At 72.4% G+C, this 56145-nt stretch carries 56 protein-coding genes and 1 riboswitch (2 of these 57 only partly in view); of the genes, 30 read left to right on the top strand and 26 right to left on the bottom strand.

The genetic code is table 11. The features are described 5' to 3' along the window. Positions 1-344: the 5' portion of a pyridoxamine 5'-phosphate oxidase family protein gene (locus BJZ21_RS10205; RefSeq protein WP_179663633.1), read on the bottom strand. Its footprint begins 61 nt before the window's first position; only the first 344 of its 405 coding nucleotides appear in the window; its start codon is at positions 342-344; its stop codon lies beyond the left edge, outside the window. A 206-nt stretch (positions 345-550) separates the two neighbouring features. Between BJZ21_RS10205 and BJZ21_RS10200 the strand changes: the two genes are divergently transcribed. The 14 genes from BJZ21_RS10200 to BJZ21_RS10135 all read left to right on the top strand — a co-directional run bounded on the left by BJZ21_RS10200 (position 551) and on the right by BJZ21_RS10135 (position 14415). Then, positions 551-1405 (top strand): NAD(P)-dependent oxidoreductase, encoded by an 855-nt coding sequence (locus BJZ21_RS10200; protein WP_179663632.1) that lies wholly within the window; start codon positions 551-553, stop codon positions 1403-1405. Positions 1406-1567: 162 nt separating this feature from the next. After that, positions 1568-2941 (top strand): hemolysin family protein, encoded by a 1374-nt coding sequence (locus tag BJZ21_RS10195; protein WP_179663631.1) that lies wholly within the window; start codon positions 1568-1570, stop codon positions 2939-2941. After that, complete coding sequence (locus BJZ21_RS10190; RefSeq protein ID WP_179663630.1) at positions 2938-3987, top strand: hemolysin family protein; 1050 nt, start codon at positions 2938-2940, stop codon at positions 3985-3987. Before BJZ21_RS10195 ends, BJZ21_RS10190 begins: the two co-directional genes overlap by 4 nt. A gap of 79 nt (positions 3988-4066) precedes the next feature. Beyond that, positions 4067-4684, top strand: coding sequence for a cardiolipin synthase ClsA (clsA, locus tag BJZ21_RS10185; RefSeq protein ID WP_179663629.1), 618 nt, complete (start codon positions 4067-4069; stop codon positions 4682-4684). After that, the gene (locus tag BJZ21_RS10180) at positions 4677-5555 is read left to right on the top strand and encodes a DUF881 domain-containing protein (RefSeq protein WP_179663628.1); all 879 of its coding nucleotides are present in this window, start codon (positions 4677-4679) and stop codon (positions 5553-5555) included. Before clsA ends, BJZ21_RS10180 begins: the two co-directional genes overlap by 8 nt. After that, complete coding sequence (locus BJZ21_RS10175; RefSeq protein WP_179663627.1) at positions 5552-5884, top strand: DUF1290 domain-containing protein; 333 nt, start codon at positions 5552-5554, stop codon at positions 5882-5884. The genes BJZ21_RS10180 and BJZ21_RS10175 overlap by 4 nt, the downstream gene beginning before the upstream one ends. After that, positions 5877-6641 (top strand): DUF881 domain-containing protein, encoded by a 765-nt coding sequence (locus tag BJZ21_RS10170; RefSeq protein WP_179663626.1) that lies wholly within the window; start codon positions 5877-5879, stop codon positions 6639-6641. Before BJZ21_RS10175 ends, BJZ21_RS10170 begins: the two co-directional genes overlap by 8 nt. 94 nt (positions 6642-6735) lie before the next feature. Beyond that, entirely contained in the window at positions 6736-7122 is a 387-nt protein-coding gene (gcvH, locus tag BJZ21_RS10165) for a glycine cleavage system protein GcvH (RefSeq protein WP_179663625.1), read from the top strand. A 142-nt stretch (positions 7123-7264) separates the two neighbouring features. Continuing rightward, the gene (locus BJZ21_RS10160; protein WP_179663624.1) at positions 7265-7801 is read left to right on the top strand and encodes a zinc-ribbon and FHA domain-containing protein; all 537 of its coding nucleotides are present in this window, start codon (positions 7265-7267) and stop codon (positions 7799-7801) included. Positions 7802-7820: 19 nt separating this feature from the next. After that, positions 7821-8567 (top strand): transcriptional regulator FtsR, encoded by a 747-nt coding sequence (gene ftsR / locus BJZ21_RS10155; RefSeq protein WP_179663623.1) that lies wholly within the window; start codon positions 7821-7823, stop codon positions 8565-8567. A gap of 30 nt (positions 8568-8597) precedes the next feature. Further along, on the top strand, positions 8598-9065 hold the full coding sequence (locus BJZ21_RS10150) for a bifunctional nuclease domain-containing protein (RefSeq protein ID WP_179663622.1): 468 nt from the start codon (positions 8598-8600) through the stop codon (positions 9063-9065). 230 nt (positions 9066-9295) lie between these two features. Then, a complete protein-coding gene (locus BJZ21_RS10145) occupies positions 9296-9892 on the top strand; it encodes a MerR family transcriptional regulator (protein WP_179663621.1) in 597 nt (198 codons plus the stop codon). 94 nt (positions 9893-9986) lie between these two features. Further along, a riboswitch (glycine riboswitch) is annotated at positions 9987-10096 on the top strand. An 82-nt stretch (positions 10097-10178) separates the two neighbouring features. Beyond that, entirely contained in the window at positions 10179-13049 is a 2871-nt protein-coding gene (gene gcvP / locus BJZ21_RS10140; protein WP_179663620.1) for an aminomethyl-transferring glycine dehydrogenase, read from the top strand. A 10-nt stretch (positions 13050-13059) separates the two neighbouring features. Further along, on the top strand, positions 13060-14415 hold the full coding sequence (locus tag BJZ21_RS10135; RefSeq protein WP_179663619.1) for a serine hydrolase domain-containing protein: 1356 nt from the start codon (positions 13060-13062) through the stop codon (positions 14413-14415). Between the two features lie 8 nt (positions 14416-14423). Here the strand turns inward: BJZ21_RS10135 and BJZ21_RS10130 are convergent, their stop codons facing one another. Next, positions 14424-15002, bottom strand: coding sequence for a hypothetical protein (locus BJZ21_RS10130; RefSeq protein WP_179663618.1), 579 nt, complete (start codon positions 15000-15002; stop codon positions 14424-14426). Between the two features lie 152 nt (positions 15003-15154). Here BJZ21_RS10130 and BJZ21_RS10125 point away from each other — a divergent pair, with 152 nt between their 5' ends. Then, a complete protein-coding gene (locus tag BJZ21_RS10125) occupies positions 15155-15535 on the top strand; it encodes a hypothetical protein (RefSeq protein WP_179663617.1) in 381 nt (126 codons plus the stop codon). 62 nt (positions 15536-15597) lie between these two features. After that, the gene (locus BJZ21_RS10120; protein WP_179663616.1) at positions 15598-16074 is read left to right on the top strand and encodes an NUDIX domain-containing protein; all 477 of its coding nucleotides are present in this window, start codon (positions 15598-15600) and stop codon (positions 16072-16074) included. Here BJZ21_RS10120 and BJZ21_RS10115 read toward each other — a convergent pair. Together BJZ21_RS10115 and BJZ21_RS10110 are read right to left on the bottom strand one after the other, a co-directional pair. Continuing rightward, positions 15999-17417, bottom strand: a complete 1419-nt coding sequence (locus BJZ21_RS10115; protein ID WP_179663615.1) for a metallopeptidase TldD-related protein — start codon at positions 17415-17417, stop codon at positions 15999-16001. The genes BJZ21_RS10120 and BJZ21_RS10115 overlap by 76 nt on opposite strands. Beyond that, on the bottom strand, positions 17417-18946 hold the full coding sequence (locus tag BJZ21_RS10110; RefSeq protein WP_179663614.1) for a TldD/PmbA family protein: 1530 nt from the start codon (positions 18944-18946) through the stop codon (positions 17417-17419). Before BJZ21_RS10110 ends, BJZ21_RS10115 begins: the two co-directional genes overlap by 1 nt. Positions 18947-19151: 205 nt before the next feature. Between BJZ21_RS10110 and BJZ21_RS10105 the strand changes: the two genes are divergently transcribed. Together BJZ21_RS10105 and BJZ21_RS10100 are read left to right on the top strand one after the other, a co-directional pair. Next, positions 19152-20111 carry a hypothetical protein gene (locus tag BJZ21_RS10105; RefSeq protein WP_179663613.1) on the top strand — a complete coding sequence of 320 codons (960 nt, stop codon included), beginning with the start codon at positions 19152-19154 and terminating at the stop codon, positions 20109-20111. A gap of 55 nt (positions 20112-20166) precedes the next feature. Next, positions 20167-20490 (top strand): nuclear transport factor 2 family protein, encoded by a 324-nt coding sequence (locus BJZ21_RS10100; protein ID WP_179663612.1) that lies wholly within the window; start codon positions 20167-20169, stop codon positions 20488-20490. Positions 20491-20813: 323 nt separating this feature from the next. Here BJZ21_RS10100 and BJZ21_RS10095 read toward each other — a convergent pair whose 3' ends face one another. The 4 genes from BJZ21_RS10095 to pepN form a co-directional block, all read right to left on the bottom strand. Next, positions 20814-23810: an AAA family ATPase gene (locus BJZ21_RS10095; RefSeq protein WP_179663611.1), complete on the bottom strand. Its 2997-nt coding sequence runs from the start codon at positions 23808-23810 to the stop codon at positions 20814-20816. Then, positions 23810-25000 carry an exonuclease SbcCD subunit D gene (locus tag BJZ21_RS10090; RefSeq protein WP_179663610.1) on the bottom strand — a complete coding sequence of 397 codons (1191 nt, stop codon included), beginning with the start codon at positions 24998-25000 and terminating at the stop codon, positions 23810-23812. The genes BJZ21_RS10095 and BJZ21_RS10090 overlap by 1 nt, the downstream gene beginning before the upstream one ends. Positions 25001-25080: 80 nt before the next feature. After that, positions 25081-25911, bottom strand: a complete 831-nt coding sequence (locus BJZ21_RS10085) for a formate dehydrogenase accessory sulfurtransferase FdhD (protein ID WP_179663609.1) — start codon at positions 25909-25911, stop codon at positions 25081-25083. Positions 25912-25927: 16 nt separating this feature from the next. Beyond that, positions 25928-28435, bottom strand: coding sequence for an aminopeptidase N (pepN, locus tag BJZ21_RS10080; protein WP_179663608.1), 2508 nt, complete (start codon positions 28433-28435; stop codon positions 25928-25930). A gap of 209 nt (positions 28436-28644) precedes the next feature. Between pepN and BJZ21_RS10075 the strand changes: the two genes are divergently transcribed. Then, positions 28645-30402, top strand: a complete 1758-nt coding sequence (locus BJZ21_RS10075; RefSeq protein WP_179663607.1) for a hypothetical protein — start codon at positions 28645-28647, stop codon at positions 30400-30402. Between the two features lie 10 nt (positions 30403-30412). On the opposite strand, the gene BJZ21_RS10070 is transcribed toward BJZ21_RS10075, so the two are convergent. After that, positions 30413-31411 (bottom strand): NADP-dependent oxidoreductase, encoded by a 999-nt coding sequence (locus BJZ21_RS10070; RefSeq protein WP_179663606.1) that lies wholly within the window; start codon positions 31409-31411, stop codon positions 30413-30415. A 192-nt stretch (positions 31412-31603) separates the two neighbouring features. On the opposite strand from BJZ21_RS10070, the gene BJZ21_RS10065 reads away from it, so the two are divergent. Continuing rightward, positions 31604-31747 (top strand): hypothetical protein, encoded by a 144-nt coding sequence (locus BJZ21_RS10065; protein ID WP_179663605.1) that lies wholly within the window; start codon positions 31604-31606, stop codon positions 31745-31747. Between the two features lie 78 nt (positions 31748-31825). On the opposite strand, the gene BJZ21_RS10060 is transcribed toward BJZ21_RS10065, so the two are convergent. Then, positions 31826-32110 carry a Fe-S cluster assembly protein HesB gene (locus BJZ21_RS10060; RefSeq protein ID WP_179663604.1) on the bottom strand — a complete coding sequence of 95 codons (285 nt, stop codon included), beginning with the start codon at positions 32108-32110 and terminating at the stop codon, positions 31826-31828. Between the two features lie 122 nt (positions 32111-32232). Further along, positions 32233-32835 (bottom strand): flavin reductase family protein, encoded by a 603-nt coding sequence (locus tag BJZ21_RS10055; protein ID WP_179663603.1) that lies wholly within the window; start codon positions 32833-32835, stop codon positions 32233-32235. Positions 32836-32867: 32 nt separating this feature from the next. Between BJZ21_RS10055 and BJZ21_RS10050 the strand changes: the two genes are divergently transcribed. Next, entirely contained in the window at positions 32868-33338 is a 471-nt protein-coding gene (locus BJZ21_RS10050) for an OsmC family protein (RefSeq protein ID WP_179663602.1), read from the top strand. On the opposite strand, the gene BJZ21_RS10045 is transcribed toward BJZ21_RS10050, so the two are convergent. From BJZ21_RS10045 to BJZ21_RS10020, 6 genes are read right to left on the bottom strand one after another with little or no spacing between them, the layout of a single operon-like run. Continuing rightward, on the bottom strand, positions 33325-34005 hold the full coding sequence (locus BJZ21_RS10045; protein WP_179663601.1) for a peptidylprolyl isomerase: 681 nt from the start codon (positions 34003-34005) through the stop codon (positions 33325-33327). The two genes, BJZ21_RS10050 and BJZ21_RS10045, sit on opposite strands and share 14 nt — an antisense overlap. Positions 34006-34028: 23 nt before the next feature. Continuing rightward, a complete protein-coding gene (locus BJZ21_RS10040) occupies positions 34029-35081 on the bottom strand; it encodes an alanine racemase (RefSeq protein WP_179663600.1) in 1053 nt (350 codons plus the stop codon). Continuing rightward, complete coding sequence (locus BJZ21_RS10035; RefSeq protein WP_179663599.1) at positions 35081-35932, bottom strand: aldo/keto reductase; 852 nt, start codon at positions 35930-35932, stop codon at positions 35081-35083. The genes BJZ21_RS10040 and BJZ21_RS10035 overlap by 1 nt, the downstream gene beginning before the upstream one ends. Positions 35933-35971: 39 nt before the next feature. Then, a complete protein-coding gene (locus BJZ21_RS10030) occupies positions 35972-37480 on the bottom strand; it encodes a hypothetical protein (RefSeq protein WP_179663598.1) in 1509 nt (502 codons plus the stop codon). Positions 37481-37538: 58 nt separating this feature from the next. Then, entirely contained in the window at positions 37539-38036 is a 498-nt protein-coding gene (locus tag BJZ21_RS10025) for a hypothetical protein (protein ID WP_179663597.1), read from the bottom strand. Then, entirely contained in the window at positions 38033-38425 is a 393-nt protein-coding gene (locus BJZ21_RS10020; protein ID WP_218851421.1) for a hypothetical protein, read from the bottom strand. Before BJZ21_RS10020 ends, BJZ21_RS10025 begins: the two co-directional genes overlap by 4 nt. 84 nt (positions 38426-38509) lie before the next feature. Here BJZ21_RS10020 and BJZ21_RS10015 point away from each other — a divergent pair, with 84 nt between their 5' ends. The 5 genes from BJZ21_RS10015 to BJZ21_RS09995 all read left to right on the top strand — a co-directional run bounded on the left by BJZ21_RS10015 (position 38510) and on the right by BJZ21_RS09995 (position 43948). Beyond that, positions 38510-39256, top strand: a complete 747-nt coding sequence (locus BJZ21_RS10015; RefSeq protein ID WP_179663595.1) for a M50 family metallopeptidase — start codon at positions 38510-38512, stop codon at positions 39254-39256. Positions 39257-39265: 9 nt separating this feature from the next. Continuing rightward, a complete protein-coding gene (locus tag BJZ21_RS10010; protein WP_179663594.1) occupies positions 39266-40081 on the top strand; it encodes a metallophosphoesterase family protein in 816 nt (271 codons plus the stop codon). Positions 40082-40201: 120 nt separating this feature from the next. Then, positions 40202-41623, top strand: coding sequence for a DUF222 domain-containing protein (locus BJZ21_RS10005; protein WP_179663593.1), 1422 nt, complete (start codon positions 40202-40204; stop codon positions 41621-41623). Positions 41624-41698: 75 nt separating this feature from the next. Beyond that, positions 41699-42658 carry an aminoglycoside phosphotransferase family protein gene (locus tag BJZ21_RS10000; RefSeq protein WP_179663592.1) on the top strand — a complete coding sequence of 320 codons (960 nt, stop codon included), beginning with the start codon at positions 41699-41701 and terminating at the stop codon, positions 42656-42658. A 51-nt stretch (positions 42659-42709) separates the two neighbouring features. Further along, complete coding sequence (locus BJZ21_RS09995; protein WP_179663591.1) at positions 42710-43948, top strand: MFS transporter; 1239 nt, start codon at positions 42710-42712, stop codon at positions 43946-43948. Between the two features lie 16 nt (positions 43949-43964). Here BJZ21_RS09995 and BJZ21_RS09990 read toward each other — a convergent pair whose 3' ends face one another. Next, a complete protein-coding gene (locus BJZ21_RS09990) occupies positions 43965-44669 on the bottom strand; it encodes a VOC family protein (protein WP_343052263.1) in 705 nt (234 codons plus the stop codon). A 33-nt stretch (positions 44670-44702) separates the two neighbouring features. Here BJZ21_RS09990 and BJZ21_RS09985 point away from each other — a divergent pair, with 33 nt between their 5' ends. Next, positions 44703-45503 (top strand): methyltransferase domain-containing protein, encoded by an 801-nt coding sequence (locus tag BJZ21_RS09985; RefSeq protein ID WP_179663590.1) that lies wholly within the window; start codon positions 44703-44705, stop codon positions 45501-45503. 162 nt (positions 45504-45665) lie between these two features. After that, positions 45666-46577 carry a phosphotransferase gene (locus BJZ21_RS09980; protein WP_218851420.1) on the top strand — a complete coding sequence of 304 codons (912 nt, stop codon included), beginning with the start codon at positions 45666-45668 and terminating at the stop codon, positions 46575-46577. Between the two features lie 42 nt (positions 46578-46619). On the opposite strand, the gene BJZ21_RS09975 is transcribed toward BJZ21_RS09980, so the two are convergent. After that, on the bottom strand, positions 46620-47084 hold the full coding sequence (locus tag BJZ21_RS09975) for a GNAT family N-acetyltransferase (RefSeq protein ID WP_179663589.1): 465 nt from the start codon (positions 47082-47084) through the stop codon (positions 46620-46622). A 219-nt stretch (positions 47085-47303) separates the two neighbouring features. On the opposite strand from BJZ21_RS09975, the gene BJZ21_RS09970 reads away from it, so the two are divergent. Both BJZ21_RS09970 and BJZ21_RS09965 read left to right on the top strand, forming a co-directional pair. Then, a complete protein-coding gene (locus tag BJZ21_RS09970) occupies positions 47304-47645 on the top strand; it encodes a hypothetical protein (protein WP_179663588.1) in 342 nt (113 codons plus the stop codon). 252 nt (positions 47646-47897) lie between these two features. After that, positions 47898-48560 (top strand): Type 1 glutamine amidotransferase-like domain-containing protein, encoded by a 663-nt coding sequence (locus BJZ21_RS09965; RefSeq protein ID WP_179663587.1) that lies wholly within the window; start codon positions 47898-47900, stop codon positions 48558-48560. Here BJZ21_RS09965 and BJZ21_RS09960 read toward each other — a convergent pair. The 7 genes in view from BJZ21_RS09960 to BJZ21_RS09930 are tightly spaced (at most 55 nt apart) and all read right to left on the bottom strand, a layout consistent with a single transcriptional unit that may run on beyond the window. Continuing rightward, complete coding sequence (locus BJZ21_RS09960; RefSeq protein ID WP_343052084.1) at positions 48557-49354, bottom strand: 2-phosphosulfolactate phosphatase; 798 nt, start codon at positions 49352-49354, stop codon at positions 48557-48559. The genes BJZ21_RS09965 and BJZ21_RS09960 overlap by 4 nt on opposite strands. Further along, a complete protein-coding gene (locus BJZ21_RS09955; protein WP_179663586.1) occupies positions 49347-50141 on the bottom strand; it encodes a nucleotidyltransferase domain-containing protein in 795 nt (264 codons plus the stop codon). The genes BJZ21_RS09960 and BJZ21_RS09955 overlap by 8 nt, the downstream gene beginning before the upstream one ends. A 48-nt stretch (positions 50142-50189) precedes the next feature. Then, complete coding sequence (locus BJZ21_RS09950) at positions 50190-50930, bottom strand: methyltransferase domain-containing protein (protein ID WP_179663585.1); 741 nt, start codon at positions 50928-50930, stop codon at positions 50190-50192. A gap of 55 nt (positions 50931-50985) precedes the next feature. Beyond that, the gene (locus BJZ21_RS09945) at positions 50986-53343 is read right to left on the bottom strand and encodes an ATP-binding cassette domain-containing protein (RefSeq protein WP_179663584.1); all 2358 of its coding nucleotides are present in this window, start codon (positions 53341-53343) and stop codon (positions 50986-50988) included. 51 nt (positions 53344-53394) lie between these two features. Continuing rightward, positions 53395-53808 carry a VOC family protein gene (locus BJZ21_RS09940; RefSeq protein WP_179663583.1) on the bottom strand — a complete coding sequence of 138 codons (414 nt, stop codon included), beginning with the start codon at positions 53806-53808 and terminating at the stop codon, positions 53395-53397. Between the two features lie 10 nt (positions 53809-53818). Then, a complete protein-coding gene (locus BJZ21_RS09935; protein WP_179663582.1) occupies positions 53819-54262 on the bottom strand; it encodes a helix-turn-helix domain-containing protein in 444 nt (147 codons plus the stop codon). Next, a protein-coding gene (locus BJZ21_RS09930; RefSeq protein WP_179663581.1) for an ABC transporter ATP-binding protein crosses the window boundary here: on the bottom strand, positions 54259-56145 show its 3' portion. Its footprint extends 198 nt past the window's final position; the window shows 1887 of its 2085 coding nt (coding positions 199-2085); the start codon falls outside the window, past its right edge — the gene reads right to left on this strand; its stop codon occupies positions 54259-54261. Before BJZ21_RS09930 ends, BJZ21_RS09935 begins: the two co-directional genes overlap by 4 nt.

Here is a 56145-nt window from a genome sequence, read left to right as displayed (position 1 = left end):
TACTTCACGGTCCCGAGCCAGGACTCCAGGCCGATGTCGTCGGCACGGTGCTCCTCGTCCTCCTCGAGCCTTCGGGCCGTACCGCGGACCACCACGCTGTGGGCCTGCTCCCCGTCGTGCTCGTCGATCTCGAAGACCACGTCGGGGTGCATGACCACGCCGAGCAGCTTGTCGCCCTCGGCGGTCCGGAACAGCAGCGTGTCCCCGTCGACGCCGTAGTTCACCGGCACGAGGTTCACCTCCGTGCCGAGCCGGTAGGCGAGCCGACCGAACCGGCCGGCGCGCAGCAGCTCCCAGCACTGCGCGGTGGACAGCACGGTGATGCGCTCGTCGTGGTAGCCCATGGCCGTTCCTCCGGGCGTGCTCTGGTCCTGGTCTGTCCTGGACGGTCGTGGTGGGTCGTGGTGCTGAGAGCGTGGACCCGAACGGCCCCGACAGGCAGGGGAGGACGTCCCAGGGCCCGACGACCAAGGACTCGAGGGGGACTCGAGGAGGGCCTCGTGGGGTCGCGGCGTAGGTTCGCCCGAGACCCACCGACGAGAGGAACTCCATGACCCACCAGCCCACCGTCGCACTCCTCGGCATCGGCACCATGGGCGCTGGCATGGCCCGCAACATCGCCGCTGCGGGCCTGCCCCTGCGGGTGTGGAACCGCACCCGCGAGAAGGCCGACGCGCTCGCCGACGTCGCCACCGTGGCGGGCACCGTCAAGGAGGCCGTGAGCGGCGCGGACGTGGTCGTGACGATGCTGTACGACGCCGACAGCGTGGCCGCCACCATGGAGGAGGCGCGCGGGCACCTCGCCGACGACGCGGTGTGGCTGCAGCAGAGCACGGTGGGCGTCGCCGGGACCGAGCGGCTCGCCGAGCTCGCCGCCGACCTCGGTGTGGCGATGGTCGACGCGCCCGTGCTCGGCACCAGGAAGCCCGCGGAGGACGGTGCCCTGGTGGTGCTGGCCTCGGGCCCCGAGCACACCCGGGACCGGGTCGCCCCGGTGCTGGACGCGATCGGCAGCAAGACCCTGTGGATCGGCGAGGTCGGCGCCGGGTCCCGGCTCAAGCTGGCCGCCAACGCCTGGGTCTTCACGGTCGTCGAGGGGGTCGCGGAGTCCCTGGCCCTCACCCGCGAGCTCGGGCTCGACCCGGCGCTGTTCCTGGAGACGATCAAGGGCGGGGCCCTGGACGCGCCGTACGTCCAGGTCAAGGGCGGCGCGATGCTCGAGGGGTCCTTCGACCCGGCCTTCGCGCTGGGCGGTGCGCTCAAGGACGCCGAGCTGATCCTGGAGGCGGCCGGCGGGGTCGGACTCGACCTCGGGCTGCTGCCCGGCATCCGTGCCCACTTCGCCCGGGCCGTCGAGGCCGGGCACGGTGACCAGGACATGGCCGCGACCTGGCTCGAGCACTGACGGACCCGGCGGGGGCGTCACCGCGACGGAGCAGGCCCCGGCCGGTAGGCTGCTGGATGGACACGCCCCCGCAACGTTAGGACCACGAGCGCCTCCGATGGACGACTCCCGAAGTCGCCCGCCCTCCCGGCACCTGCATGGCTGCCATCTGGGAGGGCGTCGATGAACGCCTGGCTCCTCATCGCCGCGGCCCTGCTGCTGATCGCGGCCTGTGGGGTCTTCGTCGCGGCCGAGTTCTCGTTCGTGACCGTGGACCGCAGCCGGGTCGAGCAGGCGGCCGCCGAGGGGGACGCCGGTGCCCGCGGGCTCCAGCAGGCCCTGCGCACCCTGTCCACCCAGCTCTCCGGCGCCCAGGTGGGCATCACCGTGACCAACCTCGCCATCGGCTTCCTGGCCGAGCCGGCCGTCGCCGCGCTGATCGAGGACCCGCTCGCCGGGGTCGGCATGCCCCAGGGGGCAGTGGCGCCGGTGGCCGTCACGGTCGGCCTGGTCGTCAGCTCGGTGCTGACGATGATCTTCGGTGAGCTGGTGCCGAAGAACCTCGCCCTCGCCAAGCCGATGGAGGTCGCGCGGGCCACCCAGCGCTTCCAGCGCGGCTTCACCGCCGTCAACCGGCTCCCCATCCGGATCCTCAACGGCTCGGCCAACGCGGCGGTGCGCCGCCTCGGCATCGAGCCGCAGGAGGAGCTCCGGTCCGCCCGCAGCTCGACCGAGCTGGCCTCGCTCATCCAGCGCTCGGCCGACCAGGGCACCCTGGACGCCGACACCGCCGAGCTGATGGAGCGCTCGGTGGAGTTCGGCTCGCGCACCGCCGGGGAGATCATGACGCCGCGGGTGCGGACCGTGGGCGTCGACGAGAACGACCGGGCCAGCGACGTGATCGTCCTGACCCGCCAGACCGGGCACTCGCGGTTCCCGGTCCTCGACAGCGAGGAGAACGTGGTCGGGACCGTGCACGTCAAGAACGCGGTCGCGCAGCCGGTCCACGAGCGGGCGACCACCAAGGTCAAGCACCTGATGGCCAAGCCGATCGTCGTTCCGGACTCGCTGCGCCTGGACCCGCTGCTCGCCCTGCTGCGTGGGGACGGCTTCCAGATGGCCATGGTCCTCGACGAGTACGGCGGCCACGCCGGGATCGTGACCCTCGAGGACGTGATCGAGGAGATCGTGGGCGACATCGCCGACGAGCACGACCGGGTCGGCGCTCGCAGCCGCCAGCGACGCGACGGCAGCTGGTCGTTGTCCGGGCTGCTGCGCCCCGACGAGGTCGAGGACCTCACCGGCGTGGAGCTGCCCGAGAACGAGGACTACGACACGATCGCCGGGCTGGTGCTGCGCGCCCTGGGCCGGCTGCCCGAGGTCGGTGACCTCGCCGAGGTCCCCGTCCCGGACCGGTCCGGCCCCGACGAGGTCCGCGAACGGCTGGCGGTGCTGACGGTGGAGCGGATGGACGGCCGGCGGATCGACCGGGTCGGCCTGCGCGTGCTCGGCGAGGACACCCCGGCCCCGCCGACGACACAGGAGCCCGGCGCATGAGCCCGGTCGCCGCGATCCCCGTCGCCGTCCTGCTGCTGCTCGGCAACGCCTTCTTCGTCGCCGCCGAGTTCGCGCTCGTCTCGGCGCGCCGGGACCAGATCGAGCCCCTGGCGGAGGAGGGCTCCCGCGCCGCCCGCTCCACGCTGCGGGCCATGGAGAACATGTCGCTGGTGATCGGCGTGAACCAGCTCGGCATCACGGTCTGCTCCCTGGTGCTGGGCGCGGTGGCCGAGCCGGCGGTGGCGCACCTGCTCGAGCCGCTGCTCCACCTCGCGCACGTGCCGGAGTCGTTCCTGCACCCGGTCGCGTTCGTGATCGGCCTCGCGATCGTGGTCTACCTACACGTGGTCACCGGCGAGATGATCCCCAAGAACCTCGCCCTGGCCGGACCGGACCGGGCCGCCCTGCTCCTGGGGCCCCCGATCTGGTTCGTGGTGACGCTGCTGCGCCCGGTCATCTCGGTGATCAACCGGGTCGCGTCGGCGTTCCTCCGGCTGGCGGACGTCCGCCTGATGGACGAGGTGAGCTCCAGCTTCACCCGCGAGGAGGTCGCGGCGCTCGTGGAGGAATCGCGGGGGGAGGGGCTGCTCGAGGCCGACGAGTACGACCGGCTCGCCGGCGCGCTCGGCTTCACCGAGAAGACCGTCGCCGCGGTGCTGATGCCGGCCGACACCCTGGCCACCGTCCGTCGCGGCACCAGCGCCGCGGACGTCGAGGCCCTGTGCGCCTCGACCGGGTTCAGCCGCTTCCCCGTCGAGGGCGAGAACGAGGAGCTGCTCGGCTACCTGCACATCAAGGACGTCATCGAGCCCGACGAGACGCGCCGCGAGCAGCCGGTCGACGACAAGTGGATCCGCCCGTTCGCCACCGTGGGCGTCGACGACTTCCTGCACGACGCCCTCGAGACGCTGCAGCGGCGCGGGGCGCACATGGCCCGGGTGGTCGACGCGGCAGGGGCGACGCTCGGCCTGGCCACGCTCGAGGACGTGATCGAGGAGCTGGTCGGCGAGATCCGCGACGCCGCCCACCTCGAGGAGCACGTCTGACGCGGACCCGGCGGATATGGTGTGCTCGGCAGGGCCACCGCGCCTGTGCGACAGACCCAGGACCCCGACAGACGGCGAGATGCAGGCACCAGTGGCGGACGAACCGACGCGCGTGAACCGCGTGTGGACCCTGCCGAACCTGCTCAGCGCACTGCGGCTGGCGGGGGTGCCGGTGTTCCTGTGGCTCGTGCTCGGGCCGGAGGCGGACGTCTGGGCGCTGGGCCTGCTGGTGCTCTCCGGGGTCACGGACTTCCTCGACGGGTGGCTCGCGCGCCGGCTCGGGCAGACCTCGATCGTCGGGGAGGTCCTCGACCCGGTGGCAGACCGGCTCTACATCCTCGCCGTCGTGGTCGGGCTCGGGCTGCGCGAGATCATCCCGTGGTGGCTGGTCGTGCTGCTCCCGCTGCGGGACCTGCTGATGTGGGGACTGGTGCCGTTGCTGCGCACCCGCGGCTACAGCGCGCTCCCGGTGCACTTCCTTGGCAAGGCCGCCACGTTCAACCTGCTCTACGCCTTCCCGCTCCTGCTGCTCGGCGACGGCACCGGCGCCGCGGCGACCCTGGCGAAGGTGTTCGGGTGGGCGTTCGCGATCTGGGGCGTCGGCCTCTACTGGTGGGCCGGGCTGCTCTACGCCTGGCAGGTGCGCAAGCTGCTGGCCACCACCGAGCCCCGTGGACGGGGGGCGCGCGATGGCTGACCACCTCGCCGACGGCCGGTCGCCGCTGCCGGCCCGGGTCACGATGCCGCTGCTGACGCTGATCACCCAGCAGTCGCTCGACGAGGACTACCTCCACGCCGCCGAGCGTCGCGCCGCGGGCGCGCCGTTGCCCTCGCGCGGCCGGCCCCGCCGTACGGCGGCCGTGGTGATCGCCGCGTTCGGGCTGCTGGTGACCGTCGCGGCCGTGCAGACCTCCCGGGACGCCGGCGTCACCGACGCGAGCCGGGCCTCGCTGGTCTCGCAGATCGACTCCCGCCGCGAGGCCGTGTCCCGACTGCAGGACCGGATCGTCCAGCTCCGGGACGACAACGTGGGTCTGCAGCAACGCCTCGACCAGGTCTCGAGCACCGCGCAGGAGGCGAGCGGGCGGGTGCGTCGGCTCGGGGCGCGCTCGGGCTACCTGCCGGTGACCGGGCCCGGTGTCCGGATCACCATCGAGGACCCGCCGAACGCGGACGCGACCACGCTGGTCCGCGACGAGGACCTGGCCAAGCTCGTCGACGGGCTGTGGACGGCCGGCGCGGAGGCCATCGCGATCAACGGCCACCGGCTCACCGTGCTCAGCGCGATCCGCAACGTCGGCGTGGCGATCCACGTCAACAGCCAGCCGTTGACCCCGCCCTACACTGTGCTCGCGATCGGGGACACCAAGTCCTTGCAGGCCAAGCTCCTGTCCAGCGCGCTGGGCGGTGAGTTCTTCGGCCTGGCCCGCCAGCTCGGATTCGGCTACTCGATGCGCTCGGTCGACAAGATCGACCTTCCGGCCGCCCGGGGGCCGGGCCTCCGCTACGTCACCACCGGCGGCACCAACGACCAGAAGCCACCCGGGCCGCAGGAGGGGAACCAGTGATCGCCGCACTCGGCCTGCTCGTGGGCATCCTGTTGGGCCTGTTCTTCCGGCCCGATGTCCCGCTCGGCATGGAGCCGTACCTGCCGATCGCCGTCGTGGCGTCCCTCGACGCGGTCTTCGGCGGCCTGCGCGCCTACCTCGACGGGATCTTCGACGACAAGGTCTTCGTCGTCTCCTTCGTCAGCAACGTCGTGATCGCCGCGGCCATCGTCTACCTCGGTGACAAGCTCGGCGTCGGTGGCCAGCTCTCGACCGGCGTGATCGTCGTGCTCGGCATCCGGATCTTCTCCAACGTGGCGGCCATCCGCCGGCATCTCTTCCATGCCTGACCGCGAGCCCGAGCGGGGACAGCGCCCCGAGCCGCCACTGACCGGCCGTCAGCGGCTGCTGAGGGCGATGCGCCGCCCCTCCCGCGCCCAGGCCGTGGTGGCCGTGCTGCTGGCGGTCGTCGGCTTCGCCGCGGTCACCCAGGTGCGCGCCACCGAGGTCGACAACAGCTACGCCGGCCTCCGCGAGCAGGACCTGATCGACGTGCTGAACGGGCTCGCGGGCGCCACCCAGCGGGCCGAGACCGAGATCGCGCGGCTGGAGAGCACCCGCCGCGACCTGCAGACCAGCACCGACAACCGCCAGGCGGCGCTGGCCCAGGCCCAGGAGCGCGCGGACACGCTGGCGATCATGGCCGGGCTGGTGCCGGTGACCGGGCCCGGCATCCGGGTGACCGTCACCGAGAACGGGGCGCCGGTCGACGTCAACACGATCCTGGACACGATGGAGGAGCTGCGCGCCGCCGGCGCCGAGGCGATGCAGTTCAACGGCAAGGTGCGGGTGGTCGCCCAGACCGCGGTCGAGCCGGCCCCGGGCGGGATCTACGTCGACGGCCACCTGCTGACCGCGCCGTACGTCATCGACGCGATCGGCGACCCCCACAACCTCACCGGCGGCATGACCTTCCCCGAGGGGCCGCGTCAGCAGTTCGAGTCCGACGGCCAGAGCGTGCAGATCGAGCAGCTGCAGTCGCTCGACATCGAGAGCACCGTCGACGCGACGGCACCGGACTTCGCCCAGCCCGACACCTCCCAGTAGCCTGCGTCCCACGCGGACCGGCACTGCATCTCCGCAACATCCGCGTGGCAACCGACTCGATCCCCTGACACCGCTCGACCGACAGGAGTTCCCCGTGTACCCCGAGGACGTGAAGTACACCAGCGAGCACGAGTGGGTCCGCGACCCCGGCGAGCACGAGGGCTCGGTGCGCATCGGCATCACCCACTACGCCCAGGAGGCGCTCGGCGACATCGTCTACGTCTCCCTGCCCGAGGTCGGGGACACCGTCGAGGCGGGCGGCACCTGCGGCGAGCTGGAGTCGACGAAGTCCGTGAGCGACGTCTACGCCCCGGTCTCGGGGGAGGTCGTGGCCCGCAACGACGCGCTGGACGCGACGCCGGAGCTGGTGAACAACGACCCGTACGCCGGCGGCTGGCTCTTCGAGGTGGTCCCCACCGACCGGGCCGCGCTCGACGGGCTGCTCGACGCGGACGCCTACCAGGCCACGCTGGACTCCTGAGCCGCGCCGAGTCCGCGCGGCCCCCTGTGACGCCCCCCTGCGGGCTGATAGGTTTTCCACCAACCGTCAACCTCCACCCGGCCTTGAGGGTTAGGTCCACCGATCGGCTGTGGTGGTGACGAACCGATCCGGAGGTTGCCCGATGCCGTTCTGCACCGCGTGTGGCAAGCAGAACCCCGACGACGCCCGCTTCTGCGCCCAGTGCGGAACCCGCCTGGTGACCGCCGAGAGCCCCACCCCGCCGACCCCGCCGGGTGGCGAGCCGATGGGGGAGTCGACCGCGACCATCTCGATCGGCATGGGCGGCGACAAGGTCGAGACCTCCGACCGGCAGCTCAGCGCGGTGGACGCCGCCGCGGTGGACGCGCTCCCGTCCGGGCACGCCCTGCTGGTCGTGCAGCGCGGTCCCGGCGCCGGCAGCCGGTTCCTGCTCGACGCCGACGTGGTCAACGCCGGCCGGCACCCGGACAGCGAGATCTTCCTCGACGACGTGACCGTGTCCCGGCGGCACGCCGAGTTCCACCGCACCGGCGACACGTTCACGGTCAGCGACGTCGGCAGCCTCAACGGCACCTACGTCAACCGCGACCGGATCGACCGGGTCCAGCTCAAGGACGGTGACGAGGTCCAGATCGGCAAGTACCGGCTGGTCTTCTTCGCCGGGCACGAGGCCGGCTGAGCGAGGGATGACGGGCTCGATGAGCACCTCGCCGGCCCCCGCCGCCTCCGGAGCCTCGCGGGCCCGGATGAACATCGGCGAGGTCCTGGACCAGCTGCGTCCGGACTTCCCGGGCATCACCATCCCCAAGATCCGGTTCCTCGAGGACAAGGGGCTGATCAAGCCCGAGCGGACGCCCGCGGGCTACCGCAAGTTCTCCCACGACGACGTCGACCGGCTCCGCTACGTGCTGCGCATGCAGCGCGACCACTACCTGCCGCTGAAGGTGATCGGGGAGCACCTCGACGCGATCGACCGGGGACTGGAGCCGCCGCCGATCGACTCGGTGGTGCCGACCGTGCCGAGGGTGGCGCTCGCGGCCGACGGGCTGCCCAGCGCCGAGTCCTTCCAGCGCCGCGACGACCTGCGCCTCTCGCGCCGCGAGCTGGTCAAGATCGCGGAGATCTCCGAGGAGCTGCTCGAGCAGCTCGAGCAGTTCGGCCTGGTCACCGCCAGGGCCGGCACCGGCCACTTCGACGGCGACGCCCTGGTGGTCGCCCGGACCGCCCGGGAGCTCGCGGACTTCGGCTTCGAGCCCCGCCACCTGCGCGCGTTCAAGACCGCGGCCGACCGCGAGGTGGGGCTCGTCGAGCAGGTCGTGGCGCCCCACAAACGCGGTCGCGACACCGCCGCCAAGGCGCGCGCCGAGGAGGCCGTCAGCGAGATCGCGGCGCTCTCCGTGCGGTTGCACGCGACCCTGGTCAAGGCCGGGCTGCACTCCTCCTGAGGCCGCCCACACCCGGAGTAGGGTGGTGCCGTGCGCGAAGTCGATGTCATGGGAGTCAGGGTCGAGATGCCCTCCAACCAGCCGATCGTGCTGCTGCGCGAGGTCTCGGGGGAGCGGTACCTCCCGATCTGGATCGGCGCCGTGGAGGCCACCGCGATCGCCTTCGCCCAGCAGGGCGTGGTGCCGCCCAGACCGCTCACGCACGACCTGATGAAGGACGTCCTCGAGGCCACCGGCAACGAGCTGGCCGAGGTCCGCATCACCGAGGTCCGCGACGGCGTCTTCTTCGCGACGCTGGTCTTCGGCTCCGGTGCGGAGGTCAGCGCCCGGCCCTCGGACTCCATCGCGCTGGCGCTGCGCACCGGCTCGCGCATCTTCTGCTCCGAGGAGGTGCTCGACGAGGCCGGCCTGGCCGTCCCGGCCGAGCAGGAGGACGAGGTGGAGAAGTTCCGCGAGTTTCTCGACCAGGTCACGCCCGAGGACTTCGACGCGCACTGATCCGAGCCGCGCCAGCGGTCGGATGAGGGTGGGCGTGCGGGTGAAGATGTCTAACCCTCTACCTGAGGTGGAGGGTTGCGACACGCCGCTCCTGTCGTTGACCCGCCTCGCCGACCGGCCTACCTTGAACTGTCTCTGTTGTAACTCCACCGTTGTGGTCACGCCGGTCCCCGGGTCACCGCACTTCCCCCGGGGGTTACGCCCAACGGAGTAGACCCGCGGAGGACCGAGTGAACGACAACGAGCAGGACCGGGCGCCCAGCCCTGAGGCAGCCCGCGCCGCGGAGGTCGCCCAGCAGCAGGGGCTCCTCTTCGACGACGACGTCTCCCCGCTGCCCAGCGACACCGGCTACCGCGGCCCCACCGCGTGCAGCGCCGCCGGGATCACCTACCGCCAGCTCGACTACTGGGCCCGCACCGGCCTGGTGGAGCCCTCGGTCCGCGGGGCCGCCGGCTCCGGCTCGCAGCGGCTGTACTCCTTCCGCGACATCTTGATCCTCAAGGTCATCAAGCGACTGCTGGACGCGGGCATCTCGCTGCAGCAGATCCGCACCGCCGTGCAGCACCTGCGCACCCGCGGCACCGACGACCTGACCCGCGTGACGCTGATGAGCGACGGCGCCTCGGTCTACGAGTGCACCAGCAACGACGAGATCATCGACCTGCTCCAGGGTGGGCAGGGCGTCTTCGGCATCGCGATCGGCGGCGTGTGGCAGGAGATCGAGGGCACCCTGGCCGAGCTCCCCAGCGAGCGCACCTCCGAGGAGTCCGCGGCCGGCGCGGGCGACGAGCTCGCGGCGCGCCGGGCGGCGCGCAAGATCGGCTGACCACCGCCGACCAGCTCTTTCCCCACTGTGTGGGATGGCCCCGGCCCGAGAGATCGGCCGGGGCTTTCTCATGCCGTAGGCTGGGCAGCGCCGACTATCCCGCACGGGAGAGTCTCCGTTCCCCGGCCAGGAGCCCGGGGTCCGGAGCGCCGAAGGGGCAATTCCTCCCCGGAACCTCTCAGGCGCCAGGACCGTGCGGACCAGGCAGCTCTGGAGCCCGTGGGGTGACCCCCACGGCGTGACAGAGGGGGAGGCGACCCGATCGACCCGATCCGAGGAGCCCTCCATGCCCGACGCCGTCCCCTTCTCCGAGCGCCACATCGGTCCCAGCGTCGAGCAGGTCTCGACCATGCTCGACCGGCTCGGCTTCGAGTCGCTCGAGGCGCTGATGACGGCCGCGGTGCCCGGCGGCATCCGTAGCTCGGTCGGTCTCGACCTGCCGGCGCCGGTGACCGAGGAGGCCGCCGCCCGCGAGCTGCGCGAGCTGGCCGCGGCGAACCGGCCGCTGGAGCCGATGATCGGGCTGGGTTACCACGCCACGGTCACCCCGCCGGTGATCCGGCGCAACGTCTTGGAGGACCCGAGCTGGTACACCGCCTACACGCCGTACCAGCCGGAGATCTCCCAGGGCCGGCTCGAGGCCCTGCTGAACTTCCAGACGGTGGTCGGAGACCTCACCGGGCTGCCCACCGCGAACGCCTCGCTGCTCGACGAGGGCACCGCGGCGGCCGAGGCGATGACGCTGGTCCGCCGCGGGCTCCCTCGACCGAAGGGGGGCAAGGCGGCCGGCCCGTTCGTCGTGGACGCCGACGCGCTGCCCCAGACCGTCGAGGTGGTCCGCACCCGGGCCGAGGCGATGGGCATCGAGGTGGTCGTCGCCGACCTGGCCGACGGCCTGCCCGACGGCGAGCTGAGCGGCGTGCTGGTGCAGTACCCCGGCGCCTCGGGGCGGGTGCTCGACCCGCGGCCGCTCATCGAGGCGGCCCACGACCGGGGGGCGTTGGCCGTCGTCGCCGCCGACCTCCTCGCGCTGACGCTGCTCGAGGCGCCCGGCGCGATGGGCGCTGACGTCGTGGTCGGCTCCACCCAGCGCTTCGGCGTGCCGCTGTTCTACGGCGGCCCGCACGCCGGCTACATGTCGGTCGCCGCCGGGCTCGAGCGACACCTGCCGGGACGGCTGGTCGGGGTGTCCGTCGACGCCGAGGGCCGCCCGGCCTACCGGCTCGCGCTCCAGACCCGCGAGCAGCACATCCGCCGCGACAAGGCGACCTCCAACATCTGCACCGCCCAGGTGCTGCTCGCCGTCGTCGCGTCGATGTACGCCGTCTACCACGGGCCGGACGGGCTGCGCGGGATCGCGACCCGCACCCACCGGCACGCGGTGGTGCTGGCCCGTGCCCTGGAGAAGGGCGGGATCGCCGTCGAGCACGGGCAATTCTTCGACACGCTCTCGGTGCTCGTCCCCGGTCGCGCGCCCGAGGTGGTCGCCTCCGCGCACGAGCTCGGGCTGCAGCTGCGGCTGGTCGACGCCGACCACGTGGGCGTCTCGACCTCCGAGTGCACCACCCGGTCGACGCTGGTGCGCCTGCTCGAGGCGTTCGGAGCCGACGTCGACCTCGACGCGGTCGAGTCCTCGGTCGAGGAGGCGCTCCCGGCCGGGCTGCGCCGGACCACGGCGTACCTCACCCACCCGGTCTTCGCGGAGCACCGCAGCGAGACCGCGATGCTGCGCTACCTGCGCCGGCTCTCCGCCCGCGACTACGCGCTGGACCGCGGGATGATCCCGTTGGGGTCCTGCACGATGAAGCTCAACGCGACCACCGAGATGGAGCCGGTCTCGCTGCCCGGCTTCGCCGACCTGCACCCGTTCGCGCCCGCCGGGGACGCCTCCGGCTATCAGCGGCTGGTCGCCGACCTCGAGGGCTGGCTGGCCGCGGTCACCGGCTACGACCGGGTGTCGATCCAGCCCAACGCCGGCTCCCAGGGCGAGCTCGCCGGGCTGCTGGCGATCCGCGGCTACCACCACGCGCACGGCCAGGAGCGGCGCGACGTCTGCCTGATCCCGTCCTCGGCGCACGGCACCAACGCCGCCTCGGCGGTGATGGCGGGGATGAAGGTGGTCGTGGTCAAGGCCGCCGACGACGGCGCGGTCGACCTCGAGGACCTCCGCGCGCAGTGCGCGAAGCACAGCGAGACGCTGGCCGCGATCATGGTCACCTACCCCTCGACCCACGGCGCCTACGAGGACTCCATCACCGAGCTGTGCCGGATCGTGCACGAGCACGGCGGCCAGGTCTACGTCGACGGCGCCAACCTCAACGCGCTGCTCGGCTACGCCCGGCCCGGTGAGTTCGGGGGCGACGTGTCCCACCTGAACCTGCACAAGACCTTCTGCATCCCGCACGGCGGCGGCGGGCCGGGGGTCGGACCGGTGGCGGTGCGCGCGCACCTGGCGCCGTACCTGCCCTCGCACGCGATGCACCCCGAGCCGGCCAAGCGCGAGGGGATCGGCCCGATCAGCGCCGCGCCGTACGGCTCCGCGGGCATCCTGCCGATCTCGTGGGCCTACATCCGGATGATGGGCGCCGAGGGCCTGACCCGGGCCACCGCGGTCGCGGTGCTCTCGGCCAACTACGTCGCCGCCCGTCTCGGCGAGCACTTCCCGGTGCTCTACCGCGGGCACGGTGGCCTGGTCGCCCACGAGTGCATCCTCGACCTGCGCGGGCTCACCAAGGACACCGGCGTGAGCGTCGACGACGTCGCCAAGCGGCTCGTCGATTACGGCTTCCACGCACCGACCATGTCCTTCCCGGTCGCCGGCACCCTGATGGTCGAGCCGACCGAGTCCGAGGACCTCGGGGAGATCGACCGCTTCTGCGACGCGATGATCGCGATCCGCGCCGAGATCGACCGGGTCGCGGCGGGGGAGTGGACCCCGGAGGAGTCGCCGCTGCGTGGCGCGCCGCACACCAGCCGCGCGCTGGTGGGCGACTGGGACCGGCCCTACTCCCGCGAGCTGGCGGTCTTCCCGGCCGGCACGACCGGCCCGAACGGGGTCGCGGACAAGTACTGGCCGCCGGTCGCCCGCATCGACCAGGCCTACGGCGACCGCAACCTCGTGTGCGCCTGCCCGCCCCTGGAGGCCTTCGCCGAATGAGCTCCCGGCCATGACCCCCGAGCCCGTCGCCCCGGTCACCGCCCGGCGCCTGCTGGCCCGCCTCGCGCGGGCCCAGGCGACCGGGCGGCTGCCCTCGGTGGTGGCCGGGGTGCTCCGGGACGGCGGCCTGGTCTGGACGGGGGTGTACGGCGCGGCGCCGGTGCCGGGCCACGACCCCCTCGACGTGCAGTACCGGATCGGGTCGATCACCAAGACCCTCACCGCGGTGGTCGTGCTCCGGCTCGCCCGCGACGGGGTGCTGGACCTGGACACGCCCGCCTCGGCCTGGCTCGGCGACGTCGCCTACGCCGACCGCTCCCTGCGCAGCCTGCTCGCCCACAACTCCGGCATGCCCTCGGAGCCCATCGGGTCGTGGTGGGAGCGCTCGTCCGGGATGAGCTGGGAGGAGCTCACCGAGACCCATGACGGGGCCGGGGAGGTCTTCCCCCACCTGCAGCAGTTCCACTACTCCAACCTGGGCTTCGCGCTGCTGGGCGAGGTGGTCGCCCGCGCCTGCGACGGGTCGTGGTGGGAGGCGGTCCGGGCCAGGGTGCTCGAGCCGCTGGGGATGACGCGCACGACGTACCTGCCCCAGGGGGCGGCCGCACCGGGCCACAGCGTGCACCCGTACGCCCGCACGCTCGTGGACGAGCCGGCCACCGACACCGGGGCGATGGCCCCGGCCGGCCAGGCCTGGTCGACGCTGCACGACCTGGCGACCTACAACACCTTCCTGCTCCGCGGGCACCCCGACGTGCTGTCGCTGGAGGACCTGCACGCCGCGTCGCACCCGCAGTCCGGGGACCGCGACGACGCGCTCGGCTACGCCCACGGACTGGGCTTCCAGCTCCAGGCCGGCGGCTCGGGCATGCTCGTCGGGCACACCGGCTCGATGCCCGGGTTCCTCGCGGGTTGCTTCGTGGACCGGCCCCGCCGTACCGGCGCCGTGGTGCTGACCAACGCCACCACGGGGCTGACGCCCGGGGACCTGGTGGCCGGGCTGCTCGAGGAGCTCGAGCTCAGCGAGCCCACCGTCCTCGCGCCGTGGCGGCCGACTCGCGCGGTGCCCGCGGAGCTGGCCGACGTGCTCGGCGTGTGGCACTGGGGCAACACGCCGTTCGTGTTCGCCCTCGACGGTGACGAGCTCGTCGCGTCGCGGGACGGCGCGGTCAAGTACCGCTTCGGCGTCGTCGACGGACGGGTGATCGGCACCTTCGGCTACCACGCCGGCGAGGAGCTGCGCGTCGTACGCCGGCCGGACGGGTCGGTCGGCCACCTCGACGTGGCCACGTTCGTCTACACGCGGACGCCGTACGACCCGGAGGCCCCCATCCCCGGCGGGCCCCCGGGTCGTGCCGACCGCTGATCGCCGGCTCAGCCGGTGATGTCGGTCTTGGTGACCTGCAGGTCGTAGAAGAACGCGTTGTCGCAGGTCAGCGGCACCGTCCGGTGCCGCCAGGTCAGCGTCAGGTCCCCGACCAGCTTGCGGTGGTAGCCGTCGACGACGATCTCCTGGCCCGCGTCGGTGTACTCCTCGTGGACCTGGGTGCGGTGCCGCAGCCGGGAGGCGTGGCCCTCGATGACGGCGCGGTGGCCGCCCACCCGGATGCTCCCGTGGACCTGCGTGTGGTCGACGAAGCCGTCGGCCACCTCCCGGGAGCCGCCGACCTGGTCGCCGTCGCTGCCCAGCAGGACCTGGATGACGGCGGGATGGCGGTTGTTCTCGTACAGGCTGGCGTTGATCGTCCGGCCGCGGATGGTCCCGCCGCACTCGATGACGTAGCCGAACTCGCGGGTGGTGGCGCCCTCGGTGGCTGCGGCGGCCGCGGTGGCCGGGGCGGCTGCGGCGACCGTGGTCGCCGGGGCGGCGGCTCCGGCCGACGCGACACCCAGCCCGGTCAGGGCGGAGGTGGCGGCCGCGGCCAGCGCCAGAAGTGGCTGGGTGCTGCGCATGGGGGTTCTCCTGTGCTCGGTGGTGATGTCGACGCAGATACGCCCCGCCGGGCGGGTTGGTTGCACCCGACTTCCGCGGTCCCGTGGATGTCCCGAGCCGAACGGGCCGTTGGTCCCTCCCCGGCCCTGCAAGCGGGGGTGACGCTGCGAACGTGAGCGACACCGCCACGATCCAGCTGCCGCAGGCGGTCCGGCCCGGGCCGGACCCGCGGGCGCGCCGCGACCACCGGTGGGCGTGGTGGTCGCTGCTGCTGTTCCTGCCCTCGCTCGCCGCGGCGATCGCGGTCGGGGAGTTGCTGGCCACCGCCTACGGCTACTCCGGCTTCGAGACCTCCACCGCACCGGGTTGGCTCGCGGTCGCCGTGGGGTATCCCGCGCTGCTCGTCTTCATGGCGCCGGCGCTCCTCACCAGCCACTACGGCATGAACGCGGTCCACCGCGGGGTGCGCGGCGGCGTCGTACCCGTCTGTGTCGCCTGGGCGCTCCCGCTGGTGTTCCTGGTCCAGAACCTGCTGGCCTGGAAGGTCGGCTGAGGATGCGAGAGGTGGGGGCGTACTCCCCGGCCTGTGTCGGACGTCCGTGCTCTGATGGTCGAATGCATGAGGTCGTTGTCGGCGCGCTGGTTCGCGAAGGTCGAGTCCTGCTCGCGCATCGCAGACCGGACAAGCGTGCGTACCCGGATGTGTGGGAACTGCCCGGGGGCCTCATTGAGGCTGGCGAGTCGGAACTTGAGGCGCTCACGCGGGAGCTGCATGAGGAGCTCGGCGTGCAGATAGCGACGGGCTCGGCGTCCCATCTCTGTCGGCTGACCGCAGGACCTGCAGAGGAGCCGGCACTCCTGAGCGCTTGGCTGGTGCGTGATTGGCAGGGGACGCCAGCGAACGTCGCTCCCGAGGAGCACGACGGCCTCGAATGGTTCGAGCTCGAGGAGCTGCCCCCTCCCGCCCACGTGCTCGTGCGCACGGCTCTGGTGAACGCGTTCCACTCACGGAACGGTCAGAGGGCCTGGGAGACGCTGGACATGTTGAAGTCGGGGACCCGCAGCGCCGGGGTGGCGGTGCGGCTGAAGTAGTCGTCGCCCCACTCGCGGCTGAAGCTCGGCACCGTCTGGGAGGCGTGCGAGAACCGGCGGAGCAGGTCGACCGGGCTCTCGTTGAACCGGAAGTTGTTCACCGCGCCGGTGATCTCGCCGTTCTCGACGAGGTAGACCCCGTCGCGGGTGAGGCCGGTCAGCAGCAGGCTCTGCGGGTCGACCTCGCGGATGTACCACAGGCAGGTCAGCAGCAGGCCCCGCTCGGTGCCGGCCACCAGGTCGTCGATGCTGCCGGTGGCCCCGTCGACGCTGAGCACCAGGTTGTCGATCGCCGGGGTGACCGGCTGGCCGGTCATCGCCGCGGAGTGCCGGGTCTGCAGGAGGGCGGACAGCTCGCCGTCGCGGATCCAGTCGGTCCGCGCGAGCGGGAGGCCGTTGTCGAAGACCGAAGACTCGTTGCCCGAGGACGTCGCGACGTTGAACGGCGCGCACTCCAGGCCCGGGTACGCCGGGTCCGAGTAGAGGTCGACGCCCGGCGCGACGATGCGCTCGCCGATCCGGGTCCCGCCGCCCCGGTGGCTGTAGACCGACTGGCCCTCCCAGGCGACCCGGGCGCCGGCGTACCAGTAGGCGTCGATCATCAGGTCGGCGGTCGCGGCCGGGGGCAGGATCGTGTCGTACCGGCCGGCCGGCAGCTCCACCCGTCGGGTCGCCCAGCCGAGCCGCTCGGCGAGCGCGGCGTCCATGGCGAGCGCGTCGACGTCGGTGAAGTCGCGGGTGGCGCCGCCCACCCAGGCGCTGGTGCCGAGGTCGGCGGTCTTGCCGGTGCACCCGTAGTGCCCGGTGGGCTGGACGTGGCGGAGCCGCAGCCCGGTGCTGGAGCCGAGGTAGGTCGTGGTCAGCTCGTGGTTGACGAAGCCGTAGAGCAGGCGGTCCTGCGCGGTCGCCCGCCCGAACGCCTCGCCCAGCGCCGGCGCGAACGCGTCGTAGACGTGCACGTCGGTGTGGACCGGGCCCAGGTCCCAGTCGGGGGCAGCCTCACCGGCGACCAGCTCCGCGGCGTCCTCCGCCGCCGAGCCCGCCCGGGCGGCGGCGTCCGCACCCTCCACCAGGGCGGTCATCTGCTCGGTCGAGCTCGCGCTGCCGGTGACCGAACCGGCGGCGATCCCGTCGGCCCGCTTCACGAACGACACCACGGTGGCGGTGACGGCGTGCATCACGCCGTTCGTGGTGAGCGTGTTGTTGGCCCAGCGGAGGTTCGCGCTGGTCGCGTCCCGCACGATCACGACGCAGTCGTCGGCGGTGCTGGTGGCGAGCGCGTGCTCGACGAGCCCCTGGGGGCTGCTGTCGGCGATGTCGGAGATGTTGGCGGAGAGGGTCATCAGTGGCCTGCCTCGTCGGTGGTGTTCAGGATCCGCACGCCCCGGAAGAGCGAGGTCGGGCAGCCGTGGCTGACCGAGGCGACCTGGCCGGGCTGGGCCTTGCCGCAGTTGAACGCGCCGCCGAGCACCCAGGTCTCGGGGCCGCCCACGGCCTCCATCGAGCCCCAGAACTCCGTGGTGGTGGCCTGGTAGGCCGCGCCGCGCACCTGACCGACGAGCTCGCCGTTCGCGATCCGGTAGAACCGCTGGCCGGTGAACTGGAAGTTGAACCGCTGCATGTCGATCGACCAGCTCTTGTCGCCGACGATGTAGAGGCCGTCATCCACCCGGCCGATGAGCTCCTCGGTCGAGGGGCCGTCCTCGGCCGGCTGCAGCGAGACGTTGGCCATCCGCTGGATGGGGATGTGACCGGGCGAGTCGGCGTACGCGCAGCCGTTCGAGCGGCCCGGGCCGCCGTCCGGCGCCGTGAGCTCGGGCTTCAGGTGGGCCATCGCCCGGTCGAGCTGGTATCCGACCAGCACCCCGTCCCGGACGATGTCCCAGGACTGGGTCCGCACGCCCTCGTCGTCGTAGCCGATGCTCGCGAGCCCGTGCTCGACGGTGCGATCGCCGGTGACGTTCATGACCGGCGAGCCGTACTGGAGCTTGCCGAGCTTGTCGTACGTCGCGAACGAGGTGCCGGCGTAGTTGGCCTCGTAGCCGAGCGCGCGGTCGAGCTCGGTCGCGTGCCCCACGGACTCGTGGATCGTCAGCCACAGGTTCGAGGGGTCGATGACCAGGTCGTAGCTGCCGGCCTCGACGCTGGGCGCCTTGAGCTTCTCCGCGAGCAGCTCGGGCACCTGCTCGATCTCGCCGTCCCAGTCGTAGCTGCCGTCGGTGAGGTACTCCCAGCCGCGGCCGACCGGGGGCGCGATGCTGGCCATCGAGTCGAAGGTGTCGGCGCCGGCGCCCATCGCCTCGAAGCCGGGCTGCATCCGCACCCGCTGCTGGGTGGTGCGGGTGCCGTGCAGGTCGGCGTAGTACTTGTTCTCCTGCACCTGCTGGAGGTACGCCGAGGCGTGGTCGACGGCCGCGCCCGTGCGCAGCCGGTCGGTCCAGTCGATCAGCAGCGCGGCCTTCTCGGCGACCGGCACGTCCAGCGGGTTGGTGACGTAGGACGAGACCCACGTGACGTCGTCGTACACCGGCTCGGGCGCGATCTCGACCGGGGTGCTGGTCATCTCGGCGGCCAGCAGGGCGACCTGGACAGCGGTCTCGGCGACCCGGGCGGCCTCCTCCGGGGTCAGCACCACTCCGGAGGCGAACCCCCACGCGCCGCGGTGGATCACCCGGACCGCGAAGCCGAGGTCCTCCTGGTCGCTGGCCCCCTGGAGCACGCCGTCACGGACGCCGAGGTGCTGGTAGCGCACCCGCTCGAACCGGAAGTCCGCGTGGCTCACCCCCAGCTCGCGGGCCCGGGTCAGCGCGGCGTCACCGAGGCGCCGGTAGGGCAGGGCGGTGAAGGTCGGGTCGACTCCCGGGGCACTCATGGGGCGAACCTATCGGAGCGCGCCACCGGTTTCCCGGCGGACGACGCCGGCGCGCGGCGGGTGCGCGCCCTGGCGGGCGCGCTGCGAGAGGGAACGTTCGCAGCCGGGCCCGGGACCTTCGGCAGTCGCCGCCACGAGCCGGCGGTGCCGAGACTGGAGCGAACACGTCTGAGTCCCGTCGCGCGACCGATCCGGGGGAGGAAGGATGCCCGCTGGTTCTGGTCGAGTCCGCCGCCTCGTCGCGGCCCTCCTCGCCCCGGCCCTGCTCGGATCGGCCCCGCTGGTCGCCGGCTGCTCGGCGGACGCCGGACCCAGCGTGCGGACCGTCGCGGTGATGACCAGGTCCGGATGCCCGACCGCCTACCCGCTGCGGCTCACGCTCACCACGCCCGCGGGGCGGCCGGCACCGTCCCTGCACGACCTGCGCGGCTGCACCAGTGACCGGCGCTCCGGGCCGGTGCTCTTCTACGACGGCAGCCGCGCGGCCTGGACGACCCAGCCCGGCGCCCACTCGTTCCGGGTGGTCGGCGGCGACCTGTGGACCAGGTGGCTGCGCGCCCACGTCGCCGTGCCGCCGGGCCTGGTGCTGCCGGGGGAGTCGGCACTGGTCTGGGGACCCGCCGACGACGCCTCCTGGAGGCTGGCGCGCGGCTGGTCCGTGGCCTGGACCAGCCTGATGGCAGGCGTGCAGGCGCTGCCCGCGCACGGCACGGACTCCCAGGCGGTGGCGGCCCGGGCCGGCTCGGTGCGCGGCAGGGCCCTGGTCAGCTGCGCGCTGACCGCGCTGCACCTACGGCGTACCGGCTCCCTGGTCGGGAGCCCCTCGGACGTGCCGCCGCCGGCCACCCCGCTCACGCCGAGTCCCACGGTGCCGACGAGTCCCACGGTGCCGACGGGGCCCTCGTCGTCGGCTCCGACCGAGCTGTCGGGGTCGGCGCTGCGGGGACTCACCGGTCTCGACGCGCTCCAGACGACGTGGAGCCCCACCTCCTCGGCGTGCGCGACGGACTGGCAGCACGGGGACCGTCAGATCGCGCCCGGGTCCGGCTCGCCGGTGCGCTGGTGGACGGCGTGGCAGCGGGCCAAGGCATGGCTGTCCGGGACCGCCGGCGCCCTGCAGTGGCTGGACGACGACCGCCCTGTCGTGGTCCGGACCCGGTCCTGAGCGCCGTCGGTGGACGGACGGAACGGGGTCGGATGGAACGAAGGAGAGAGTGCACATGGACGATCCGGTGGTGGCCCAGCTCGCGGCGTACAACGCCCACGATGTCGACGGTTTCGTCGCCTGCTACGCGGTCGACGCCGTGGTCACCAGCGGCGACGGCCGCTCCTTGATGACCGGTCACGCGGAGATGCGGGACGCCTACAGCCGGCTCTTCGCCCACCATGCCGACGTGCACGCCGACGTCATCGAACGGCTGTGCGAGCGCGACTGGGTGGTCGACCACGAGCGCGTGCTCACTGGCGGCGAGACCACCGGGTACGTCGTCGCCTACCAGGTGCGGGACGGTGTCATCAGCCGGGTCGTCATCCTGGGTGACTGACGGTCGTTGCGCTCAGCGGGTGCGGTCTGGCCGGCGTGCGGAATGGCTGGCTTGCGGAATGGTGACCAACCGCAGTCCGGGGGTGGGTCGGGTTGCGGACTGTCGCCATTCCGCAACGGGAAGGCCGGCGACCCGCCTCGACCGGAATCCCGGCCGGGTGGCCCCCAGCCTGGGTGGGCCGGGCTCCCCGGGGTCATCGAATGGTGGGAAACCGCATTCCGGGGGCGGGTCGGATTGCGGATTGTCGCCATTCCGCAAACCGGAAGCCCGGCGACCCGCCTCGCCCGGCCCCTGCCCCCGGCCGCCGGGGGGCCGGCGACAGGTCAGCGGGCGACGGCGAGGGTCGAGCCGTGCCGGGACTTGCGGACGAGCAGCTGGGCGGGGATCCGGTCGCGCATCTCGGCGACGTGGCTGACCACGCCGACGACCCGGCCGCCGTCGCGCAGGGAGTCCAGGACGTCCATCACGTCGTCGAGGGTGTCGGCGTCGAGGGAGCCGAAGCCCTCGTCGACGAAGAGGGTGTCGAGGTCGGCGCCGCCGGCCTCGTGGGTGATCACGTCGGCGAGGCCGAGCGCCAGCGCGAGGGAGACGACGAACGTCTCGCCCCCCGACAGCGTCGCCGGGTCGCGGGACTCCCCGGACCAGTCGTCGCGCACCAGCAGGCTCAGCCCGCCGCGGGTCTCACCCGCACCGCGCCGACCGGTGTGCTCCAGGGTGTAGCGCTGGTCGCTCATCCGGCCCAGCCGTTCGTTGGCCGCGGCGACCACCTGGGAGAGCCGGTACGCCAGGACGTAGGCGGACAGGCGCATCTGCCACCGGTTGTCCGCGGCCTTGCCGTCGACGAACGAGGCGAGGTGCGCGGTCGCCTCCAGCTCCTCCCGCAGCGGCGCCCACGCGTCGAGTGCGACCGTGAGCTCGGTGAGCAGGCCGTCGAGCCGGTCGCGGCGAGTGGTCCAGCGACTCGCGGTCGTGCGCGCCTCGCCGAGCGCGGCGAGGGCCTGCTCGTGGGAGGCGACGAGCCGGTCGAGATCGGGCAGCTCGACGTCGCCGAGCTCGAGCAGGCCGGGCTCGGCCAGCACCGCCTCCACCGCGGCGAGGCTGCGCTGGTGGCCCGCCACCTCCCGCTCCAGGGACGCGAGCCGGTCGGCGGTCAGGGTGGCCGCGAGCGCGGCCTCGACGTCGTCGAACCCCGCCTCGCCCACGGCTTCCGTGAGGGCCCGCTCCGCCTCGAGGAGGGCGCTCGCGGCCGAGTCCAGCTCGTCGATGGCGCGGATCGCGCGCTCGCCGGCCTCGATGCGGGACCGGTGCAGCTCGAGGAGTGCGCCGAGGTCGGATCGGCCGGAACCCGTCAGCAGCGCCGCCATCTCGTCGCGGACCGTCGCGACCTCCTCGCGGCACCGCGCGAGCGTGGTCGCGAGCGTCGCGAGCTCCCGCTCCTGCACCAGCATCCGCTCGCCGAGCCCACTCAGCTCCGCCTCGGCCGCCTCCAGCGCCGCGGCGAGGTGGTCCGCACGGTCCGCCCGCTCCTGCAACGAGGTGAGCCGGGCGCAGCGGTCGTCCAGCGCGGCGGCGAGCTCGTCGCGGCTCGCAGGCCCGGCCTTCTCGCCGGCCACGGCCAGCCGCGTCTCCAGGTCACGGACCCGCAGGTCCCGGGCGAGCTCGTCGGCCTTGACGTCGTCGAGGGCGCGCTGGGCGGCGCGCTCGGTGCGATCGTCCGGCGAACCGGGCGCCGAGCTGGCCTTGGCCGGGTGCTCGGCCGACCCGCACACCGGGCAGCAGGCACCGGCGGCGAGCGCACCGGCGAGCTCGGCGGCCATGCCGTCGATCCGTGCCTGGCGCAGCGCGAGCAGCTCCTCGTGGCGGCTGAGCGTGAGCTCCCGGGCCGCGAGCCAGTCCTCGCGTGCCGCGGCCAGCTCGCCGGTCACGGCGACGAACTGCTCCGCCGCGGCCAGCCGCTCCCGCAGCCGGGCGACCTCCGCCGTGATCCGCTCGGCCTCGGCCGCGGCCTCTCGGGCGTCGCTCAGCTGCTCGCGCAGGTCGAGGATCCGAGCCGGCAGCGCCCCGCGGGTGGCGCGGGTCTCCGCCGCCGTCCCGGTCAACGACGTGTGCCGGGCCTCGAAGGCGGGGATCTCGGCCGTCAGCTCGCGCAGTCGCGCCTCCCGGGGAAGGGCGGCCCGCACCCCCGCAGCGAGGTCGGTGGCGTCCCGCACCGCCTGCTCGAGGGTGCCGCGGTCGGCGAAGAGCAGGTCGAGCATCTCCGCCGCGGCCTCGCTCGTCCGGGCGGCCTCGGCCTCCGCCGCCCGGACGGTACGACGGGCCCCGGCCGCCAGCCGTGCCAGCGGGACCACGGGGGCGGCCCGCCGGGCCCGGTCCAGCGCCGAGACGTCGGCGGCGTGGGCGGTGGCGAGCCCGGCCAGGCGGGCGTGCTCGACGCGGGCCTCGTCGAGGCGGCGGCGGCGCTGGTGCAGGTCGCGGGCCTCGTCGAGCCGCCCGCGCAGCTCCGCCTCGGACCCGGCGGCGGCCTCGGCTGCGGCGCTGCTCTCCTCGGCCCGGGCCGAGGCGCCCGCGTGCAGGTCGGCGGCCCACGCCAGCAGGGCACCGGCCCCCGCGGGCGCGGCGAGGTCGTGCAGGTCCCGGTCGTCGGGGCAGGGCGTCCCGGCCGCCTCGCTCACCCGGCTGAGCTGCTGGGCGACGCTGCGCTGGGCGCCGTCGGACTCGCGTCGCAAGGCCACCCGGCGCTCGCGCAGCCAGCGTTCGACGTCCTCGAACCGGCCGGTGCGGAAGAGCCGCTGGAGCAGCTGGTGACGCTCCTCGGAGCGGGCGCGCAGGAAGGTCTGGAAGCGTCCCTGGGGGAGCAGCGCCACCTGGGTGAACTGCCCGAGGTTCATGCCGAGCAGCGCGGTGACCAGGTGCCCGGTCTCGTCGAGCCGGCTGGAGAGCGGCTGCCACACCCCGCCGACCCGCTCGCTGAGCGTCACCGAGGCCTGGGCGGTGGTCAGGCCGGTGCCGCGCTTCTTCGGGCGCTCCCAGGCCGGTGACCGTTCGAGACGGAACCGGCGCCCGGAGAGGGTCACCTCCAGCTCGACCCGGGGCGCGAGGCCCGGTGGGGCCTGGTCGCAGCGCAGCCGCCGGGCACTTCCGCGGTCGCCGGGGACGTCGCCGTACAGCGCGAAGCAGACGGCGTCGAGGACGCTGGTCTTGCCCGCCCCGGTGGCCCCGGAGAGCAGGAACAGCCCGGCGTCGGAGAGCTGGTCGAAGTCCACCGACACGGTGTCGGCGAACGGGCCGAAGGCGGTCACCTCGAGCCGGTGCAGGCGCATCAGACCCCCGCCCCCGGCCCACCGGCTGCGCCAGCGGACGGGACGAGCACGTCGACGTCGGCGTCCTCGCAGCAGGCGTCGAACGCCTCGCGCAGCAGCGCGCCCTCGGCCGGCGTCGCGGGCGCGCCGCGCATCTCCTCGACGAAGTCCAGGGCGATCGCGTGCTCGCTGCGGCCCTGCACCCGCGCCGCGGGCGCGGTCGCGGCGTCGCCGGCGAGCGGCTCGAAGCCGAGCACCAGCGTGTGCGGGAACCGCGCGCGCAGCCGCTCCATCGCCTGGCGCGGACGCACGTCGTCGGTGAGCGTCGCCTGCACCCAGGAGGCCTCGTGCCCGGCGAGGGCGGGGTCGGCCAGCAGCGACTCCAGGCTGCCGCGCAGCCGGGCCAGCGGCCGGGGGACCGGGGCCTCGACGAACTCCACGCTCCCGAGCCCGGTCGGGCCCAGCTCCACCAGCCACGAGCCCTTGCGGTGGGTCGCCTCGGAGAAGGAGTAGGCGAGCGGCGAGCCGCTGTAGCGCACCGCCTCGGTGAGCGTGTGCCGGCCGTGCAGGTGCCCCAGCGCGACGTAGTCGACACCGTCGAACAGGGAGGTCGGCACGATCGACACGCCGCCGACGCTGATGTCGCGCTCGGAGTCGCTGGGCTCCGCGCCGGCGACGAACGCGTGCGCCAGCACCACCGAGCGGACCCCGGACCGGCCCGCGAGGTCGGCCCGCACCCGCCGCATCGCCTCGGCCAGCGCCGCCTCGTGGGAGCGACCCGGCAGCCCCCAGGGCTCCCGGACCGCGCTGGGGTCGAGGTAGGGCAGGCCGTGGACGGCGACCGGGCCGTGCTCGTCCTCGAGGAGCACGGGCGCCCCGACCGTGCCGGCGTCGGTGCGGATGAAGACACCGGCCGCGTCGATCAGCCGGGAGCTGAACCCCAGCCGCTGGGCTGAGTCGTGGTTGCCGCTGGTGATCACGACCTTTGCGCGCGAGGCCGCCAGCCGGGCCAGCGCCTCGTCGGCGAGCCTCACGGCGTCGACGTGGGGCAGCGCCCGGTCGTAGACGTCGCCGGCGACCAGCACCAGGTCGACCCGCTCGCGCTCGACCACGTCGAGGAGGTGGTCGACGTACGCCGCCTGGTGGGTGAGCATCCCCTCGCGGTGGAACGACCGGCCCAGGTGCCAGTCGGAGGTGTGCAGGATGCGCATGGGACCAACCTAGGAAGGACCACCGACAGTCCGGCGCCCCCACGCCGGGCGAGGCCCTGGAGCGGGCTGTGACCTCCCGCTCAGCTGTAGCGCACGCACCGACGCGCGGAGGTGAAGCCGTAGAGCGCCAGGCCGGCGTCCTTGGCCAGCCGCACCGACAGGCTGGTGGGCGCGCCGACGGACACCAGCGAGCCGGTGCCCGCGGCCACGGCCTTCTGCACGAGCTCGAACCCGGCGCGGCCGCTGACGACGAGGCAGGCCCCGGCCACGGGCGAGCCGGCCAGCAGCCGGGCACCGGTGACCTTGTCCACCGCGTTGTGGCGGCCGACGTCCTCCCGGACCACCAGCGGCTCGCCCTCGGCGGTGAACAGGCCCGCGGCGTGGACGCCCCCGGTCCGGTCGAAGACGGCCTGGCGCTCGCGGAGCAGGTCCGGCAGCCGGCGTACGACGTCGGCGGTGGGCAGGTCACCGGTCCAGCCGGCAGCGCGCGGCAGGTCGAGCACCGAGGCGACGCTGTCCTTGCCGCACACGCCGCAGGCCGAGGACCCGGTGGTGAGCGCGTCGTGCCGGTGGCCGGGGTCGCGGCGCGGCGGGCCGACCAGCCGCACCGTGACCACGTTGAACTCCTGCTCGGGCGCGAGGTCGACGTCGGTGCAGTAGGCCACCTCGTGGAGGTCGCCGGCGCCGATCAGGCCCTCATGGAGCAGCCATCCGGCCGCAAGCTCGAAGTCGTGGCCGGGGGTCCGCATCGTCACCCAGACCCGACGGGGAGCCGCGCCGGGCCAGGCCAGCCGGATCTCCAGCGGTTCCTCGGTGGCGAGCCGGTCCTCGTGGTGGCGCTCGCCGTCCGCGAGGATCTCCCGCACGCGCGTCCGGATCGTGGGTCCGGGGCGGCGCGGGCGAACGGTCACAGGGGGAACGTACCCGTCAGACGGTCGGGAACGCGCGCCGGACCGCGAGCCGGTGCTCGAGGTCGTCGGTGGCGTCGACCACCCGGCGGCGGATCGAGGCGTCCACCTCCGCGTCCGCGAGGAGGGCGCGGGCGAGCGCCACCGTCTGCTCGTCCACGGCGGTGACCGGGAAGAACGAGTCCGCGCCGTCGGCCAGGTTCCAGCCGCTGCGCACCTCCACGGTGGCCGGGACCTCGGCGAAGTAGCGCTCGACGTACGGCGCGGTCAGGTGCTCCTGCCCCGCCCGCCACATGCCGAGCCCGGCGGCCTCGAGCTCGTAGTTGGGCACGTCGACCTCCCCGGTGAACCGCGCCCACGCCCACGCCTTGGCCTCGGCGTCGGGCAGCGACGCCATCGCCCGGGAGTGCTCCACCCGCGACCGGGCGGTCGGCTCGGCCTCCAGCGCCCGCTGGAGCTCCTCGCGGTCGGTCTCGCCGAGCGTCGCGAGCTGCACCAGCATCCGCCAACGCAGGTCGAGGTCGACCTCGAGGCCCTCGGGGAGCACCCGGCCGGCGAGCCAGGAGCGCAGCTGCCCGGCGTCGGTGGCCGTGCTGACCGCGGACTGGAACGCCGCGAGCTGGAGGGTCGAGCCGGCGGCGGCGCCGGTGGCCTTCTCGACCAGCACGGCGTGCAGCCGGTCCATCGCGGCCGCGGGGTCGGTGGTCATCGGGACGACCTCCCGCAGGGTCCACGGCAGCGTGTAGAAGATCGCGTCGTCGGTGTCCTCGGAGGGCAGGCCGGCGACCAGCAGCTCGACCACGGCGGCCGGCGCCACGGCGGCGTTGTGGAACCCGCTGCGCACGTTGTTCCAGATCCCGGCCCGCAGGGCCGGGTCCGCGGTGGTGGGCAGCAGCGCCGTCAGGGCGGCCACGGTGGTCGGGTCGGGCTGCGCCACGGCCCAGGTGTCCTCGAAGGGGTCGAGCACCACGGCGTCGCCGCCGACCACGGCCACCGGCGTCTCCGCGGCGGCCAGGGACAGCGTGTCGACCTCCCACTCGCCGCCCTGCGGCCGGGCCGTGGCGACCCGCAGGGTGTGGCTGCGGTCGGCCGGGTGGTCGGCCGGGGGCGTGCGGCGTACGACGCCGGCCGCACGGTCGAGCGTGATCGCGTCGGGGCCGGCCGTGCGCAGCCAGTTGCTGGTGAACGTCGAGAGGTCCACGGCACTCGCGCGCTGGGCGGCGGCCCGCTCCCAGCTGGCGAACAGGTCGTGCATGGTGGCGTTCCCGAACCGGTGGGTGGTGAAGTGGTCGACCACGCCGGCGAAGAACACCTCGTCGCCGAGCCGCGCGTTGAGCTGCTTGAGGATGCTGGAGCCCTTCGCGTACGAGATGCCGTCGAAGTCCTGCAGCGCCGAGCTCGCGTCGGCCGCGCCGTTGCCGGCGACCGGGTGGGTGCTGGGGCGCTGGTCGGCGACGAGCCCCCACTGGCGCCGCGCGTAGGAGTTGTGGGTCCAGACGTCGCCGTACTCCGTGACGTCGCCGGTCACCCGGTTGCCCATGTACTCGGCGAAGGACTCGTTGAGCCACAGGTCGTCCCACCACTTCGGCGTGGTGAGGTTGCCGAACCACTGGTGCGCCATCTCGTGGGCGACCGTCGAGGCCCGCTGGATCCGCACGCCGCGGGTCACCCGGCTGCTGAAGACCAGCGGGTCGCGGAAGGTCACGCAGCCGGGGTTCTCCATGGCGCCGGCGTTGAACTCCGGCACGAACGCCTGGTGGTAGTCGCCGAACGGGTAGCGGATCCCGAACAGCCGGTGGTACTCGTCGAAGCACTGCCGGGTCATCGTGAACAGCTCGTCGGCGTCCGCGTCGAGGTCCTTGGCGATGCTCTGCCGGGCGCTGAGGCCCAGCGCGATGCCGTCGTGGTGGTCACGGATCACGTGGTAGGGCCCGGCCACCAGCGTCACGAAGTACGTCGACAGCGGCTGGGTCTGCTCGAACTCCCACAGCGCGGTGTTCCCGGCCCCCGGCTCGGGGTCGGCGCTGGGGGCGTTGCCGACGACCACCCAGTCGCTCGGCGCGGTGACGTGGAAGGTGTACGGCGCCTTCAGGTCCGGCTGGTCGAAGCAGGCGAAGATGCTGGGCGCCGCGTCCATGAACGACATGCCGTAGACGTAGTGCCGGCCGTCCGCGGGGTCGACGCTGCGGTGCAGGCCCTCGCCGTCGTTGCGGAAGCGCATCACCGCGTCGACCACCAGCTCGTTCGCGCCCTCGACGGTCGCCAGGGGCAGCCGGCCGCGCTCGAGCAGGTCGGCGTCGAGCGGCGAGCCGTTGAGGCGGATCTCGTTCACGCGCAGCGGCTTGAGGTCGACGAACGTCGCCCCGCCGCGGGAGGTGAAGCGGAGGGTGGTCACGGAGCGGAAGGTCGCCTCGTCGCTGGCCAGGTCGAGGTGGACGTCGTACGACGCGACGTCGAGCAGCTCGAACCGGGCCTCGGCCTCGGCGCGCTTCAGGCTCGTGGAGGGGCTCTGGTTGGCGGCAGTCACGGCGGACACCCTAAGCGCGTCCACCCCGGTCCCGGGCGGGGGGGCGGTGACCGGCGTCACGTTCCGGCCACCGGGACGTTCGCGGCGTCCGGTGGGCCCGTTCGGCCCTGCCCGGCCGGGGGCCGCGCTCCTACCGTCGGGGGTGGTCGGAGCGACTCGACTCGGAGGGCCGACTCGGGAGGCCGACCCAGAGGGGGGAGTGACCCGTCATGCTGACCTCACCCGCCCGGCGCCGGGCGCCGGCGCTGCTCGCGCTGGCGGCGCTGGCAGCGGTCGGCACCGCCGCCGCCACCCTCGCGCCGGATCCCGCCCAGACTGCTGCCCAGGCGGCCGCCCCGGCGGGGGACTGCGCCCGGCCGGCCCGCCTCGCGACCGTCGACCAGGGCGACCCCGTCACCGGGCTGACCGTCGCGTCGGGCACCACCCCGACCTCGTTCACCGGGACCGTGCTGGGCACCCTGCAAGATGGCATCGCGCCGGGTGTCGACCTGGTGATGGCCCGGCTGTCCTCGCCGGAGATCGACCGGGTCGGCGGGATCTGGCAGGGCATGTCCGGGTCCCCGGTGTACGACGCGTCCGGCCGGCTGATCGGGGCGGTCTCCTACGGCCTGTCCTACGGGGCGTCCCCGGTGGCCGGCCTCACGCCGTACAACAAGATGGACGACTACCTGTCCGCAGGAAAGCCGGGCGACACCGCGAAGGTGGCGGTGGGGAGCGCCGCCGCCCGCACGATCGCGCGGCACACCGGCGTCACGCGGCGCCAGGCCACCCAGGGCTTCAGCCAGCTCCCGATGCCGGTCGGCGTGTCCGGGGTCGGCGCGCAACGGCTCGCGCAGCGCAAGCCGGGGCTCCACTACCTGCCGAAGGACACCTATGCGATCGGGCGCTCGGCCCGGGCCGGGTCCGGTCCCGGCCCCGCGACGCTCGTGGCGGGCGGGAACCTGGGCGTCACCCTGTCGTGGGGCGACGTGACGCAGGCAGGGATCGGCACGGTCACGTCGGTGTGCAACGGCCGGGTCGTGGGCTTCGGGCACCCGATGCAGTTCCTCGGCCGCACGACGCTGGGACTGCACCCCGCCGATGCGCTCTACATCCAGGAGGAGAGCCTCGGGCCGCCGTCGAAGATCGCGAACGTCGGCGCCCCGGCCGGCGTCATCACCGACGACCACCTGACCGGGGTGACCGGCACACTGGGCGAGCTCCCTCGGACCACGACGGTCACCGACACGGTGCGCGCCCAGGGTCGGCACCGCACCGGCACCAGCTACGTGCCGGTGCCGCTCGCGCTGGCCCCGACGGTGTACTACGCGAGCGTGGGCAACCACGACCGCACCTTCGACGCCCGGGTGCCGGGCTCGGAGCTGCTGGCCTGGCGGATCACCGGGCAGGACGCGCAAGGCACGGCGTTCCACCTGGCCGTGACCGACAGGTTCGTCGCGAGCTACGACATCGCCGACGAGGCGACCTACCCGTTCGCGGACTTCGTCTACTCGCTCTCCGCCATCCACGGGCTGCGGATCGACACGGTGACCGCGAGGTCGGACGTGAGCACCGACAACTCCACCTGGCGGGTGGCCGGGCTCCAGCAGCGCCTGGGCGACCGGTGGGTGAAGGTCGGCAAGGGGTCGCCCGTCGAGGCGCGGGCGGGCGCGACGGTGGCGCTGCGGGTGCTCCTCACCGGTGACACGGGCCGTCGTACGGCGCCGCTCGCGGTCGCGATCCCCGCCGCCGCCGGCGGCAGCACGGGCCGGCTCGACGTCACCGGAGGCAACGACCTCGGGGCGGCCATCGACTCGCCCACCACGCTGGCCCAGGCGAAGAGGCTCGTGGCGACGCTGGTGCGCAACGACCAGCTCGCGGTCTCGCTCCGCCTCGGCGGCGACCACCCCGTGACCCGGTCCTCGTTGGGCGCACCGCTGGACAAGGTGGTCGGCGGGCACCAGGGCGTCCCGGTCCGGGTGCGCTGACCGCCCCGGCTCAGAGGCGCACGAGCATCTTGCCGGTGTTGCCGCCGCGCATCAGGTCGAGGAACGCGTCCACCGCGTGGTCCAGGCCGTCCACGACGGTCTCCCGCCCGACGAGGCGCCCCTCGGCCACCCAGCGGCCCGCCCGCTCGTGGAACTCGGCGGTGAGGTCGTCGTGGTCGCGGACGATGAACCCGCGCAGGGTCAGCTTCTTGGTCACGAACATCGCCATGTTGCGCGGCCCGGGCGTCGCCTCGGTGTCGTTGTACTGGGCGATGGCGCCGCAGGCGGCGATCCGCCCGAAGTCGTCGAGGTGCGCGATCGCGGCCTCGAGGTGGTCGCCGCCGACGTTGTCGAAGTAGACGTCGAAGGGGCCGTGCGGGGCCAGCAGGCGACCCACCGGCCCGTCCTTGTAGTTGACCGCCGCGTCGAAGCCGAGCTCCTCGGTCAGCCAGGCGACCTTCTCCGCGGACCCGGCCGAGCCGACGACCGCCGAGGCGCCCAGCATCCGGGCCATCTGGCCCACGCTGGAGCCGACCGCACCGGCGGCACCCGAGACGAGCACCCGGTCGCCCTCGCGCAGCTGGGCGATGCGGGTGAGGCCGACGTACGCCGTGAGCCCGGGCATGCCGAGCACCCCGAGGTAGGCCGAGGCCGGCACCCGCTCGGTGTCCACCACCCGTACGGCGCGGGCCGGCACCACCGCGTGCTCGCGCCAACCCAGGCCGTGCAGCACGGTGGCGCCCACCGGGACGGCGTCGTCACCGGAGGCGACGACCTCGCCGACGGCGCCACCGTCGAGCGGCGCCCCCAGCTCGAAGGGCGGCACGTAGGACTTCGCGTCGTTCATCCGACCGCGCATGTAGGGGTCGACCGACATCCAGGTGTTGCGCAACAGCACCTCGCCCGGCCCCGGGTCGCCGAGATCGACCTCCACCACCCGGAAGTTGTCGGGGGTCGGCCAACCCGTGGGGCGGGAGGCGAGGTGGATCTGGCGGCTGCGCGTGGTCATGGACCGATCCTCCACGGGCCGGCCCGCGGGCCCGCGGAGGGGGGCGGCCGGGTCCCTGCGGGGGTGGGCGACATCACGCCTTCCACGATGCCCGCAGCCGCCGGCGGAGTGCCTAGAATGTAAGAGACGAATCAGCAAACTGCTCGTTACGCAACGAGGGCCCGCAACGCGGCGGGCAGAGGGGGTACCACCATGGATCGAGAGCTCCAGATCGCCTACGGCATCGTCGAGGCGCGCGCCCACAGCAACCAGGACCTCGCGCTGGTCCGCGACGTGAAGCTGGCCCGCCGGGACGCCCGGCGCACGCGCCGCCTGCAGCGCCGGCGCAGCCGCTGAGCATCGCTCACCCGGCCCGGACGTGACACGGCCCCGCACCCGTTCGGGTGCGGGGCCGTGTCGCTGCCGGGGGAGGCGTCAGCCCTGCAGGCCGAGCGCGAACTCGACCTTCCCCGATGGGTCCACGGCAGCGTCGAGGACCTTGTCGTCGAGCATGACCGCGGCCGACTCGTCGAGGTAGACGGTCGCGCCGTCCTGCTCGACGGTCTGGTCGCCCGGCTCCGGCGCCTCGGCCGCGGAGACGGCGAAGGAGGGCTGGGGTGCGTCCTCGGAGGTGATCCGCAGCCCGGCGGACTCGCTGAGCCCGGGCTGGTGGGTGAGATCTCTGACGATGGTGCTGGCGTTCTCGGTGAGGGTGAGCATGGCTCTCCGCCTTTCCGATGGCGTGCAGGACACCTCCACCCTGACCCGCCCAGGGCGCTCACGCAAGCCGACGGCCGCCGAGGGGGGTCCTCAGCGCTGGATGTCCTCAGCGCTGGATGTCTTCAGCGCTGGATGTCTTCGGGGCGAGCCGGGCGCGGGACCGAGACCACCTCGGGCGGCAGGCCCCACTCGTCCCGGCCGAGCCGGGAGACCGGGCGCAGGCGTTCCATGACCGGGTGCCCGTCGACGAGCGCGTCCTCGAGCACGGTCACCGCCAGCACGCGGCCCAGCACCAACGTGGAGTCGCCGAGCTCCTGGGTGGAGTGCAGCGTGCACTCCAGCGAGGCCGGGGAGTCGGCGACCCGGGGCGGGGCGACGAGCACGCTCGGTTCCAGGGCGATGCCGAGGGCCGCCGCCTCGTCCACGTCGGGCCCGAACCGGGCACTCGTGGCGTTGACCTGCCCCAGCAGCGGCTCCGAGGCGAGGTTGACCACGAACTCGCCGGTGGCCCGCACGTTGGCGAGCGTGTCCTTGCTGCCCACCGAGGTGAAGGAGACGATCGGGGGGTTGGCGCAGGCGACGCTGAAGAACGAGTGGGGTGCCAGGTTGCCCACCCCGGCCTGGTCCAGGCTGGAGATCCAGGCGATCGGCCGCGGCACGACCAGCGCGGTCAGGAGCCGGTAGGCGTTGACGTCGGGGTCCTCGCAGCGGAACACGGAGCGCATGGCGCGACAGTACGCCGTGGCAGGCTTGGTCCATGAGCGAGGAGACCCCCGACCCCACCCTGCGCAGCATCGACCTGGTCAAGATCGGCGACGGTCGCTACAAGGCCACGAACGGGCGCGGGGGAGTGCTGCCGATCGGCTCCGGCGACGACCCGGACTTCACCCCGGTCGAGCTGCTGCTGGCCGCGCTCGCCGGCTGCGGCGCCATCGACGTCGACCTGATCACCCGCAAGCGTGCCGCGGCCGACGTCTTCGAGGCGCACGCCGAGGGCCACAAGGTCCGCGACGAGCAGGGCAGCCACCTGGTGGGCCTGCGGGTCGGCTTCGACCTGGCGTTCCCCGAGGGCGAGGCCGGCGATCGTGCGCGCGAGGTGCTCCCGCGCACCCTGCAGCAGGTGCGCGACCGGCTCTGCACGGTCGGCCGGACCGTCGCCCTCGGGGAGCCCGTGGACTACGTCGAGGTCGGCGCCGGGTCCGTCACTGGGCCCGTCACTGGGCAGTGACCGACTGGATCTCCACCTTGTCCTTGGGAGCGCCGTCGGGGCCGCCGTCCGCGGTGCCCTTGTCGGCGATCGCCTTGACGACCTTCAGCCCCGCGGCGTCGAGATGGCCGAACACCGTGTACGCCGGGGGCAGCGGGGTGTCGGCGTAGACCATGAAGAACTGCGAGCCGTTGGTGTCCGGACCGGCGTTGGCCATCGCCAGGGTGCCGGCCGGGTAGGTCTCCTTGCCGCTCAGCTCGTCGGGGAACGAGTAGCCCGGGCCGCCCGATCCGGTGCCGGTGGGGTCACCGCACTGCAGGACGTAGATGCCCTGGGTGGTCAGCCGGTGGCAGACAGTGTTGTCGTAGTAGTCCTTGTCGGCGAGGTGGACGAACGAGTTCACCGTGCACGGGGTGGCGTCCGCGTCGAGGGTCGCGCCGATGTCGCCGAAGTTGGTCTTGATCGTGACCTTCTCCTGACCGGACACAGCCGCGTGGTCCGGCGGTGTGCCCACGTCCTTGGCCGGCTGCTGGCCGTCGGCGGAGTAAGTGCACGCCGGCCCGGTGGCCGACCGGCTGGGCTGGCTCGGCTGATCGGTCGCCTGGTCGGAGCCGGTGTCGCTGCCACAGGCGGAGACGGCCAGGACCATCGTCACCGCGGCGAGGAGGGAGAGGGGTCGCTTGAGCATGCCGACGATCGTAGGACGGGCGCTCAGGCGTTCAGGCCGCGGGCGGCCACCGGCCAGGCCCGCAGTTCCCCGGACTCCTCGGCAAAGAGGGTGTCGACGAGGTTGACCGCGTTGCACACGTGGTTGGGGACCACGTCGAGCCGACTGCCCAGGGGCGGGAGGGCCGCCCCCGCCAGGTCGACGACGGCGTGGTGCTCGGAGAGCATCACGATCCGCGCCTCCGGATGCTCGGGCAGCCGGCCGTAGCCGGTGGCGTACGCCGCCCGGTCCGCCCCGAGCACCTTGCTCCCGGCGTCGAGCACCACCCGCCCCCCGGCGTGACTGACCACGCTGGTCCGGCAGGTCAGCGCGACCGCCGACGGTGGCATGACGCCGAGCTCCCACTGCTGCGCATCGCCGAAGACGTAGACGCCGGGCCGCAGCTCGGTGAGCACGCCCAGGTCGGAGTGGGCCAGGCTGGGGGTCGAGCCGCCGCTCACCACGCGAGGCGGCAGCCCGGCCGCGGTGAGCTCCTCGGCCGCCCGACTCAGCGCCGCCGCCTCGTCCCGCGCGGCCTCGGCGGGGGCACCGCGGGCATAGCTGTGGCCGGGGAAGGTGAACACGCCGCGCACCGACAGCCCGGTCCTGGCCGCCGCGGTGGCCACGGCCACCACCTCCTCCGGCGGAACGCCGGTGCGGTGGTGCCCGCAGTCCACCTCCACGAGCAGCTCGACCGCGGAGCCGCCGAGCAGCCGCCCGGCGTTCGCCGCGCCCTCGACGGAGTCGACGCCGATCGCGACCCGGGCATCGCCGGTCAGGTCGGTGAGGCGGCCCGCGGAGGTCGTGTCGAGCCAGAGCGGATAGGCGATGAAGACGTCGTCGAAGCCGTGGCGGACGAACGTCTCGGCCTCCCCGAGGGTGGCGGTGCTGATCCCCACGGCGCCCGCGGCCAGCTGCAGCCGCGCGATCTCCACGCACTTGTGGGTCTTGACGTGCGGGCGCAGGCCGACCCCGCCGTTCGCGGCCAGGTCCGCGGCGGCACGGATGTTGCCGCGCAGCCGCGCCAGGTCGACCCGGAGGTACGGCGTCGCCGGCATCACTGCTCCTCGTGGGTGTCGGGGTCGCCCCCGAAGAGCCGGCCGTCGGGCCGCCCGAGGCCGGTGATCGCCGCCATCTCCCCCTCGTCCAGCTCGAAGCCGAACACGTCGAGGTTGGCGCGCTGGCGCTCCGGCGTCGCGGACTTGGGGACCGGCACCGACCCCAGCTGGACCTGCCAGCGCAGGATCACCTGGCCCGGCGTGACGCCGTGTCGCGCCGCGGCACTGGCCACCGGCTCCTCGGAGAACGGCGCTCGCCGCTTGCCCAGTGGGCTCCAGGACTCGGTGCGGATGCCGAACCGCTCGTTGACCGCGCGCATCTCCACCTGCGGGAAGTAGGGGTGCAGCTCGATCTGGTTCACCGCCGGGGTCACACCGGACTCGTCGATGATCCGCTGCAGGTGCGCCCCGGTGAAGTTCGAGACGCCGATCGAGCGCACCAGCCCCTGCGCCCGCAGGTCGACCAGCGCGCGCCAGGCCTCGGCGTACCGTCCGACGCTGGGGTTGGGCCAGTGGATGAGGTGCAGGTCGAGGTGGTCCAGCCCCAGGCGCTCGAGCGAGGCGTGCACGCTGGCGATCGCGTCGTCGTAGCCGTGATGGCGGCCGGGGAGCTTGCTGGTGACGGTGATCTCCTCGCGGGGGAGGCCCGAGCGCCGGATCGCCTCGCCCACCTCCGCCTCGTTGCCGTAGTTCACGGCCGTGTCGAGCAGCCGGTAGCCGCAGTCGAGCGCGCCGAGGATCGCGGTGACGGCCTCCTCGCCCTTGAGGGGGTAGGTGCCGAAGCCGATCGCCGGCAGCGACGTGCCGTCGTTGAGGGTGTACGTCGGGACGGGGCTCGTGGCGGCGTTCATGGCCTCAACGTAGCGAGTCCGAGGTGGGCCGGCGGCCGGTCAGGTGGTGACCGCGCTGCCGTGGCGCTGCCACCATCGCGCGAGCTGCCGGAGCGGCTGCCCGTGGTCGGCAGCGATCCGGTCCAGCATCGGGTGGGCGGTCATGCCGGCGTAGAACAGCGCGCGCCGGTCCAGGGGCTCGGGGAGCCGGATCAGCGACTCGAGGCGGTCGGACCCCAGCTGTCCCCCGGAGTGCATCAGCACGAACAGCGCACCGGTCACCACCACGACGTCCTCGCTGTCCAGCAGCCCCCGGACGGTCTCGTGGGTCTCCTCGCGACCGATGAGCAGGATCAGCGTCGCGGTGGCCCGGCGGACCCGCGCGTCGTCGTGGTCGCGAGCCGCGGCCGCGAGCTCCACCGCGAGGTGCCCGCGGAACGGGGAGGCCATCAGCAGCAACGACGAGGTGACCCGGCGCGCGTCGCGCTCCTCGAACAGTGCCTCGAAGAGCAGCCGCGCGAGCAACGGCTGGTCGGGCAGCCCGAGCGCCTCGGCGGCCCGGCCCGCGGTGTGGCCGCAGAAGGCGAGCTGGTCCTCGAGACCGCCCGGCTCCGAGGCGGCCGGCTCGGGCACGTCGGGCACCGGGGAGGAGAGTCGCTCGGCGATCGGGTCACGCGCGCCCTCGGGGAGTGCCCGCCAGAGCTCGACGAGCTGCTGCCGCCGCTCCGGATCGTTCCCGTCCCGCTCCCAGGCCCGGACGAACGGGCCGACCACCGGCCCCCACACCGACACCGACTCCTCACCCGTGGTGGCGACGTGCTCGAGCCCGACCACACCGGCGCGCAGTCGCAGGAACTCGGCGCTGGTCAGCTGCGGCGCCAGGATCAGGACGGCCCGACCGTCCGGTCGCTCCGAGAGCAGCCGGGCCGCGTCGCCGAGCAGCAGGTTGCCCGGCTCGTCGAAGAAGTCGCCGATGGCGTCGGCCACCAGGTCGGCGTACGCGCTGCAGCGCAGCAGGGCCAGCGCCTCGTACCTCGTCGTGTACGCCGTGGCCGCGGAGCGGCTCATCTCGCTGAGCAGCCGGGCCACCAGCGGTCGCAGGAACGCGCGCGGCAGCCCCGGACGGACCTCGAGCACCGCCTCGCTGAAGTGCAGCCAGGCCAGGCCGGGCGGGGCGGGGGTGGCGACCACGCGGTCGACGGCGTCGTCGAGGTCGGCGAGATCGACAGGCGGCGCGGGGGAGCGGGGCCCGTCGTCGCCGAACCGCCGCCGGACCAGGTCCACGACCGAGCGCAGCGATCCGGGCTCGAGCTCGAGCACGGCCTCGTAGGCCTCGACGACGGCCGGGCTCGGGGCGACCCGTCCGGTCTCCCACCCGGAGACCGACGGCGGCGAGGCCGGGGTGCCGTGCTCCTTGAGCAGCCCCGCCATCTCCGTGACCGAGACAGCCTTGCCGTCCATGCCCAGCGTCCGCCACGAGCGCAGCAGCCAGGCGATGCGCACGCGCACGTCGACGTGTGCACCGTCCAGGGGAGTGGGGTCCTCCAGGATGTCCGGAGACCTCGCCATCCTGCGCCTACCCCCGAGTTCTTATCGACCGCCGCGTCCCCTCGACGCGGCGCCCACCTTAAGGGGTCCGGACGCCGCCCGGACCGGATTTGGCACCCTGCGGACCGCTGTCGTCGGGGACCGCCTCGTGGGCGGGCGCTCCGTGGGTGCGTCGCTGCTCCTTCATCTCGGCTTCGAACAGGTGCCGGCGGCCACCGACCAGCTGGTCCCGCGCCGCGCGCTCCAGGTCCTTGAAGGTGGCGTAGTAGTTGTCGTCGTAGTCCTCGACGATCTGGAAGGTCCAGCGGCCGTGGATCACATTGCGCCCCACCAGCTCACGCTCGAGGCGGTCCGCCAGCTCCTGGTGACCGGCCTCGCGCAGCTGGTCGACCGCCTCGCCGAGCGCCAGGTCCGCCGACCCGGTGAGTCGGTGGAAGCCGTAGAGGAGCCCGCGAGCGTGCTCGACGGTCTCGAGGGCCTCCGAGAGCTTGCCCAGCGCCTCGACGGTCGCGTCACCGGTGTCCTGCGGCCGCTGGTGCTCGGGCAGCTGCCTCTCGGTGTCGACGGTGTCGGTCATCGCTCCTCCAGGTCCTCCAAGGCAGCCAGCAGGGCCGGCGGGTCCGCGACGGTGAACGTCGCGCCGGGGTGGCGCAGCCGACCGGTCGGGTCGAGCACCCGGACCGGTTCGTGGAAGCAGACGCAGACGGCGTCGTCGCCGTTGGTGGCGAAGGTGACGCCATGGTCGGCGAACGACAGGTGCGCCGGGCCGGCGGTCTTGAGGAACTGGAAGCCACCGGTGCGCTCCACCGACGCGACGTTGGTCAGCGGCGTGCGCAGCGACCAGGGCCCGAACCGCGCCCTCAGCTCGGTGTCGTCGACCTCGACCCGGGCCGTGCCCGGCGTGACGCCGAAGAGCAGGGCAGGAAGTCGGTACGCCGGGGCGAACCGGAACGGGAATCGCTGCACGCGGGTCGCGTACCCGACCGGCCGTGGCCACAAACCCGCCCCGACTCCGTCGGCGGCCAGGTCCCGTAGGGCACGCTGGTCGGCGTGCACCTCGCTGACGACCTGGCCCGGGTCTGGTCCGACGTGGTCGGGCACCAGCCGCCGCCGGACCCGGCAGTCGTGCTGGGCTGCGGCCTCGCGGCCCTGCTGCTGGTCGCCGTGCCGTCGGCCTGGCGGCTGACCCGGCACGTGGTGACGATCGCGCACGAGGGCGCCCACGGCCTGGCCGCGCTGCTCAGCGGCCGGCGACTGATGGGGATCCGGCTGCACTCCGACACCTCGGGACTGACCCTGTCGCGTGGGCGCAGCAGCGGGCACGGCATGGTGGTCACGGCGCTCGCCGGCTACGCCGGCCCCGCCGTGCTCGGGCTGGGCGCGGCGTACCTGCTGCGGGAGCGGCACGCCCTCGCCGTGCTCTGGCTGGCGGTCGCCCTGCTGGCGCTCCTGCTGCTGCAGATCCGCAACTTCTACGGCCTCTACCTGGTCGCGGTCGCCGGCGTGGCCGTGGCCGCGGTCTCGTGGTGGGGGAGTGAGGGCGTGCAGTCGGCAGCGGCGTACGCCGGGACCTGGTTCCTGCTGCTCGCCGCGCCCCGCCCGGTGCTGGAGCTGCAGGCCGAGCGTCGGCGTCGGCGTACCCGCACCTCCGACGCGGACCTGCTCGCCCGGATCACGCCGCTGCCGGCGCTGGTCTGGGTCGGCGTCTTCCTGGTCGTCACCGCGGGGCTCCTGGCCCTGGGCGCGACATGGTTGCTCGAACCGGTGCGCGGCACCGGTGTCCACGTCGGTGGCTAGGGTCACCCCGTGACCTCGGCACCCGCACTCGACCGCCTCGCGCTCATCTCCGACGTGCACGGCAACCTGACCGCGCTCGAGGCGGTGCTCGCCGACATCGACGCGCGCGGCATCACCCGGATCTTCAACCTCGGCGATTACGTGGGGAAGGGGCCGCGGGGGCGCGAGGTCGTCGACCTGTGCCGCGAGCGCTGCGAGGTGAACATCCTCGGCAACTGGGACGACTTCCTGCCGGACCCCGACCGCTCCTTCGACAACGACGCGCTGAAGTGGTGGCTGCACCAGCTCGGCCCGGGCCAGGGGGAGTGGCTGCGGTCGCTGCCGTTCTGCCACGACTTCACGATGAGCGGCCGCCGGATCCGGTTGTTCCACGCCTCGGAGGAGACCGTGCACCGGCGGGTGCGCTTCGACCACGACGAGAGCGAGTTCCTCGGCCTGTTCACCAACACGCCGGCCACCGGCGACGGCCCGGTGCCCGACGTCGTCGGCTACGCCGACACCCACGACCCCTACTACGAGACCGACCGCGAGCGCCGGACGGTGTTCAACACCGGCAGCGTCGGCAACTGCATGGGCGATCCCACGCCGGTGTACGTGATCCTCGAGGGCGTCATGGACGGTGTGGCGGACGCGCCCTTCTCGGTCTCGTTCGTGCGGGTGCCCTACGACTGGGAGTCCGAGCTCGCGGTCGCCGCGGCGATGGGGATGCCGGAGCTGGAGGGGTACGTCGTGGAGGTCCGCGACGGCGTCTACCGCGGCAACCTCAAGGCCGGCGAGGCGCCCGACTACCACCGCCGGCCACGCGTGAGCCCACTGATCCAGTAGCGCGTGGGGACACCACCGCCCGGACGAGCGCTTGGCCGAACACCCTTTCGCTTGCCCTCCGTGTCCTGTGGATTATTCGAAGATCTTGACGAATAGCGTCCTTGGTGCCTATCCTGTGGTATGGCTCCGATCGACGACCTCGACCCCCAGGCCCTGCTGGCCCGGGCCGAGCAGTGCGTGGTCGAACGCCGTCGCAGTGGGCTCACCGAGCTGCTCCTGGCCTCGCAGTGGGCGGTGCTGCATGCCACGGACCCGAAGGACGATCCCGGGCACCGCGAGGTCCCCGGCGGGGACCGGCTGGTCCGGGTCGGTGGCGAGGGTACGCCGCGGCTGCGACAGCTCAGCCTGGCCGAGCTCGGCATCGCGTTCGACACCCACACCACCGGGGCCCGCGCGCTGGTCGCCGACGCCCTCGACCTGGCCCACCGGCTCCCACAGACCTGGGCCGCGGCCCAGGAGCTGGGCTGTGATACCTGGGTGGTCCGCAAGGTCGCCAAGCTGACCCGCGAGCTGTCGGCCCAGGCGGTCGGCCTGGTCGACACCGCGGTCGCCCCGGTGCTCAACACCCTGCCGACCGGGAGACTGCTCGCGCTGGCCGAGGCGAAGGTGATCGAGGCCGACCCCGAGGCCTACGCCGAGAAGGTCGAGGCCGAGCTGCGCCGCCGCTTCGTGGGCCTCTCCCGCACCGACACCCACGGGCTGCGCACCGTCTACGCCCGCCTCGACGCCGGCGACGCCACCTGGCTCGACGCGATCATCGACCAGCTCGCCGACATCCTCGACCAGCGCGAGGACCTGCGCCCCCAGACCCCGCGCGACCTGGGCCGCGACGAGCTGCGGGCCCTCGCGTTCGGATGGCTGGCCCGGCCCGTCGAGGCCCTCGAGCTCATCTTGGACTCCACCCAAGGCCAGACGGCCCCCGCGGAGGTGGAGGAGGAGCCCTCCCGCGCGGTCGCGCTGTCCGAGCGGGCCCTGGAGCTGCTCGGCTCCCTGGACCTGACCAGGCTGCGGCCCACCGCCCAGCTGTTCTGCCACCTCCACCAGGACGCCCTGACCGGCCGGGTCCCAGGCGTGGCCCGCATCGAGGACCTCGGCCCCCGGCTGCTGGCCCACCTGGCCACCCTGCTGGGCCACACCAACGTGACCCTGACCCCGGTGCTCGACCTCGCCACCCAGCGGGCCGTGGACGGCTACGAACACCCCACCGCCATGCGGACCCGGACCCGGCTGCGGAACCCCGCCGACACCTTCCCCGGCTCGACCACGCTCACCGGCACCGGCCGCCAAGCCGTCGACATCGACCACCCGGTGCCCTACGACCCCGACGGACCACCCGGCCAGACCCGCGACACCAACGCCCAACCCCTCACCCGCGGCCACCACCGAGCCAAGACCCACCTGCCCTACCAGGTCTGGATCATCGACTCCACCACCAAGCTGTGGAAGACACCCCACGGCCGCTGGCGCATCGTCGACCACCACGGCACCCACCTGCCCCAGGTCCTCGAACTCGACCCCACCTTCCCCACCTGCGTCGCCTGATCAGCCCAGCCGCGCCCACCGGGGTAGGCGAAAATCCTTCGCGCACGTCCGCAACCGCCGCCTAGGGTCCACCCGATGACGCAGGCACGGATGCACGCGGACGAGGTGGTGGCCACCGCCGGCCAGGTCCGATCGCTCCTGTCCCAGCAGTTCCCGCGCTGGGCGGACCTGCCGATCGTGCCCGTGCCGATCGGCGGGAGCGACCACGCGCTGTTCCGACTGGGGGAGGAGCTAATCGCCCGGATGCCGCGCATCGGGGCCGCCAGTCACCAAGCGGACAGCGACCGGCGCTGGCTGCCCTACCTCGCCCCGCAGCTCCCGCTGTCGGTCCCGGCGCCGCTCGCAGTGGGGGAGCCAGGCGCGGACTACCCGTTCCGCTGGTCCGTCGCGCCCTGGCTGCCGGGGGAGAACCCCCAACCGGACAACCTCGACCTCGAGCGCGCCGCCGCGGACCTCGCGGGCTTCGTGCGTGCGCTGCGCGCCATCGACCCGAGCGCCGGGCCACGCAAGACCGGCACCACCCGCGGCACGCCGCTCGCCGGGCTCGATGGCTACGTCCAGGAGTCCCTCCGGATCCTCGACGACCGTGTGGATCAGGATCTGATGCGCGACATCTGGTCGGACGCGCTCGCCGCCACGCCGTACGACGGTCCAGGCTGCTGGATGCACGGCGACCTCCTGAGCGGCAACCTGCTGTGCGCCGAGCGGAGGCTCACCGCCGTGATCGACTTCGGCGCGCTCGGGGTCGGCGACCCGGCCCCGGACCTCACGCCGGCGTGGACATTGTTCGACGCCGACGCCCGGGAGACCTACCGCCACGCGCTCGGCTGCGACGACGACGAGTGGCGTCGCGGACGCGGCTGGGCGCTCGCGCCGGCTCTCGGCGGACTGGAATATTACTGGGACACCTTCCCGCTCTACCGGGATCTGGCGCAGCGCACCATCAGGGCCGTGTCAGCGGAGTTCCTGACCCGTCCGGCCGTGGGGGAGCCGAACGGCTACCGCGGTAGAGAGGCGAGCGGCGATCAGCTCTGACCCCTTGGTACCGTCCGCCGACGTCGATGTAGCCCGGGAGCATTCATGTCTGTGTCCACGAGCCCGGCGAGCGTCGGAGGCGCCGAGTACCGCAAGCTCCTTGCCGGTAGCGCGGTCTCGAACCTGGGCGACGGCATCAGCTTCATCGCCATCCCGCTCCTCGCGGCCACGCTGACGTCCAGCCCTGAGTTGGTTGCCGGCCTCTCCTTCGCCTACTCACTGCCGCGCTTGGTGATGTCGAGCTTCAGCGGCGTGATCGCGGATCGAGTCGACCGGCGCCGCCTCATGGTCGTGGTCAACGCTGCCCGGGGGCTGATGCTGTTCGCCCTCGTGGCGAGTGTCGTCTCGGACTCCTCGTCGATCTGGATGCTCTACGCGGTCTACGGGGCGCTCGGGCTGCTCGAGACCCTGGCCGACACCTCGGCCTTCACCGTCTTGCCGTCGATCGTTCGGCCTGAGGAGCTGGCCAGGGCCAATGGTCGCCTGGCGACCGCGCAGACGCTGTTCGATGAGATCGCGGGGCCGCCGCTCGGCGGACTGCTGTTCGGCGTTGCGGTCGCAGTCCCCATCGCCGCGGATGCCACCAGCTTCGTCGTCGCGGCACTGCTCTTCTCCTGGCTTCGCGGACGCTTCCAACCCGATCGTGAGCGGGCGACCACGGCCACAACGCTGCGGCACGACCTCGGGGAGGGGCTGCGCTACCTGTTCGGCAACCCGACCCTGCTCTCGCTCGCAGCCAGCGGCTTTCTCTCGACGTTGGCCTACATGGCACCCTTCTCGGTCCTCGTGCTCTTCGCCACCAAGACCGTGGGCCTGACGGCGACGGAGTACGGGATCGCCCTCACGATCTCGGCGCTGGGCAGTCTGATCGGCAGCGTCGTGGCCGAGCGCCTCGATGCACGTCTGGGCAGCGCAACGGCCATGCGCGTGATGCTGGTCTTGGGTGCGGCAGCCTTCGCCGTGCTCGCGATCAGCACCTCTGCGGTGCTGGTGACTGCGATGCTCGCCGTGTACTTCCTGCACACGACAGTGTGGTCGATCTGCTTCGCTTCTTGGCGTCAACGACTCATTCCCAACGAGTTGCTCGGTCGTGTCGGCGGGGCGATGCGGACCTTCAACCTGCTCGGTCTTGTTCTCGGATCGGTCGCCGGCGGACTGATCGCCGGGAGGATCGGGCTGCAGGCGCCGTTCTGGTTCGGTGCCGCCACGCTCGTGGTGGCCGCGGTGCTTCCGCTGGGGGAGCGGGCCGTCCGCGACACGGATGGGCAATCGGGGCGGGTCCTGGCTTAGGCCGGTCGCGGGATCCTCACCCCACCACGCAGAACTCGTTGCCCCCGGGGTCAGCCATGCCTACGCCGTCCGCGCAGCCCGCGTCGACGCGAGTTGCCCCGAGCGCCGACAGGCGCTCGACTTCGGCATCGATGGTCGCGGGGGCGGATGGCGTGAGATCGAGATGGAGTCGATTCCTGCCCAGCTTGGGCGCTACCGGTTCGCCACCCCAGGTGATCTTGGGGCCCCCGGTGGGCGCCTGAACGGCGGTCTCGCCGTCTTGGTCCCAAACCAGGTTCCAGGCAAGGGCATCGCGCCAGAAGTAGCCGACCTCTGCGACACCGTCGCCGGCCAACGAGCTGAAGAACGGGCAGCCAGCGAGGAAGCTCCCTCCAGGCTCGAGGATGCACAGCTCGTTACCGTCGGGATCGGCGAGGACGACGTGCTCGGCGTCCGGTCCCTGGCCGACGTCCAAGTGCCGTGCGCCCGACTCCAGCGCTCGCTGCACCGCTGAAGCCTGCTCGTGGACGGACGTCGGTTTCAGGTCGGGGTGCATCTGGTTGGCACCCCACTTCTCACCGGCACCGACCACGAATCGCAGACCGAACCCCACCTCGGGTGGTGCCGCCAAGGACGGAGCGCCCCGGTCGATCGTGACGTCTTGGCCCAGCAGACCACCCCAGAACCCGGCGAGACGCTCCGGATCGGGCGAGCTGAAGGTCAGGGCGATCAACTCACACACCATGACCGCCATTCTCCAGTTATCTTCCATCCCGTGGCGGTGGCTGACGACTCGGCGAAGGCGACGAGCTCACGCGCGGGTGGCCCGGCGGATTCGAGCCAAGCGTGGTCGGAGCTCGCGCCAGACTACGAGCGTGCGCGGAGTAGGGAGGACTCGCTGGATCGGCTCGTCGAGTGGCCCGCGCAGCGGGACCTTCTGGGCGATGTCACCGGGCTGTCATTGCTTGATCTTGGATGCGGGAACGGAGGCAAGCTAGCCGAACTGCTCGGAGCGGGTGCGGCCTCCGCCGTCGGTGTGGATGCCAGCGGCAACTTCCTCAGTGCGCAGCCGACTGGCCTGGAGCTCATCCAGGGCGACCTGAACGAGCTCGATTCGATGCCAAGCCTTGCTGGACGCACCTTCGATCGGATCCTGTTCCTGCAGTCGTTCGGCTACGCGAAGGACCCGGTCCAGACCTTGCAGTCAGCGCGGGCGATGCTGACTGAGGATGGCTTCATCCTGCTGACGAGGACGCAGCCCATCCGGTACGCGGTCGAACGGGCCGAGCAGAACGGCACGTCGCTGGGGGAGGAGTACTTCTCAAAGTCCTCGTACACGTACCGCACCGGCTGGAACGAGCAGGTCGCCCTGACCAAGCGCACGTACACGATCTCTGGCCTGATGAACGTGTTCAGCGCGGCAGGTCTGTGGATCGAGACTGCCGTCGAGCCGGAGTTGTCCGAGGAGGCCCGGCGGCGCTACCCGCACAAGCAGGAGTGGATGAACAAGTATCTCGGCATCTTGATCTTCAAGCTTCGCCCCAGACGGGGCAGTGACTCAGGCCATCGGAGGTGACCCATCTGATGCCATACGCGGACTAGGGAACAGCCTGCGTACCAAGTTCTGACGTATCGAGCTGCTCGATCCGCGTTCAACGCGGCAGATCGCGAGCATCGAAATCGAGTCGTGTCACCGGCGCGAGTCGACGATCATGTGCGGGTGGGTCCCCTTTCCTCTGTGCCGGCCGACGTCGTCCCGGACTCCCAGGTCGTGACCCAGCTGCTTCGCGAGCAAGCTCCGCATCTGGCCGATATGCCCGTCTGGATGAGCAGCGCGTCCGGCAGCAGCAACTGGGTGTTCCGCCTCGGAGAAACCCTGGCTATCCGTCTGCCCCGATCGGACGACTACGTCGCGGACCTGGCGAATGAAGTGCGCTGGCTGCCCCGTCTTGCGCCCAATCTGCCGGTTGCAGTCCCAGCTGTCGTCGCTGTTGGTCAGCCCAGCAGGGCCTTCGCTCGGCCGTGGGCGGTCGTGTCCTGGGTGCCGGGCGACCTTCCGCTCGCACTGGACGGCTCGCAGCAGGCTCTTCTCGCAGAGTCCTTGGGCACTTTCCTCCAGAGCCTCCACGCTGTCGACACCGCCGACGTTCCGGCCGAGCCTGAGCACTGGGGTTACCGCTGCGGTGAGCCGGTCACCGAGACGATCGACCGATGGGCAGATCGCGCGGCCGCAGAACTGGCGGACCTGTTCGACCCGGCCAGTGTTCGGGAGGCATGGCAGCGCCTGCGCGACGTCCCCGCGGCCACCGAAGCCGCCTGCTGGGTGCACACCGACCTGTCCGAGGAGAACCTCCTGGCTCAGCACGACGGGCGACTGGCCGGAGTCATCGACTTCGGCGGCGTGGGCGTCGGCGACCGGTCCGTAGACCTGCTCTACGCGTGGAGCATCTTCGACGCCCCTGCTCGCGAGGTGCTCCGCGTCGCATCCGGGGCCGACGATGAAACCTGGACGCGTGCACGGGCCTGGGCCTTTGTGGGCCCAGGTCTGCTCACCATCGCCAATTATCGGCGCACCATGCCCGCCCGAATCGAGCGCCTCACCTCGATGGTCGAGACGATCGCAGCTGAGGTGGACATCCGGCTCCGGTGAGGGCCGGCGAGCCCGCACTGGTCACGCTCCGCGTGTCGATCGCTATCTGGCGAGGTTGAGGCTCAGCGTCGCGAGGTCGGCGTTGATCGTGAAACCGCACTGGCGGTACAGCGCGAGGGCCGCGGCATTGTCCGGTTCGGTTTGCAGAGACAGCCGCAGCGCACCGGCGTCGCTGGCGGCCTTTCGGATGGTTTCGACCAGTCGACGGGCGATGCCCTGGCGACGCACCGCGGGGTCGGCGAACAGGTCGCGTAGCTGCCAGAACCGACCCAGCCTGAGAGAGGCCGGGACTTGGTGAATGGCCGCGAATCCGACCCTCCGCGGGCCGTGGTAGGCGCCGTAGAACTCGAGCTCGCCGGATCCAGCCATCTCGCCCACCCACGCCCGTGTCGCGGCCGGAGCCGGCGATTGGCCGTAGTGGATCCGGTACAGCTCGAACAGGCTTGCCAGCTCGGCGACCGCGGCGGACCGCGGATCGACAGGACGACAGACGACGGTCTCTGGCACCAGCACAGCCTACGAGTGCAGCCGTTGCGGGAGCGCGATCATCGAAGTCGCCCGCGCACGGCGGCGCGAGGGGAGAGGCCGACCGGTTTGCACAGGGCAGCGGCCACCTGACGTTCGACGGGGCCATCAGAGTCCTAACTGACATAATGTCAGTTATCGGCGATATGACAGCCCGTGTGGCGTAGAACGCCCGGGGTGCTTCTTGCCTAGACTTCGCCGGTGGATGATGCGCCAGGCAGGCACCGCGGAACAGCGCATCCGCTGGAGTTACCCATCGGCCGACGAGTCCTGTTCGCCGTATGTGCGCTGCTCGGCAGTGGTTTCGTCTTCGACGACACCGGTTGGCGCTTCGCGGTGGGCGCTGGGCTCTTCGGGGTTTCAATGGTGGCGTTCTACCTCGCAGCCAGACTCATCACGAAGGGCTACCCGGACCTCGACGATGGTCAGGACCAGACGCGGGTGATCCGAGGCGACGGTTCGACAGCGGCGTCTGAGAAGGCGCGCAGGGACTCGACCTCAGCACGGCGGACGCCATCCGGGAAGAAGCCGCGGGAGAAGTGACGCCCTGCTCGACGTAGGTTCCGAACGCGCCCAGGGCGACCTGGCCCCGCTTCGCGACCTGCCTCCGATGACAGCGCGTGGTTGCGAAGGTTGGAAAGAATGCTTGGCGGGATGTCGAACTTGAAGTCAGGCGTTCGTCGATAGGTTGAATGCCGCGCACAGAAGAGCGCCAAGACAAGGAGCCCAGCCTCGGATGCCTCCAGGGTGGGCCTGAGACTCGTTCCAATCGTCGCACTCCCCTCAGGAGGAATCTTGAAGCTCCTGCTCACGTCCGGAGGCGTCACGAACGCCAGCATCCTCCGCGCGCTGGTCGACTTGTTAGGCAAGCCGACGGCCGACGCGACCGCGCTCTGCATCCCCACGGCGCAGTGGGGCCACCCGATGTGCGGACCGGTCTCGGCGCGGGGATTCGTGAACGGCGTGCCCCCGTGGGGTGGCTTGACCTCAATGGAGTGGAAGTCGCTGGGGCTCCTCGAGCTCTCGGCGCTGCCGACGATCGGCAAGGAGCGCTGGGTCCCATGGGTCCACGAGGCTGACGTGCTGCTGGTCGACGGCGGCGATGCGACGTACCTGTGCCACTGGATGCGGGAATCTGGACTGGCCGATCTTCTGCCCGCGATGACCGACAAGGTCTGGGTGGGGGTCAGCGCCGGCAGCATGGTGATGACGCCCCGGATCGGCGCCGACTTCGTCAATTGGCCGTCCGCGCCGGACGACCGCACTCTCGGCGTCGTCGACTTCTCGATCTTCCCGCACCTCGACGCTTTCCCGGGCAACACCATGGACGAGGCAGACCGTTGGGCCAGCGAGATCGGCGGTCCGGCGTATGTCATCGACGACCAGTCGGCGATCAAGGTGAACGACGGCACCGTCGAAGTCGTCTCTGAGGGGCACTGGAAACAGGTGCTGCCCTAGCCGTGGTGGTGCTCAGCGGCACGGATGCGGTCGGCCGGGCCGAAGACGCCGTCGACGAGCACCGGCACGACCGATGATGCGTTGAGATCGACGGCGACGTCGATGTCTGACTCGAATCCCTTGCTGAGCAGCTCACGACCGCCGACGCAGCCGCGTATGCGCGCATCGAGGCTGCTGCGACCCGCGTCGAACACGTCAACCGCTGTCAGGGCTTCCGGACTGAACTTGTCGCCATAGCCGAGGGCGACGAGCCCGGAGAGAATGGCGCCGGCCCCCAGCTGGTCCTCCAAGGCAGGGCGCAGCGAGTCATCGTGACTCCAGCGTTCGCCGGCCGCGATGACGGCGATCGACCCGCCGGCTTCGATCGTCGGCGCGAGCCACGTGGCGACAGCCTCGGCGTTGCGAAGGCAGCCGACAGCAACGGCCGAGTCGCTCTGCTGCAGTGCCGCGGCGATCGTCGATCCGTTCGGCGACGGCAGGACCAGCCGCGGGATCGCGGCGCAGGTGAGCAGGCTTGCCGGCGACAGCGAGGGCGCACCTACGGCGCCACCCTTGCTCGCCTCGAGTCGGCCGACGGCGAGCACCGCGTCGTGCTGCGCGGCGAACTCCTCGGCTTGCACCCCCTTCCATCGATACGGAAGCACCCCGATGCCGCGCTCGACGGCCACAGTCACCGAGGTCGAGAAGCTGAGAACGTCGACCACGACCGACACCTCGGCCCGCGTGGCCGTTGCTCCGGCCGGCCCCCAATCGAGTCGTACGTCGAACCCGCCCTGTCCGAAAAGGTCAGTCACAGCGCGAGAACCTCGTGGGCGTGTCCCCATCGACCCCTTCACGCTCGGCATATCCGTCACTGCGGGGCCTCCATCGATGGGCGGCGGCTGTAGTCCGACACGCGTCGCGCCAGGCCAGCCACGCCGTGCGGAGGCGCGGGGACCGCACGGGCCTCCCCTCGCGCCGAGCCCGGAGGTCGGCACGCAGCCACTCGGGGGCCCGGGCCGAATCGATGGCCGCGGATTTGGTGATGAGGTTGCCGGTCGCCAGTGCGTGGCGGCCGCGGGCCATCGAGGTCAGCCCGAGGTCGGCGATGGACGGATTCAGCCACCACCACGGATGGCGTGCGGCTGTCGCCCAGTAGCCGGAGAGCTCGGCCTGGGCGGCGCGTCGCACATCGTCGTTGCTCAAGGGGGGCAGCACGCTCTGCGGCTGACGCCCAAGGACCGCGAACCCGTGCCGGACGAGCTCCGCTCTCACGATCCCGGAGACCGTGCGTTCGACGAGTTCGCCATGGGTCCAGGTCGGATGACGAGTGGCGGGCTCAGACAGTGCCGAGATTTCGACGTAGGCACAGCCCAGATCGGCCCCTGCGGCCGCCGAGGCGTCGAGGTCCGCGTGGATCGCGGCGATGGCCGACCGGTGATGCCGGTCCATCGGCCGGTCGGTCAGAGCCACGAGGTCGAGGTCACTGACGCCTGCCCGGTAGTCGCCGGTGGCTGCGGACCCACCGACAAACAGATCGGTCACCCAGCCCAGTGAACGCAGCTTGCCTGCCAGCTCCTCGACGGCCGGTGGCGTGTTCACGTTGCCAATCCTGCCGGGTCTATCCGGCGGATCCGGCGCATCCGGCGGTCATTTCTTGCGCCAGACCGAGACGTGATGGTCGCTCGTCGATAGGAAGGGACTGCCCTGCCAGTCGGCCGACCGTGACTCGAGCTCGAGCCCGGCGAGTTGGGCCATGAGGTCGCACTCGGACGGCCAGAGGTAGCGGAAGTGGCCGACGCCGTGACGGACGCTCCCGTCCTCGCTCCGGTAGTAGTGATGAGACGCGCACTCCTGAGTCACCAGGTCGTAGGTGTCGAAGACCAGGTGCTCGTCGTCGAGGCTCATCGGGACTGCTTCCTCACCCGGCAGGAGCCGCTGGATCGGGGGCACCCAGAGGTCGATCACGAACCGGCCGCCGGGCCGGAGGTGATGTGCGGCGTTCCTGAAGCACTGCACCTGCTCGGCCTGCGTCCGAAGGTTCGCGATGCTGTTCCAGACCAGGAACACGAGCGAGAACGAGCCCGCGCCGGGAGCGACCGTCGTGGTCATGTCGCCGACGATCACCGGAACCTGCTCCTCGGTCACCTTGCCGCGGAGCTGGGTGACCATCGGCTCGGACAGCTCGATTCCGGTGACGGGCACGCCGCGCGCCGCCAACGGAATCCCGACCCGACCGGTCCCGATGGCGAACTCCAGTGCGGGACCCCCCTCGGCCAACCGCTCGAGGAGGTCGACGGTGGGATCCAACACCTCAGGGGCGAAGTGTGCTGCGGCCTCGGCGTCGTACCGGGCGGCGGTCTCCTCGTCCCACACTTCGCTGCTCGTCACGCTCGGCAGAGTTCCACATCGGGCGGCCGGGCCGCCACCTCGGTCATCAACGCCGTCACGGCTGGACGTACGCCGCGAGGTGCTGCCCGGTCAGCGTGGCGCGGTCGGCGACCAGGTCGGCGGGCGTGCCCTCGAACACGACCCGGCCGCCGTCGTGGCCGGCGCCCGGACCGAGGTCGACGATCCAGTCGGCGTGCGCCATCACCGCCTGGTGGTGCTCGATGACGATCACCGACCGCCCGGAGTCGACCAGCCGGTCCAAAAGGGCGAGCAATTGTTGGACGTCGGCGAGGTGCAGGCCGGTGGTCGGCTCGTCCAGGACGTAGACCTCGCCCCTCTCGGCCATCTGCGCGGCCAGCTTCAGCCGTTGGCGCTCTCCCCCGGAGAGGGTGGTCAGCGGCTGGCCCAGCTTGACATAACCCAGACCCACGTCGACCAGCCGCTCCAGCACCTTGTGCGCCGCCGGCGTCCGGGCCTCACCGTCGGCGAAGAAGTCGGCGGCCTCGCCGGCCGACATCGCGAGCACCTCGGCGATGTTGCGACCGCCGAGCGTGTGCTCGAGCACCGCGGCCTGGAACCGCCGGCCCTCGCACTCCTCGCAGGGCGACTCCACGGTGGCCATCACGCCGAGCTCGGTGTAGATCACACCGGCGCCGTTGCAGGCGGGGCACGCGCCCTCGGAGTTCGAGCTGAACAGCGCCGGCTTCACCCCGTTGGCCTTCGCGAAGGCCTTCCGGATCGGCTCGAGCGCTCCTGTGTACGTCGCCGGGTTGCTGCGCCGGGAGCCCTTGATCGCGCCCTGGTCGACCACCACCACGCCGTCACGGCCGGCCACCGAGCCGGTCACCAGCGAGCTCTTGCCCGAGCCGGCCACTCCCGTGAGCACGACCAGCACCCCGAGCGGGAGGTCGACGTCCACGTCGCGCAGGTTGTGGGTCGAGGCACCGCGCACCGCCAGCACCCCGGAGGGCGCGCGCACCGAGTCCTTCAGCCGGGCCCGGTCGTCGAGGTGGCGGCCGGTGGTGGTGCCGCTCCCCCGCAGCCCCTCCACGTCGCCCTCGAAGCAGATGGACCCACCCGCGCTCCCGGCGCCCGGACCGAGGTCGACGACGTGGTCGGCGATCGCGATCGTCTCTGGCTTGTGCTCCACGACGAGCACGGTGTTGCCCTTGTCGCGCAGCTGCAGCAGCAGCTGGTTCATCCGCTCGATGTCGTGCGGGTGCAGGCCGATCGTCGGTTCGTCGAAGACGTAGGTCACGTCGGTGAGCGAGGACCCGAGGTGCCGGATCATCCTGGTGCGCTGCGCCTCTCCCCCGGACAGCGTGCCCGTGGGCCGGTCTAGGGAGAGGTAGCCGAGCCCGATCGCCTGGAAGGAGTCCAGCAGGTGCTGCAGGCCGCCGACGAGCGGCCCGACCGACGGCTCGTCGAGCTCGTGCACCCACCCGGCCAGGTCGCTGATCTGCATCGCACACAGCTCGGCGATGTGGCGGCCGCGGATCTTCGAGGAACGGGCCTGCGCCGTCAGCCGGGTCCCGTCGCACTCGGGACAGGTCGTGAACGTCACCGCGCGCTCGACGAACCGGCGTACGTGCGGCTGCATGGCCTCGAGGTCCTTGGACAGCATGGACTTCTGGATCTTCGTGAGCACACCCTCGTAGGTGAGGTTGACCCCCTCGACCTTGATCCGGGTCGGCTCGCCGTGCAGGAGCTTCTGCAGCTGCTTGGGCGTGAACGCGCCGATCGGCTTGTCCATCGGCAGTCCGGCCCCGGCGAAGACCCGGCCGTACCATCCGTCCATGCTGTAGCCCGGGACCAGCAGCGCGCCCTCGGCGAGCGACCTGGACTCGTCGTAGATCGCGGTGAGGTCGAAGTCGTTCACCGCCCCCATGCCCTCACAGCGCGGGCACATCCCGCCCTGGTAGACGGCGTTGCGGACGACGGTCTTCTCCTCCCGGCCGCCCTTCTCGGTCCTCATCACGCCGCTCGCCGTCCGGGTCGGCACGTTGAACGAGAACGCGGTGGGCGGGCCGACGTACGGATCGCCGAGGCGGCTGAACAGGATGCGCAGCATCGCGTTGGCGTCGGTGGCCGTGCCGACCGTGGAGCGAGGGTTCGAGCCCATCCGCTCCTGGTCGACGATGATCGCGGTGGTGAGCCCCTCGAGCAGGTCGACCTCCGGTCGCGCCAGGCTCGGCATGAAGCCCTGCAGGAAGGCGCTGTAGGTCTCGTTGATCAGCCGCTGCGACTCCGCCGCGATCGTGCCGAAGACCAGCGAGCTCTTGCCTGAGCCGGAGACGCCGGTGAACGCGGTCAGCCGTCGCTTAGGGATCTCGACGTGGACGTCCTTGAGGTTGTTCACGCGGGCGCCGACGACCCGGATCAGGTCGTGGCGGTCGGCTGTGTGCTGCTCCATGCCGGCTCGGGCTCCTTCGTCGGGTCGCTCAGTGCGGGCAGGTCATGGTCCTCAGGACACGACCTGGTTGATGCGCAACAGGTTGCCGGACGGGTCGCGCACGGCGCAGTCGCGGATGCCGTAGGGCTGGTCGGTCGGCTCCTGGACGATCTCCACGTCGCCGGCCTGCAGCCTCTCGAACGCGGCGTCGAGGTCCTTCGACGCGAGGGTCAGCATCGCGTAGGTGCCCTTGGCCATCATCTCCGTGATGGTCCGGCGCTCCTCGTCGGTCACCCCCGGGTCGACCCCCGGGGGGTAGAGCACGATGTTGACGTCGGGCTGGCCGGGCGGACCGACGGTCAGCCAGTGCAGGCCGTTGTAGCCGACGTCGTTGCGCAGCTCGAAGCCGAGGGCGTCGCAGTAGAACGCCACCGCGGCGTCGCGGTCGGTGTGCGGGAGGAATCCCGAGTGAATGGTGAGGTCCATGCCGAGAACGCTAGGAGACGCTGCCCGCTCGTGCTTCTCGATTCCTGACCGGTCTGGTGACCTGCTTGGCCACGCAGGCCGGCATCCCCTCCGTCGCCAGCGCCGACTGCGCCCTGTACACGCTCGGTGGCACGCCGATCAGCTCGGTGAACCGGGTGCTGAAGGTGCCCAGCGACTGGCAGCCGACCGCGAAGCAGACCTCGGTGACGCTCAGGTCGCCGCGCCGCAGCAGCGTCATCGCCCGCTCGATCCGTCGCGTCATCAGGTAGCTGTACGGCGACTCGCCGTACGCCAGCCGGAACTGCCGGCTCAGGTGCCCCGCCGACATGTGCGCACCCCGAGCCAGCGCCTCGACGTCCAACGGTTGCGCGTAGTCGCGGTCGATCCGGTCGCGCACCCCACGCAGCAGCGCGAGGTCGCGCAGCCGCTGCGCCTCGGTCGGGCTGCTGGTCACGACTCCGATGGTGCCACGTTCTCGAGCGGGAAGTGGCACGCGGCTCGGTGCCCCGGTCGCAGGGCCACCAGGGGTGGCTCCTCGTCGGCGCAGACCTGCTGGGCCAGTGGGCAGCGGGTCCGGAACCGGCAGCCGCTGGGCGGCTCGACCGCGCTCGGCAGCTCGCCCTCGAGCGGCGTGGCCTTCTTCGCCCGCTCCAGCTGAGGGTCGGCCTCGGGGACGGTCGCGATCAGGCCGTGCGTGTAGGGGTGGAGCGGATGGTGGTAGACCTCCTCCGACGGTCCGTCCTCGACCAGCTTGCCGAGGTACATCACGCCGATCCGGTCCGAGAGGTAGCGGATCACCGACAGGTCGTGCGAGATCACCAGGTAGGTCAGGTCGAGCCGATCCTGCAGCTCGCGCAGCGTGTTGAGGATCTGGGCCTGGATCGAGACGTCGAGCGCGGAGACCGGCTCGTCGGCGACGACGAGCTCGGGACGCAGGATCAGCGCCCGCGCCAGCCCGAGTCGCTGCCGCTGGCCTCCGGAGAACTCGTGCGGGAACCGGTCGGCGGCGCTGCGCGGCAACCCGACACTCTCCAGTGCCTCCTCCACCCGGCTTCGCTGCTCCTCCCGCGAGCCGATCCGCTGGATGGCCAGCGGCTCGCGCAGCACCTGGCCGACCCGCATGCGCGGATCGAGGGAGGCGTAGGGGTCCTGGAACATGAACTGCACCCGCCGCCGCACCGCCCGCCGCTCGCGGGAGGAGAGCCTCGACACGTCCTTCCCCTCCAGCCGGACGACGCCGGAGGTCGGCTCGTCCAGTCCCACGATCAGCCGGCCGAGGGTGGTCTTGCCGCTGCCCGACTCCCCCACCAGCCCGTACGTCTCGCCGCGGCGGACCTCGAGGCTGACGCCGGCCACCGCGGAGACCCGATAGCGGGTCCGCCCGAGCACGTGGTGGCTGAGCGGGAAATCCTTGACGAGGTGCTCCACGGCGAGCAGCACCTCGTCCGAGCGGGCGCCCGCCTCCCCCTCCGGCCTGGTCACCCGCGTCCGGGCGAGCTCCTCGTCCGCCACCGGGTGCAGGCACGCGTGCCGGTGTCCGCCAGCGGGGCCGAGGAACGGCGGCGACGACGCGCGGCAGTCGTCCTGCGCGAAGGAGCAGCGCGGGGCGAACCGGCAACCGGTGAGCTCGGTGGACAGGTCCGGCGGCAGGCCCGGGATCGAGGCCAGCTGCTCGCGCCGCTCGGTGGCCCGCTCGGGCAGCGCGTCGAACAGCGCCTGGGTGTACCGGTGCCGAGGGTGGGCGAAGAGCTCGAGGGCCTCGGCGGTCTCGACGATCTTCCCGGCGTACATCACCGCGACCCGGTCGGCGCGGCCGGCGACCACGCCCAGGTCGTGCGTCACCAGCACGACGGCCATCTCCAGGTCACGGCGCAGGCGGTCGATGAGCTCGAGGATCTGCGCCTGGATCGTCACGTCGAGCGCGGTGGTCGGCTCGTCGGCGATGAGCAGCCGCGGGTCGCAGGCGAGCGCGATCGCGATCATGACCCGCTGCCGCATGCCACCGGAGAACTGGTGGGGGAAGTCGTCGAGCCTGCTGCGCGCCTGCGCGATCCCGACGAGGTCGAGCACCTCCAACGCCCGCCGGCGGGCCTCCTTGCGGGACACGTCGCGGTGCAGCAGCACGGCCTCGGCGATCTGGTTCCCCACGGTGATCGTGGGGTTGAGCGAGGTGAGCGGGTCCTGGAACACCATGCCGACGCGACCACCGCGGATCGCCTGCATCTCCCGGACCTGCAGGCCCAGCAGCTCGACGCCCTCCAGCCGGACGCTGCCGTCGACCACGTGGCCGCCGGTCGGAAGCAGCTGGAGGACGGACAGGGCGGTGATGGTCTTGCC

The sequence above is a fragment of the Nocardioides panaciterrulae genome (assembly GCF_013409645.1).
Taxonomy (GTDB): Bacteria; Actinomycetota; Actinomycetes; order Propionibacteriales; family Nocardioidaceae; genus Nocardioides; species Nocardioides panaciterrulae.
This window is presented reverse-complemented; position numbering and strand designations above follow the sequence as displayed.

Bases quoted from the DNA above. Each gene is read 5' to 3' on its own strand.
- BJZ21_RS10115 (WP_179663615.1), bottom strand. From the start codon at position 17,417: ATGACCCTCTCCGCCAACATCTCCGACATCGCCGACAGCAGCCCCCAG.
- ftsR (WP_179663623.1), top strand. From the start codon at position 7,821: ATGAGCACCTCGCCGGCCCCCGCCGCCTCCGGAGCCTCGCGGGCCCGG.
- BJZ21_RS10105 (WP_179663613.1), top strand. From the start codon at position 19,152: ATGCCCGCTGGTTCTGGTCGAGTCCGCCGCCTCGTCGCGGCCCTCCTC.
- BJZ21_RS10055 (WP_179663603.1), bottom strand. From the start codon at position 32,835: ATGCGCTCCGTGTTCCGCTGCGAGGACCCCGACGTCAACGCCTACCGG.
- BJZ21_RS10100 (WP_179663612.1), top strand. From the start codon at position 20,167: ATGGACGATCCGGTGGTGGCCCAGCTCGCGGCGTACAACGCCCACGAT.
- BJZ21_RS10190 (WP_179663630.1), top strand. From the start codon at position 2,938: ATGAGCCCGGTCGCCGCGATCCCCGTCGCCGTCCTGCTGCTGCTCGGC.
- clsA (WP_179663629.1), top strand. From the start codon at position 4,067: ATGCAGGCACCAGTGGCGGACGAACCGACGCGCGTGAACCGCGTGTGG.
- BJZ21_RS10180 (WP_179663628.1), top strand. From the start codon at position 4,677: ATGGCTGACCACCTCGCCGACGGCCGGTCGCCGCTGCCGGCCCGGGTC.
- BJZ21_RS10195 (WP_179663631.1), top strand. From the start codon at position 1,568: ATGAACGCCTGGCTCCTCATCGCCGCGGCCCTGCTGCTGATCGCGGCC.
- BJZ21_RS10090 (WP_179663610.1), bottom strand. From the start codon at position 25,000: ATGCGCATCCTGCACACCTCCGACTGGCACCTGGGCCGGTCGTTCCAC.
- BJZ21_RS10040 (WP_179663600.1), bottom strand. From the start codon at position 35,081: ATGCCGGCGACGCCGTACCTCCGGGTCGACCTGGCGCGGCTGCGCGGC.
- BJZ21_RS10025 (WP_179663597.1), bottom strand. From the start codon at position 38,036: ATGACCGACACCGTCGACACCGAGAGGCAGCTGCCCGAGCACCAGCGG.
- BJZ21_RS10035 (WP_179663599.1), bottom strand. From the start codon at position 35,932: ATGAACGCCGCCACGAGCCCCGTCCCGACGTACACCCTCAACGACGGC.
- BJZ21_RS10095 (WP_179663611.1), bottom strand. From the start codon at position 23,810: ATGCGCCTGCACCGGCTCGAGGTGACCGCCTTCGGCCCGTTCGCCGAC.
- BJZ21_RS10050 (WP_179663602.1), top strand. From the start codon at position 32,868: ATGAGCGAGGAGACCCCCGACCCCACCCTGCGCAGCATCGACCTGGTC.
- BJZ21_RS10160 (WP_179663624.1), top strand. From the start codon at position 7,265: ATGCCGTTCTGCACCGCGTGTGGCAAGCAGAACCCCGACGACGCCCGC.
- BJZ21_RS10070 (WP_179663606.1), bottom strand. From the start codon at position 31,411: ATGACCACGCGCAGCCGCCAGATCCACCTCGCCTCCCGCCCCACGGGT.
- BJZ21_RS10170 (WP_179663626.1), top strand. From the start codon at position 5,877: ATGCCTGACCGCGAGCCCGAGCGGGGACAGCGCCCCGAGCCGCCACTG.
- BJZ21_RS10045 (WP_179663601.1), bottom strand. From the start codon at position 34,005: ATGCTCAAGCGACCCCTCTCCCTCCTCGCCGCGGTGACGATGGTCCTG.
- BJZ21_RS10130 (WP_179663618.1), bottom strand. From the start codon at position 15,002: ATGCGCAGCACCCAGCCACTTCTGGCGCTGGCCGCGGCCGCCACCTCC.
- BJZ21_RS10200 (WP_179663632.1), top strand. From the start codon at position 551: ATGACCCACCAGCCCACCGTCGCACTCCTCGGCATCGGCACCATGGGC.
- BJZ21_RS10065 (WP_179663605.1), top strand. From the start codon at position 31,604: ATGGATCGAGAGCTCCAGATCGCCTACGGCATCGTCGAGGCGCGCGCC.
- gcvP (WP_179663620.1), top strand. From the start codon at position 10,179: ATGCCCGACGCCGTCCCCTTCTCCGAGCGCCACATCGGTCCCAGCGTC.
- BJZ21_RS10120 (WP_179663616.1), top strand. From the start codon at position 15,598: ATGCATGAGGTCGTTGTCGGCGCGCTGGTTCGCGAAGGTCGAGTCCTG.
- BJZ21_RS10030 (WP_179663598.1), bottom strand. From the start codon at position 37,480: ATGGCGAGGTCTCCGGACATCCTGGAGGACCCCACTCCCCTGGACGGT.
- BJZ21_RS10000 (WP_179663592.1), top strand. From the start codon at position 41,699: ATGACGCAGGCACGGATGCACGCGGACGAGGTGGTGGCCACCGCCGGC.
- BJZ21_RS10005 (WP_179663593.1), top strand. From the start codon at position 40,202: ATGGCTCCGATCGACGACCTCGACCCCCAGGCCCTGCTGGCCCGGGCC.
- BJZ21_RS09945 (WP_179663584.1), bottom strand. From the start codon at position 53,343: ATGGAGCAGCACACAGCCGACCGCCACGACCTGATCCGGGTCGTCGGC.
- BJZ21_RS09940 (WP_179663583.1), bottom strand. From the start codon at position 53,808: ATGGACCTCACCATTCACTCGGGATTCCTCCCGCACACCGACCGCGAC.
- BJZ21_RS10135 (WP_179663619.1), top strand. From the start codon at position 13,060: ATGACCCCCGAGCCCGTCGCCCCGGTCACCGCCCGGCGCCTGCTGGCC.
- BJZ21_RS10110 (WP_179663614.1), bottom strand. From the start codon at position 18,946: ATGAGTGCCCCGGGAGTCGACCCGACCTTCACCGCCCTGCCCTACCGG.
- BJZ21_RS10075 (WP_179663607.1), top strand. From the start codon at position 28,645: ATGCTGACCTCACCCGCCCGGCGCCGGGCGCCGGCGCTGCTCGCGCTG.
- BJZ21_RS10060 (WP_179663604.1), bottom strand. From the start codon at position 32,110: ATGCTCACCCTCACCGAGAACGCCAGCACCATCGTCAGAGATCTCACC.